Here is a 57671-nt window from a genome sequence, read left to right as displayed (position 1 = left end):
ACGGTCGGGCACCAGATCGCCGAAGCGGTTCAGATCCACACCAAGGCTTCCCGCCCGGCGGCCATGAAGAAAGCCGAAGAGATGCTACGTCTCGTCCGCATCGCGGACCCTGAGCGTCGCGTCAACAACTACCCCCATGAAATGTCGGGCGGCATGCGCCAGCGCGCCATGATCGCCATGGCTCTGGCCTGCTCGCCGGAACTGTTGATCGCCGATGAGCCGACGACGGCGCTCGACGTCACCATCCAGGCGCAGATCCTGCGGCTGATCGTCGATCTGAAGGAGCGCACGGGAACGGCCGTGATGTTCATCACACATGACCTCGGCGTCGTCGCCGAGACCTGCCAGCGCGTGATTGTGATGTATGCCGGTCGTATCGTGGAACAGGCCAACGTCATCGACCTGTTTGCGCGACCGGCGCATCCTTACACTCAAGGGCTTATGCGATCGGTGCCCGACCGGCGGCGCGGCCGCGAGCACCGCCTGCCGGAGATACCCGGCGTGGTGCCAAACCTGCGCGAGCCCATTGTCGGCTGCAGCTTTGCACCACGCTGCCCCTTCGCGATCGATATTTGCCGCGAGAAGACACCCATCCTGCGTGATGTCGGGTCGAGCCAGGCCGCAGCTTGTTGGCGCGCCGAAGAGGTAATGGGCGCATGAACGGTCCTCTGCTGAAAGTCGAGAATCTGACCAAGCATTATCCGCTTGGCTCGGGCCTATTCAAGAAAAGCATTCCGATGATCCGGGCGGTGGAGGATGTATCCTTCAGCGTCGAGGCGGGGGAGACGCTGTGCATCGTCGGCGAATCCGGCTGCGGCAAGTCCACAGTCGCGCGACTGCTGATGCGGCTCGTCGAGCCGACCGGCGGACGCGTGCTGATCGAGGGAACCGATATTGCTGGCCTCACAAAAGGCGCGCTGCGCGCCTGGCGCCGTCGCATGCAGATGGTCTTTCAGGATCCTTACTCGTCGCTGAACCCGCGCCTTACCGCCGGACAGATCATCACGGAACCCGTCGAGAATTTCGAGCGCCTCAGCCGAAGGCAGCGCAACGCACTCGCTGCGGATCTACTCCGAAAAGTCGGAATGTCGCGCGAGATGATGCACAGGCTTCCGTCCGAATTGTCGGGCGGTCAGCGTCAGCGGCTCGGCATTGCACGCGCCCTGTCGCTCAACCCCTCTCTCATCATCGCCGACGAAGCGGTGTCTGCCCTCGACGTCTCCGTGCAGGCACAGATCCTGAACCTGCTCCTGGATCTCCAGCAGCAGATGGGCATCGCCTTTGTCTTCATCTCACATGACCTTGGCGTCGTGGAGCATATCGGCCACAGCGTCGCGGTCATGTATCTCGGGCGGCTCGTGGAGCTTGCGCCGTGCGAGGCGCTCTTTGCCAAGCCGGTCCATCCCTACACCGAGGCTCTGATCGCGGCAGCACCGGTCCCGGATCCGACACGCGTTCGGCTGGAGGCGCCCGTCGAGGGTGAGGTGCCAAGTCCCATTCATCCGCCTAGCGGGTGCGCGTTTCATCCGCGCTGCCCGCTCGCGGTCGAACGTTGCCGTGTCGAAGTCCCGGCTTTGGTGCCTATGGGAGATGGGCGGGTCGTGGCTTGTCATGTGCGCGCTCCGCTGCAAGACATCCTCCATCTAATGCCTGTGCCGGGGGATCATTCGCTCGATCCGATGGTTATGTCAGAAACTTTCGCCGCTCGAACATCTCGAGAGCGCCGCTGACATGACCACCCAATCCAATGTAGCGAAAAGAAGAGAAGAAGGACTATGGAAGAAAATTCACACGTGAGCAGTTCTCATCTGGTCCAGCAGGACGGCAACTACGATACGGTTGGTTCAATTCAAACGAACGTTGAAGATGGCTTCACGATGGTAGCAGTCGGCGACCTAATCGTGTCTCGAGCGGTGACAAAATCTCAAGATCCCGGCTTCGGCGCTATCGTCAAAATCCTTCAGGATGCTGATGTCACTTTTGGCAATCTGGAAGTCAACATCTTTGACAGCAGATCTTTCAAGGGATATCCCCAGGCTGAATACGGCGGCGCGTATCACCTCAGCTTGCCGGAGGTCGGACCCGACTTGAAGGCGATGGGGTTCGACATCGTGGGCCGCGCGAACAACCATACTCTTGACTGGGGCATTGAAGGCATGCGCGAGACGAGCCGGGTGCTCGATGAGAGCGGTGTTGTCCATGCGGGGACGGGCGAGAACCTTGCACAAGCTGGTGCTGCGCGTTTCTTCGAAACGGCACGCGGTCGCGTGGGGTTGGTGTCGTTGGCCACAACATTTGCGCCAATGTTTCGTGCGTGCGATCCCGCTGGCGAGGCCCCTGGTAGACCCGGCCTCAACCCGCTTCGCTTGGCGCAAAACATCGTGGTCCCGTCGGATATGCTGAAAAATCTAAGGCAAGTGCGCGATGGATTGCCCGTTTATTACCAATCCGAATGTGAGCCAACATGCGTCGTGATCGCTGGAGTGACCTTCAAGGCGGGCGACAAGGCGGGATACAGCTATGAACCCGACTCGCGCGATGTCGCCGACATCCTGCGGAACGTTCGCCGCGGCAAGCAGTTCTCTGACTTCTGCATTGTCACCAACCACTGCCACGAGCCTGGTAATTTGAGCCAAGAACCGCCAGATTACGAGCAATCCTTTGCGCGCAAAATGATCGACGCCGGAGCGGACGCGTACGTTGGACACGGGCCCCATCTGCTGCGAGGCATCGAAATCTATCGGGGCCGGCCGATTTTCTATAGCCTGGGTAATTTCTTCGAGGACGACCTTGGGACCCCGACCGGCGCCGACATGTTTGACGAATATGCTAAGGACCCGCGCGTCCATACTGATGCGGAGGTGAAGGTCGCCGAGATGGCAAAAGGGTTCACAGACCCGATCTTCTATGAAAGCATTGTCACGGTAAGCCGTTTCGAGCGGAACCAACTTGCCGAATTGCGGCTATATCCCATCGAACTCGGCCACTCCAAACGGTTTGCCGACCGGGGAATCCCTCAGTTCGCCTCGGCACCTCAAGCCAAGGCCATCCTAGAGCGCCTACGGATTTTATCCGAGCCGTTCGGGACCGAGATCAACATCGAAAACGATGTTGGAGTGATCAGATTGACCCCGGCGCGCTGAGGGCTCGACCAAGTTGCCGCATCTGATTGGGCATTTACATCTGCTGAAATAGAGGACGTGGCAGGCTCGGTGGTGCTTTAGAATCTGCAGAAGCCCTACAAGAACCCGCCTCGTGGCCAGACACGATGGCAGTCCTTTGTAGGCACAGGTATCAACGGTTCACCGCTCCCGTTTTCTCTTTTTTGGACATCGACTAGCCGTGGTCCCAGCTAAGCGGCCTCCATCTAAAAGCGCGATGGCACCGTGCCGGACATTATATTGGCGAATTGACGATCGTGTGGCGCATACTTCGAGCGCGGGAAAATGCAAATGCATAACGGCAACCGAACCCGGCTGCCAGATCGCCTGAATACTCGCAATAGGTTGAACAATGAGCGAAGCACCACATCTTACGTTTGATCTCGAGACGCCCGGCGTGAGCAGGGGGCATCTTGTTGTCCCGGGAGGCGCCGACTCCGGAGAGCTTTCGCTTCCGATCTTCAGTCTCAATAAAGGTGAGGGACCGCGCCTCCTTGTCACCGGCGGAAACCATGGCAATGAACTGGAGGGGCCACTTGTCGCGCGACGGCTTATTGAGTGGCTGCCAGAAGCGCAAACCTGTGGAAGGGTTATCGTCCTACCGGTGCTCAATCCATTGGCCGTGCAGGCATGGAGCCGCAATACTCCGCTCGACGGGTTGAATCTCAATCGCGTGTTTCCGGGCCGCGGCGACGGGTCAGTGACCGAACGAATCGCTGATGCGGTGTCCCGCGTATTGTTGCCAATGGCCGACACGATATTTGATCTGCACAGCTTCGGACCAGCGTGGGATTTTCCACCGGCCGCCACGACGCATCCGATTGCCGATCGCGATCTCATGGCCAGGACGGTGAGAATGGCGGAAGCGTTCAAATTGCCCGTGACTTTGGTCTGGGAATATAACGACACGGTTGGAATGTTCGATATCCTGGCCCAAAACCAGGGCAAGGTATTTGTTTGCACTGAATTTGGTGGCGGCACGGTAGGTGCGGATAATCTCGCGATCTTCGAGGCTGGAGTGCGTAACGCGCTCATCGCGCTCGGGTTGGTCGAGGGCAAAGCCGAATATCCAACATTCCTTGAAAAGAAATCCGGTCAAATACTTGAAACTCGTCCGTCCGACGAGTTGAAATCGCCTGCAACCGGTATCTTCGAACCTCGCTGCTCGGTGTTGGACGAAGTGAAGCAGGGAGCTCTCATAGGAATCCTGCATCCGATGGATTCGCTGTCCGCTAAGCCCATTGGTATCCGCGCGCCTGGAACATCCATCGTCTTAGCCATCCGATCGGGCAGGCATGTGCACGTCAACGAAGAGGTAGCAATCGTCGCGCGACCGCAGAAGATCTAAGATCAAATGCCGACCGGCCAGCGCCCCGCCGGCCAGCAGCGTAACGAATTTTATCCCCTCAGAATGAATCGGGTGACTGAATTGCAGATCAAAGACGTGGTCCTTGCGCCTGGCAACGGTGCATTCTTCTATGATGATCAAGCTGCCATCAGGTCCGGCGCCGTCCAGGATGGTTTCATCTATGTCGGCGTACCGACAACGCCTGGGTTCAAGTCGATTCGCATTCCAGCATCATCGCTCAGCGTCGGGCTTGTCCTTGCCGACGACACCGTCGTTTGGGGCGACATGATGAACGTCCAGTACTCTGGTGCCGGCGGACGCGATCCGCTCTTCGATCCGAATCAAATCTCCGATTTGTCGTGGCGGGTCGTGGTCCCGCGGCTTCTCGATGTCGATGCATCTCTTTATCTGGATGCCTGTGCGAAGGTTTTCGAACCCTACGAACATAAGCCGTTGCCACTCGCGATTCAGTATGGCGTCAGCCAAGCTCTCCTTCGCGCGGCCGCCCATCTTCATCATACGACGATGGCGGAGATCATATGCAATGAATTTGATCTGCCTCTACCGACACGTAGGGTTCCGATTTACTGCCAGAGCGGAGATGCTCGCGAAATCAATGTTGACAAGATGATTTTGAAGGGCGTGGATGTTCTTCCGCACGGATTGATCAACTCGCGCCAGAAATTCGGCGTCGACGGTCAGACCTTCATGGAATTCGTCAAATGGGTTGCAACTCGGACAGGTGAAATCGGCCACGCAGGTTATCATCCGGTCTTGCATTTCGATGTGTATGGCTGGATCGGCCAGGAAATCGGCCTGGAGCCGCGACGCGTTGCCGACTTTATCTGCAAGGTTGCAGAAACCGTTCCGGATTTCACGCTCAATATCGAGTCGCCGGCGGATTATGGTTCCACGCAAGCTCAAATTGAGAAATATGCCCGGATCGTATCGATCCTGGATGACCGGGGATCGGGCGCCCGCGTTGTCGTCGATGAGAGATGCAATACGCTTGAGGATATTCTGCTCTTTGCTGAAGCGAAGGCCGCGCACCTTGTTCAGATAAAGACGCCCGATGTCGGCTCCATGGCCGACACGGCTCGGGCCGTTCTCCTTTGCAAGGAAAATGGGGTCGGAGCGTATGTCGGCGGGAGCTGTACCGAGACAGATCTCTCCGCCCAGGGTTCGGTCCACGTATCGGTGGCAACCCAGGCCGACATGATGCTTGCAAAGCCGGGAATGGGTGTCGACGAGGCATTCTCAATTGTCGGGAATGAACAGAACCGGTTGCTGGCGGTCCTGAGGCGTCGGAATCAAAACGAAAACGTTGGATGAAAAGCACGGTGTCGCATGCAGAACTCTCTTGAGGGGATCACCGTCGTAGCGGTCGAGCAGGCCGTGGCCGCACCCTACGCATCGTCACGCCTTGCAGACGCGGGCGCCCGGGTCATCAAGATCGAGAGGCCCGAAGGTGATTTTGCCCGAAACTACGACAAGTTGGTCCAGGGACAGAGTGCTTACTTCGTCTGGCTCAATCGGGGCAAGGAGTCGGTCTGTCTGGACCTGAAGTTGGAAGCGGACCGCGCAGTCCTGGACGCGCTTATTACCGGTTCGGACGTCTTTATTCAGAATCTGAAACCGGGCAGTACCGAAAAACTCGGTTTTGGATCTGCCGATCTCCGCCGACGTTTTCCGCGGCTGATCACCTGCGATATCTCTGGTTTCGGGGACACAGGGCCATATTCCCATTTGAAGGCATATGATCTCATCGTCCAGGCTGAAACAGGTCTATGCGCGATCACGGGCAACCAGCAAGGACCAGCGCGTGTAGGGGTCTCTGTTTGCGACATCTCGGCGGGCATGACCGCGCATAGCGCCATTCTTCAGGCGCTGTATCACCGTGAGGTCACTGGCGAAGGGACAAGCATTCAGGTGTCACTGTTCGATTCCGTCGCCGATTGGATGAACGTGCCGGTTCTGCAGAACGACTACAGCGGCTATCACACAGTACGCGCCGGCGTGAAACACCCGTCGCTGGCTCCGTATGGCGCCTATCGTTGTGCCGATGACAAGGAAGTCATTTTTTCGGTTCAGAACGACCGCGAGTGGGTGAATTTCTGCGAGAAATTCCTGAAGCAGCCGTCGCTTACACGCGCACCTACTTTTGCAGACAATATGGAGCGGCTCGGACACCGTGCCCAACTTGACGAGATTATTGAAAGGCGGTTTTCCGAATTGTCCTGCCACGAAGCGATGCAGGAGCTTGAAGCGGCCGGTTTGGCATATGGGCGACTGAATGAAGTCGCGGATATTTCAAAACATCCCCATGTTCGCAGGGTTGGAATTGGCACACCTGAAGGAACTGTGGAGACGATAGCGCCGGCCGCAATCTTCAACTCTGAGCACCCGTCGCTGCGTCCAGTTCCAGCTCTTGGCGCCCACACGGAGAGCGTCCGCAAGGAGGTTTCAGCGCGTTTGCACGAAAGAGCTGTGTCAGCATGACCGCGCCGCTTGTCGGGAGCGACGCACTCGGGAGTCCGTGCTTGCTCCGGGCAAAGCACCGGCAGCCGGCCGGCAACCTCACTGGCATCGCTCTCGCTAATATCCGCGAGGCGAGTCCATGATCAAGGACAACCGTCCAGCCGCCGAAAGCTCGCTTCCCGTACCGCGCTGGAGATCCCTACTCTTTGTTCCCGCTCACGTTGCGCGTTTTGTGGCAACGGCCCATCAGCGGGGTGCTGATGGCCTCATTCTCGATCTCGAGGATTCCGTTCCGCAGGAGCAAAAAGGCGAGGCACGGCGGCAGCTTCCTGAATCTGTGGCAAAGGTGGGCAGTAAGGGCGCATCGGTTTTGGTCCGCGTGAACCGAGGTTTGCGCGTCTTGGCGGCCGATCTCGATGCAGCTGTGGTGGCCGGTGTCGATGCATTGGTTCTCCCCAAGACGGATTCGGCAGAGTGGGTTTTAGAGATCGCCAATGCGGTTTCGGAACTTGAACGGGAAAGAAATCTTCCCGTGGGACGCATACGTTTCCTCGCCCAGATCGAGACGCCTGGCGCTTTGCGAAAGCTCGCGACCATTGCGTCGGCGCATCCAAGGATGGTCGCAATGGCGCTTGGTCCTGAAGACTTCAGTGCCGCTGTTGGCGGCGTCCCGGGATTTGATCTGCTCCTGGCCCCGAGCCTTGCCGTGCTGTTCGCTGCCCGTGCGGCCGGATTGCTCCCTTTGGGCTTTATTGGAAGCATGGGCGAGTTCTCGGACACCTATAAACTTCGTGAAGCCGCGGCGCATGCGCGGCGGCTTGGCTTTGCCGGAGCTTTGGCGATCCATCCGGCACAAGTGGCCATTTTCAATGAGGCCTTTTCGCCGAGCGCACAGGAGCTCGAGTGGGCCCGTCGTGTTCTCGCGGCGCAAAAAGATGCGGCAGGGCAGGGTCGAGGCGCTTTCGCCTTCGAGGGAAAGATGGTCGATCCGCCGGTGATTCGAAGGGCCCAAGAAATTGCCGCCGCGGGTCCGGACACCGACTTGGACGTTTGAGTCTTGTGCGGCTGATTTAGAGCCGACTGGGTGCGCCGTGGCACAATTATTGCTGTCGCGCCATCGCATTTCGAGATAGATTGCCGAAATTGGAGTTCGCCCTCGGAAGAGTACCCGTGGAAATCAGACAATTAAGATACTTCGTCGGCGTGGTCGAAGCAGGCAGTTTCACGAAAGCCGCGGGCTTCCTTAATGTCGCCCAAAGCGCGCTAAGCCTGCATGTGCGTCAACTGGAGGAAGGCTTCGGGACTCAGCTGCTGATACGTGACAGGACTGGCGTGAGCGTCACAGCGTCAGGAGCCAAATTGCTCGAGCGGGCACGGGCGATCCTCAAAGAAATTCGACTTACTGAGGTGGAATTGACCAACACAGCTTCTTCCCCTGCCGGGGAGGTAACTATGGGCATTCCATCTGGAGCGGCTCGCGTTCTGAGCGGGCCGCTGCTTGAGGCAGTGAGGAACGAATTGCCCAAGGTGTCCCTCAAAATGGTGGAGGGTATGACTGGACCGCTAGAGGAGTGGATGGCTGCTGGACGCTTCAATCTGGCGGTTCTCTACCGCACCGCGGACAGTGTAGGGCGGATGACGGTGCTAGCGCGCGAAAACCTTTGTCTGGTGGTTCCGTCCGGTGAGCCACCCTTCGAAGATGCTATATCTCTTGCTGACCTGCATGCATTCCCGCTCGCGGTCCCCATGCGCAGCAATAACGTCAGACGTTCAGTCGCTGACGTCGTCGCACAACACGGTTGCGCGCTGGACGTCAAGTTTGAAGTGGACTCGCTCTCAACGATCATCAACATGGTTATAGACGGAAAGGCTTATTCTATTCTCGCTCCGTCCGCGGTTCAGAAAGAAGCCTCTCAAGGGCTGGTCCGGACCGTCAAGATCGTTGATCCGGCGATTACCCGATCCGTCGTGCTTGCTGTGAATCCGAAAGATGAGCGTTCTGCATCCGTTTGCGCGGTACGTAAGCTCATCACCAATGTGGCCAGAGAACTGATTGAGAGCCGCGGCTGGGCTGCAGTGGCTGCTGAGCCGACCTGATAACCGTTCAACTACGAAGCTGGGACATGACCGCTTCCCGCCATCAACATCAGATCGATCTGGATTCCAGATGGATTTCGGCACTAATCGATATTTGACCCTCCGCGACCATCGCGATGAAACTGGCTCAAGCGAGTTCAGTGTTTTTGACATCGAACGGCGCTTGTATGGCATGAATATTTCACTAAGTGGAGCGCGCGATGTCCGACGCTAGGAGCCACCACCTCTTTATCAACGGCAAATGGCGAGCCGGCGGTAGCAGAGCCACATTGCCGGTGGTTAATCCGGCGACGGAGAAGGTATTTGCTTCGGTGGCCTCGGCGACCGTGTCGGATTTGGATGAGGCTCTCGCTTCGACAGAACGGAGCCGCAAGGCGTGGTCCTCGCGGCCAGCCAAACATCGTGGCGAGATCCTCGTAGCAGCCGCCAGGATTCTAGCAGAGAGGGCTGGAGCCGCGGCCAGGGACCTGTCGGCCGAACAGGGAAAGACGATTGCCGAAGCGACAGGTGAGTATGTGCGCGCTGTCGAAACGCTGGAATGGAACGGCAGACATGCCGAGGAGCTGTCGACCCCGATTCCGATGGGTCCGAACCGGATGGTCGTCCCGGAGCCCCTTGGCGTCGTTGCTGCCTTTACCCCTTGGAACTATCCGGCCGTTCTCATCGCCCGCAAGCTCGCCCCTGCGCTTGCGGCAGGCTGCCCGGTGATCCTCAAAGGGGCTGAAGAGACACCGAGCGTGGCAGTCCATATTGTTGAATCGTTGCGCCAAGCAGGCGTTCCGGACGGCGTGGTCAATCTGGTCTTCGGTGTGCCGGTGCATATATCGCGGCATTTGCTCAGTTCGCCAATCGTGAAGGTTTTAACTTTCACCGGTTCAACCGCTGTTGGAAAACAGCTGGCCATGCTCGCGGCGAATAATTTGCAGCGCTGCATCCTCGAACTCGGTGGGCACTCCCCGGTTATTGTGTGCGAGGATGCCGACCTGGCAAAGGCCGTACCGGCTATTTCGGAATACAAGTTCGAGTGCGCGGGCCAGAGCTGCAATGCGCCCAGCAGGATTCTTGTCGCGCGGTCCCTCTATGAGGAATTTCTGTCCCGGATGACGGAGGCGGTCCGCAAGATCAGGATCGGCCTACCAGACGACGCTGCAACGGACATGGGTCCGATGGCGAACGCCCGGCGAATAGAAGCAATGCAGCGCCTGACCAAGGATGCGGTCGAACGAGGCGCCCGCATCCAAACCGGTGGCGCCCGCCTTGACCGACCGGGCTTTTACTGGCCGCCAACCATCCTGACGGCCGTACCGAAGGAAGCGAGAGTGCTTCATGAAGAGCCGTTCGGACCGATCCTCACTGTGGCGCCGTTCGATGCGCTCGAGGAGGCGATTGAGGAGGCCAACGCCACCGATTATGGCTTGGCCGCTTATTTCTTCACGGACGCTGCCAATACGCAGCGAAAGCTGATTAATGGCCTTTCGGCAGGCGCTGTCAGTGTGAATTACCTGAAAGGGGTCTCGGCAGACGCGCCCTATGGGGGAGTCAAGCAGAGTGGCTACGGATATGAAGGCGGCGAACAGGGGGTGCGAAGCTTCCAAATCCTCAAAATGGTCAACGGTCTCAGCTCATTTGGATGAAATCGGTGGGAAGTAGAACACGGACCATCGCCGGCAAGGATATCACAAGGAGCGTTGCCGACGCCCTTCAGTACATCTCGTATTACCATCCTCCAGATTACATCCGGTCTCTTTCGCAGGCCTACGTGAGTGAACAGAGTCGAGCGGCGAAGAATGCCATCGGACAGATCCTGGCTAATTCCCGCATGGCGGCCTTCGGACGGCGGCCGATGTGCCAGGACACCGGTCTTGTGGTGTGCTTCGCCAAGGTCGGTATGGACGTCCGCATCAACTCAGCAGCCAGTTTCGCAGACCTCGTGAATGACGGTGTCCGTCAGGCATATCTCGACCCGGACAATCCGCTTCGGGCATCAATTGTTGCCGATCCGCTTGCCCGACGGATGAACACCCGTGACAACACGCCGGCAGTCGTCCACGTTGACCTTGTGCAAGGTAACAAGATTGAGATCACCATTGCGGCAAAAGGCGGCGGTTCGGAGAACAAGGCCCGTTTCACCACTCTGAACCCAAGCGCATCCGTTGCCGATTGGGTGGTCGACACGGTGGCGACCCTCGGCAGCGGATGGTGCCCCCCCGGCCTGATCTCTGTTGGCGTCGGTGGTAGCGCTGAAAAGGCGATGCTGCTGGCCAAAGAGGCCATGAACGAGCCCATCGATATGGTGGAACTGATTGCCAGGGGAGCGTCCAGCCCAGAGGAGGGGCTGCGGATTGAGCTTTATGAGCGGATCAACGCGCTTGGTATTGGGGCCCAAGGCCTTGGTGGTCTGACGACAGTCGTTGACGTCAAGGTTGCGACCTATCCTACTCATGCGGCGTCCAAGCCCGTTGCCCTCATCCCGCAATGTGCCGCCAACCGGCACCTGAAGTTTACTTTGGACGGCTATGGACCCATCCGACTCCAGCCGCCCGATCTGAGCGAATGGCCCGAAATTGGAACGGACGAATTGAGGCCAGCCGGCGTACGCAGGATCAATCTTGATACGCTGGCGAAGGAAGAGACAGCATCGTGGCGCTGCGGGGAAACCCTCCTTTTATCCGGAACGATGCTGACGGGCCGTGACGCAGCCCACAAGCGGATCGTCGAGTTGATCGACGCCGGCAAGCCGCTTCCGTTCGATCTGCAGGGACGCGTTATCTACTACGTTGGACCCGTCCGCGCGGTGGGAGATGAAGTCGTCGGACCGGCTGGGCCAACGACCTCCAGCCGAATGGACGATTTTACGGAAAAGGTACTAGCCGAAACCGGGCTTTTCGCGATGGTGGGCAAAGCGGAGAGAGGGCGGGCGGCAATACAGTCGATTGCAAGATACAAAACGCCGTATCTCATCGCGGTGGGAGGGGCTGCCTACCTGATCTCAAAATCAATTAAGTCAGCGCGGCTTGTGGCCTTCGAAGACCTTGGCATGGAAGCTGTCTATGAATTCGAGGTGAAGGACATGCCTGTCATCGCAGCTGTCGATGTCGAGGGAAACTCCATTCATGATTCCGGACCTCTTGAGTGGCGAAAGCGCATGGCTGCGGACAGCATCGCACGCAACATCGGCGTTTGAACCCTTCGTGACCAAGAGCCGGTCGTTCCAACCCAATTCCAGTGTCGGCAACGGCATAAGAGCTGAAGTCATGAAGGCAAAACCCAATCCTCTGCGCCTGGACGCCTGGGATATCCGCATTCTTTCAGCGATTCAGTCAGACGGTAGGATTTCAAAAAGCGAGCTTGCGAAGCGCGTCCATCTTTCGGCGTCGGCTTGCTCGGAACGTCTCCGTGCACTCGAGGCCGAAGGAATTATTGAGGGATTCTACGCACGGCTCAGTCCAGCCCTCATTGGCGGCATGGTCTTTGTAATGGTGGAGGTCGTGCTGGACCGTCATCGCCTTGAGGACCAAAGACACTTCGAGGTCGCGATCCAAGATTTTCCCGAAATCTTGGATTGCTGGGCAATTGGGGGAAGGATCGATTATCTGATGCGCGTCGCAACACTTTCCATGGCTACCTATCAAGATTTTATGGAGGGGCTGCTGCAGGCAGGGCTGGGGATTGATCAATATTACAGCCTTGTGGTGACCAAACCTGTGAAATCGAATGCACCGATCCCCTTGTCCTCACTAAGACAGCGGTAGACGCCCAGGCCTGATTCCGCGGGTTTGGACCTCCATTCCGCGAATTCCGTGGCGAAACACGCGCATTCCCGTGAAACCCGAAGGAGCGCTTCCCGTATAAGAGGCAACTGGTCGAGCCTGCCCGTAATCAACGGGAGAAGAGGGATGTGCGCGCCTGAGATATCTTGAAACCAAGCAACTGCGAGAGACGGATCCATGGCTGCCAAAGAGAAGTTCAAGTTCAAAATCGAAAACGAAAATTACGATTGGGACAACCGGTTCATAACCGGCGCCGAGGTGCGAGGCGTAGGCCCTGGCATACCGGATAGCATGGACCTTTATGTGAAAAGGCCAGGCCAGCCTGGCCAGTTAGTTGGGCACGAGGACCCGATCGACTTGCTGCCACCGGGGATCGAAAAGTTCTACGCGCAGGATGCAAGTTCCGAAGCCGGAATTGAATAATGCCCCTGTTGTTCGATTCTGATTACGAGACACTCCACAAAGCCGGCGTCAATTTTGAAGAAGAGGAGGGCGCCCGTTTCCTAATATTCAAAAGATTTCCGCTGCCGAAAGGGGTTTACCTGGCAGATGCAAAATCTGCAAACGCTGTCGATGTGTTGTATGAGATTCCGCAGAATTACAATAGCTCGGGTGGGGACATGTTCTGGGTTCACCCACGACTTCACCGGGCTGACGGCAAGCCAATACCAAATACTGGCGGACCTGGTTCCAATGAGGATTCGCGTACGCACAAGGCGACAGTGTTTTGCCGGTGGTCCAGACACTGGCATAAAAATGCCTGGAAGCCAAAGGTCGACGACGTCCAGACAATTATGGACCGGATCTCATGGGCGTTTAAGTACCCGGACGCGAGGCGTTCATGAACGGATATCGGATTTCGATTATCGGTTCCCTCGACGATAGGCTCAAGAGCTGGTTGACCGGGCACCCCGACCGTGACGAGCGGGGCGCGCTCGTCCTCTTCCGCAAAATTGAGAGAACCGTACTGGGTCTGCCGCCGTCAACGCGTTTTGTGGCCGTTGACGCGATTGAGATGGATGGCGACTGGGTGCTGGACAGCTCCCCGGTGCACTTGCGCATCAATCTCCGCAAGTTCCAAGATATCTACTTTCGCTGCGAGCAGGAGCGGCTTGAGCTGGGGTTTGTCCACAGTCACCCAAGGGGCGCTCTGGATTTCTCGACGAAGGATGATCAGAACGAACAAAGCATTCTGAGGGGATACGCTGGCTGCAATGGCCCTGAGGTATCACTTGTCGCGATGATTTTGGCCGACGGACATTGGCGTGCCAGAGTTCGGACGGGTGCGGCCCCTCACGGAGTGGCTGACGTCCGGCATGTGTGTGTGCTCGGGACGCAGCTGTCAGTTCACATCGGCAAGAAGGTCGATGCTGCACCATCGGAAGTGCTAAAGCGACAAGAAGCTGCATTTGGCGAACCATTCAACGAGAAGCTCAGATCGTTGCGCGTAGCAATCGTCGGAGGAGGGGGAACAGGGTCTTCAGTCGCCACACTTATCGCTCGCGCGGGTGTAGGCGAACTCATCATTGTAGACGGCGATTTGCTCGAAGCTAGCAATCTCAACCGCGTTCGCGGATATCGCCGCTGCGATGTAGGCGAGAGCAAAGCTGCTACGTTAGCCCGATATGTTCGGGATCTGGGCCTGAGAGTGACTGTCGTTGCCATTGAGGGGTATGTGAACGAGTCTCCAGAAGCGGTCGATGCCATTTCCAGCGCCGACTTGGTGTTCGGTTGTACTGATGATGTCGCTGGGAGAGAAATTCTCAATCAGGCGGTTTACTATTACTGCCAAGGACTCATCGACTGCGGGCTCACAGGCAATATTGGTCTTGACCAGGACCGTCAGCCGTACCTACGTGATCATAGAGGGCGGGTTAGCACAGTTCTTCCCGAATCTGGTGGGTGCTTAAGATGCCAAGGCGTCGTCACCGAGGAAAAGCTCGATTACGAGAGTGCACTGAAGGCGCGTCCGGAGCTGGCGGAGCTGGATCCAGAGACGCTCCGGGAAGAGTATTATCTGATCGGGGGCGGGGAGCGGGCGCCCGGAGTAGGTCCCTTCACCAGTGCGACCGCCGACATGGCCGTAGCGACCTTGTTTGATCTGGTGCGCCCCTATCGGCGGCTTGCGAGCGACATTCGCCGCGACAATATATGGTACGATTTCGTGCACATGGTAATTTACAGCAATATGCCAAAAGACAACGCTGGTTGTTTTTGCTGCGGTCCAGACGGTTTATTGCTCGCACGCGAGAATGGCTACCGGCTCGGTATGCCGTCACTCGGCAAGCTGTGTTGATTCGCATGTGGTCTTGGTTGTTAAGTTTCCTACGGTGGGCAGAGGAAATCATTCTCGGTCCACGTGGTCCAAAAACACCGGCGGACCGAGTTCCTTCTGAGGCATCGCTCGCGGACGTATCTTTCGCTCGCAATGATGTGGTTGAAAAAACGCCGCCGAATGACGCGGTTCGGCCGGGACAGTTCATAAGCGTCGTGCATAAAGGCCGACCATACTGGGCACTCTTTAGGTGTCCCTGTGGGTGTGGCGATGTGGTTTCATTGCCAACCCACGCGCCACATAACCCCAGGTGGCGCATTGAGGTGAGCGTGGAGGGCCGGCCAACGTTGCATCCCTCCGTTTGGAGAACCAAAGGATGCCTAAGCCATTTCTGGCTCAGCGACGGGAAAGTCTATTGGTGTGAAGACACCGGTGTCGAGCCTTGGCGAGCCCGACCAGACATATACGCAAGAAATCTCTAGAGTGGGTCCTGGAGCCGCGGACGCGTTTGCGGTAAGGCCCGCGCGGCTTCACCGGGCGACGCACCCTTGTCATGGAGATGGGCCGCGCCACCGCGGGTCTCGGCAACGGCCTTCATCGGGAACTGTCCCTCGGCTGCAACAAGCGCCGCAAGTCGGTTTATTTTGAGTCCGACCCGGCCAGCGCGTCCTTGAGGATCTCCACTTGCATGGTCTTGCGGCCGGGAAGCCGCTCGAGGTCGCGAACGTGCTCTTCAAGCCCCGCACTTCTGAACTCCAAAGATTCGTCAGATCCCACCGCAGCCGCTGCAATTCAATCCGTCGATATTCGTCAGCCGCCTGTGCTTGAGTATATCTAAGCCTCCCACATTAGCCGACTGTCCGGTCCAAACGGGCCCAGTCCAGGCAAAGGTACACCAGCTCAGTTGATTTCCACGGCATCTGATCCCGATTCCGCGAATTCGTCTGCAAAAAACATCCATTCCCGCGAAATTCCAGCGGTGTTTCCGGTATACTGCTTGCCAATGAGCTGGCCGGCCAAATGCCCCCGCCATTGTATCGCGAGGAGAGGGACATGCGCTTGAGCAATCTGGGAACCGAGCAACTCCGGGAGAAGGATAGAAGCTTCGTCTTTCATCCTTCTACGCATCTGGCCAAGCACAGCCGAGGCGAAACGCCAAATAGGATCATGGCCGGTGCGGAAGGCGTTTATATCTGGGACACCGAAGGCCGAAGGAGCCTCGACGGTTTCGGAGGCCTCTACTGCGTGAATATGGGTTATGGATGCACGGAGATCGCCGAGGCTATTGCCAGGCAAGCGCACGAATTGCCGTTCGCACACGTCTATGCCAGCCAAGGTACGGAGCCGGTCGCCCTTTTGGCAGAGGCCGTGGTCGAGTATTTCGGTCAGAACATGCGAAGGGTCTATTTTGGCCTCTCTGGTTCCGACGCTAACGAAACCAACATCAAGCTGGTCTGGTACTATAATAATATCCTCGCCCGGCCCGAAAAGAAAAAGATCATCTCGCGAAATCGCGGCTATCACGGATCTGGGCTGGTCACCGGTAGCCTGACCGGCCTTCCGTTTTTTCACAATTTCTTCGACCTGCCTCTGGATTTGGTGCGCCATACCACCACGCCACACTACTACCGCCAGGCGCGCATCGAGGAGAGCGAGGAAGCTTTCTCCCGGCGCTGTGCCGATGAGCTTGAAGCCTTGATCCTGGCTGAAGGACCAGAAACGGTTGCAGCCTTTATCGGAGAGCCGGTACTTGGGACAGGAGGTATTGTGCCGCCCCCCACAGGGTACTGGACGGCCATTCAAGCGGTGCTCGATAAGTACGATATCCTTCTGATCGCTGATGAAGTGGTCTGCGGCTTCGGGCGGACCGGCGAGAAGTTCGGTTCTCACCTGTATAACATGCGTCCGGATTTCGTGACCATCGCCAAGGGGCTGAGTTCCGCCTACCTCCCCATCTCCGGGTCGATCATTGGCGACCGAGTCTGGTCGGTTTTGGAACAAGGAACTGAGAAGCACGGCGCACTTGGCCATGGATGGACATATTCCGGTCACACGCTTTGTGCTGCGGCCGCGCTTGCCAATATTCGACTGCTAAAAGAAAGAAACATCCTGGAACATGTGAAGGATGTCGGACCGTACTGGCAGGCCCGCATGAAAGCCGAACTGGCGGGACATCCCATCGTCGGCGAAGTTCGCGGAGTGGGTATCCTATCCGCGGTAGAGATGATGCGGGACCCGAAACAAAGGATACCATTCGATCCTGACCTTCAGGTCGGGGTGCGCACTGCAGCTGCTCTGTTTGAAAATGGTGTGATCGGACGGGCCATGCCGCATGGCGACATCCTCGGCTATGCGCCACCTCTGATCATTACCCGAAAAGAGATCGACATCATCGTCGGTGCGACCGCGAAATCAGTCGATGCCACATATCGCGCGCTGAAGGCTGAGGGTGCCGTATGATCTTCCAAAGGCGACGGGATTGAGCACTGGCGTGACCATGTGCCAGAATGCTGTCATATCATCCCATGAAAACTCTGCACGGACCAGTCGTAAAGATCCGGCTGCGTCAGGGGCCGTCCTTGGGTGATGCTGGCTTGACTGCATTCTGTTGCGCCGAGCAAACCAAATAGTTGAATTCAAGACATCTGATCCTGAGCATGCTCCGGACCACTTTACTCGCAAGTTGTAACCGACCAGTTCTGCCGCCACTGTCCTGTCCCCCAACAACCAGGGCCTTTGTGCGGCGCGCCCTGCCGGTGTACCTCCCCGCCGGCAGGGCGCCCTTTTTGATTCACCCCATCACCATCATTAAGGGCGGCCGGAAATCAGGCGTTCAAAGATGATTTGCGTATTAGGATGCAGATCGAAACTTAGACGCGACTTTACACCATTGCAGCGCGCCATCCCCACCATTCAACGGAGCGGCCACGCCGAAGATATCGTCCTCAATCATCGATTGCAGCAGAACAATCGCGGCGGTGAATTCTCACACCTCAAACCCAGTGTGGCCATATCTGCTGATCAGCTCCGAGACGCCTGCGAAGTCAATGACAGTTGTCCGGCCATGCACGCGGCGGCCGGGAGGCGTGCAGAAAGAGGAAGAAGCGAGCGCGACTATGACGAGGGACATGCCACTTGTTTTCGAGACATTCCTTGAAAGACTGTCACAGAGTGTCGATGAAGCAGATTTCCGGGAAGCCTTGGCTGAGGCGGCGGCAAGATTTGACCTACTCTCTTTTGCGTACCTGTCTTTGCCATCACTGCCTTCCGGCAAGCCAAGGCTAATTTCGAATTACCCACCTCGCTGGGCCATGCAGTATCTGGAAAATCAGTATGAGAAGCTCGATCCTGTCATCTTGCGTGCTCGAAATGGCGGCCGCCCGTTTCAATGGGGATCGGATTTGTGGGGCGGTAAGATGTCGCCGGCTCAACAGCAGCTATTTGATGAGGCGGCCCGATTCAGCATCCGCTGCGGATTGACGATCCCAATCGTCGATCTACGAGGCCGCACTGCCGCGGTTACGTTCGCCGCCGATGAGCCTCGTCCAGTATTTCTTCGGGTCATCGAGCGGTACGAACAAGCTCTTCAGCTGATGGCCACCTGCTTTCATCGCTGCGTTCGCCGCAAACTGCCGGGCGATCGAACCGTGGATGGGATCTTGCTGACATCGCGCGAATATATGTGCCTGCGGTCGGCAGCGCGCGGCAATTCGGCCTGGGTAACCGGCCGCATCTTGGGCATTAAGCCGCGCACCATCGCATTCCATTTGGAGAATGCCAAGAAGAAGCTGGGCGTGCGCACGCAAAATCAAGCCATAGCCCTTTTGGGGTCCCAAGGGAGCTCGATCCTCTGAGTAGCTCTTTGGTCCGCTGTGCTCGGGTCATCGGTCGCAGCATTTTAACAGCGGCGAAGGGATGCTGAGTCCCTTTGCCGCCCGGCGCAGTCAGGCGCGATGCAGTCGTATATTCCCGTCACACTTTGCACTCAAAGGGCTCAGTCGGCGTCTCGTTCCGACGCTAGTCCGCGTTGCATGGCTATGAGAATAGCTCGCCCCATACTGCTGACGTCAAGCGTCAACCGTGGCGGGCGCCCGGTATTTGAACATCCAGCTTCGCCGAAAACCTACACAGTTGTTACTCGTGGGAGGAGCGGCACTCGATGACGTGCTGCTGTGGCTACTGCCCATCCAAACGGAACGCGATTCCTTTTGTCGCATCAGACCCCCAACCGGCCAAAACCGATGCCCATGAACCGAATTGAGGCTGCCGTTGGCCGTTCCTGGATGCCTCATCAGGCGCCGAGGAGGGGGCTGTAGCCGAAGCAGTGGCGGCCACTGGGCGAGCACTGCGCAATTTCTCAGCTGTCGAACAATTCCTTGTACCCGCTTGTCATCACCCAGTTTGCACGGTCGAGATGACTGCGAACAGCCTTCCTCGCACGCTCCGGTTCTCGTCTCGGATCAATGCCGAGGATCAGATGTGCCATTTCCTCTTCGCTAGCATCGTCGCCGGATGCATCGAGGAGCCTCATGTAGGTTGTAAAGTGCTCCTTGTCGTAGGCTGTGATGCCGTCTGACCAGGGCACTTCGTCGGTAATCGCCATGTCCGATTTAGGCTGTAACATTGCTGATCCTAGCTCCAGATGATCGCCTCGGCGACTTCTCTCCCGGCAAAATGTGAATTACATATTATAGTTGATAAACTCAAGTCGCCTGATCCGGTGGCTTGCGTGCATGGATATGCGCAAGTTGATCGGACGGAATGTGCAGCGGATCAGGCAAAGGAAGCGTCTGACCCAGGAGCAGCTTGCCGACATTTCCGGCTTCAGCCAGCAGTACATCAGCGGTTTGGAGAAGGGCCGAAGAAATCCGACGATCATCACGATCTATGAACTGGCGTTGGCGCTCGGCGTCAGCCACATGGATCTGGTACGGCCCGACAAACAGGCCTGAAGTGGCGGTTCATGTAATTACTAGGAGCCAGCGCCTGACGGCGCTCACTGGCTCTCACTGGAGGTCCGATCTCCCCCGGGGCGACCAGCTATCGCCGCCAGCCCTTTGCCGATGAGTGTTCGGCGGGGCTCGCGGGCAAGGTGACTGAGAGAACCAGCGCTACGACGTTACAGTCGAGGTTACGACGTTCTGATCAAAGGTGGGCGCGACGCATGCTGATCGCGTACCTCGACAGGCGTCCTTGTGCTGGGCGTTCTGCAGAAGTCGTCACGGGAAACTGAAACTAACCCGAGGAAGGGGGAACGCTAACGGGCGCCTGAGGGGGCCCGTTGGCTCAAAGCGCTCACGAGGCCGCGGTATCATCGGTACGTGACACCTGCGCCGATCAGCCAGGGATCGAGCTCCGCCTTGCCCGTCTGGCTGTTACCGGCCACGGTGACTTCGAAGTCCGGCTTCAGGAAAAGCTTCTTCACGTCGAAGTTGACGCCCCAGTGCTGGTCGAGCTTGTAGTCGAACCCGACCTGCAGCGCGGTGCCGAAGGTGTTCTTGACCTTGAGATCATCGGCGCTGCCGGCCTTGATAAAGGATCGTATAGTTCACGCCGGCGCCGACATAGGGCTTGAAGGCGCCGAAATCGGTAAAATGATACTGGAATGTGAGCGTGGGCGGCAGCAGCCAAACCTTACCAACCTTGCCTAGCCCCATCGAGCCTTGGCCATTGATGTTGGCAAAGGTGGCGCCGAGTATGGGTTCGGCGGCGACGTTGTCCGAGAATATCGAGTTCAGGCGTCACCGTGTTCGAATAGGAAAGACCGGAGCCAGACACCCCATTGACGTAGCCCGAATCCCCAGTGATGACCCCCAAAGCGCGCAGGCGGATCTGCCAGGGCTTGGCCATTCCGCGACCGAAGGACCCTCGTCGGGGCCGCACGGTTCTGGAAGGTCTGACGCGACCGCCTGCTGTCCGATCAGCATCAGGACGACAGCCGCTGTTGCTGCCCGCGCAGGTTCATTCGCTTTGTTGACTGATATCTCTTGCTCTTCAGAACTAACGAATTATCATGCAACTAGTCTATTTGATTAAGATAGATGGAGCTGTGCGCGCATTCTGACCAACTGTGATCGCGTTATTGCTTTTGTCGCAGTCCTCGACCTGTGCTCCTTCGTTCGTGCTTGCTTTCGTCGTGCTCCCGGTCGTCCATACACGTTACCGGCGTGCCAGCCGATCGCGCCGCCAAGCAAAATGTCGCCTAAGCCAATGAACGCGCCCGGGTCGGATTCCTGCCGTAGCTGTGCCCGCCCGGGCTGGTCCCGCAGAAGCAACCGGATAGGCACCGTATTAACCTAGCCGAATGTGGTCCCCCGAGGAGCGCAGGCGGATATGCCAAGAGCTTGACTCCTAGATTGGTGTCGTAGACGGGCACGGGTAAGCGCAACGGGACGGGGGAGGCGGGGAGGCGCAGGTACTTGTGGATGACTCGTCGCGACAACCTGCTGTGCCAGCAGCATCAGGACAACGGCCGTTACTACTCCCTGCGCCAGTTTCATTTATTTGATCCCATGATATTGCTCCTTGCTCTTCAGAAAATGGTAGACTGCGATAGTCCTGCAGTATTGATTGAGGTCGACAGCGTACGGGGGCGCATTTGCGCAAACCGTGCTCGCATTATTTTGCACCTTTGCCGCACCCCTCGACCTGTACTCAGTCATCCGAAGTTCGCTCTCCCCGAGCTCCCGATCCTTTGTGAAAGCTATCGGCGTGCCAGCCGATCGCGCTGCGAAGGAAATTGATGCCAAGACTAATGAATCCAGCGCGCTCCCGATTGTCTTTACCGTGCCCGTGCCCGCCTGCGACGGGCTCGTAGAAATAAGCCGGATAGCCGAGGGCCTGCAGCTTTGCGGCCATCTTGCGCGCGTGGCCCGGGTGAACGCGGTCGTCACGCTTCGTGGTGGCGAGCAGGATCGGCGGATAGGGCTGTCCCGGCGTGGCGGCGTGATAGGCGGAGATTTCCTTCAGGAAAGCCCAATCCTCAGCCTTGTCCGGATCGCCATATTCGTCGATCCAGCTCGCGCCGGCCAGGAGCTTGGTGTAGCGGCGCATGTCGATAAGCGGAACCGTGCAGAACAGCGCGCCGAAATGCTCGGGATAGCGAGTAAGCATGTTGGCGATCAGCAGGCCGCCATTCGAGCCGCCCTCAGCGGCAATCCGCCTCGGTAGTGTGATGCCCCTTCGTACGAGGTCGGCTGCTACGGCAGCGAAATCGTCATGGGCGAGACGCTTGCCCTCCCTCCGTCCGGCATCGTGCCAGCGGGTGCCGAACTCGCCGCCCCCGCGGATATTTGCCACCACACACGTGCCGCCGCGTTCGAGCCACAGCTTGCCGAGCGAGGAGTTGTAGTGGGGCAGGAGCGATATGCCGAACCCGCCATACGCGGAAAGGTGAACCGGGGCATCTCCGTTCCCGTTCGCCGGACCGACCTGCATATAGGGAATCAATTCATCATCGATCGAGACTGCCTCGTGGCGCGTGACCACCAGTCCGGATGCGTCGAAATTCTCCGGGCTGCGCTTCAGGACCACTGGAGCGCCAAGAGGCGGCGCATCATTGAGATCGAGTAGGAGCAGTTGCGACGGTGTGATCGGGTCCTGAGCCGAAACGAGGACCTCTCCATTGGTCTCGTGATCTGCCGCATCGAGGGACCAGAGGTGGACGGTCCCTTGCGCGGGCACCGTGTCCAGGGCTCGGCGCGTCCATTCCTGGCGACCCGGGGTGAACACCTCGAAACGCGGAGCGAGGTTCTCGAGGTAGGCGACAATGAGCTTCCCGTCATTCCAGAAGAATGACTGCAGACAGCGCCTCTCGCCCGGTTCAAACAGGGTGCTGAAACGGCGTTCGCCACCGATGAAAGAAGAAAGCGAGATGCCGATCAGCGCGTCCGCGGGATGGGTGGTCCCTCTCACTGTCCAGGGCTTGCGCGGCTTTACCGCCAGCCAATCACCGAAGCTGGCCCACCAGGCATCCCGAGGAAGGTTGATCTCAAGCTTCGGCCCGCTCCTGTCGCCGATTTGGACTATCTGCTTGAAGAAGCCAGTATTCTCGATGAACCAAAGGCGCTCGTTCTCGACCGTGCGGTCCAGATGACCAGACACGCTTAGGGATTCGGAACCCGTCTTGAAGATTACCGGCGCGGTGAGGGGATCGGCGCCACGCTTCCACAACCGCACGGCCCGCGCGAAGCCGGAACGGGTGGCCATGTCATGACCAAGCGCACTGAAAAGCAGAAGCGTGTCAGGGTCGAGCCAATTTATCCCGCCCTTGGCCTCTGGGAGATTGAACCCGTCGGCGACAATGCTCAAAGAGCTAAGGTCGAATTCGCGATGCACGACCGCGTCGCTGCCCCCGCGCGACAGGCGCAAGACGGCTCTTTCGCGCGTCTCAGGCTCGATCGACGCGCCGCCCCAGACCCAGTCTTCTCCGTCGCTAGCGGCCAGGGCGTCCAGATCGACCAGTAGCTCCCACTGGGGATCCGCATTCATGTAAGCGGCAAGGGTGGTCCGGCGCCACAACCCGCGCGGGTTTCCGGCATCTTGCCAGAAATTATAGAGGTACTGACCGCGGCGCGTGACGAGCGGAATCCTGTCGAAACGGTCGAACATCACTCTAAGCGCCGCCCGGTCGCGCTCGAACTGCGTTCCCGCGAAGTGCTTCAGGGTCTTTGCCGACTGGCTGGCGGTCCACGCAAGTGCCCGTTCGCCTTCTACATCTTCGAGCCAAAGATGGGGGTCATCGTCGGGCGCATTCAGCGTTGGGCGAAAATCGAATTCGCTCATGACCGAAAGACCTGAGAAATGAAAGCGGAAGGGCTCTCGTCCGCTCGAGACGGCCCAATGTTTGCGGCGGTGTCCGCATGTTCGAAAAGCGTGATCATGGATGAGTTCTTCCCAACCGGTGGCGTCGCAGTGCTCCTGCACATAGGACCGCAGCTCTCGTGCCAACTCGGAAGCCCTTACGGAACAATGCGATCGCTCTGACAGCGCCGTGTCAGATGTCAGACATCGTCGCGAATGCGACAACGAGTGCACCGCGTAATCACCGGATCAACTCAGGCCCGATAGCTGACACCGTGCAGCTCACAAGGAATTTGGTTGGCCGCCGACATCTTCGCTCCGGAAGGCTTCGCGTATGCGAGTCAATGGCGGCCACCATGATGCGATGGACGAGTGAGCGACGAAGACCGGCTGCCACCTGTGGGTTTAGACCCCGCCGGCGGCAAAAACCGGAGCCAGGCAAGGAATTGGACGCCGCTTGGGCGATCTGAGGGTTGCCCAAGCTCTACCGCAATCTCGGCCTGCACCGTCCCCTTGATTGGATTCTTGAAGTCTGTCGATCAAGCCAGCAAGCTGTTCGGGCGAATGCAGTGGACTGGTCGCCAAGGCAGGTTGGGGTGATGTCGGGCCGCCGTCCGATATGCGATACGCGGGTTCAGGAGGGGCGGTAGAGTCCATGAGAGAAAATTCCCCCAGGAGACCTCCCGATCACTGACCTTATAGCGCTAGCGCTATGACAACTTGCCCATAACCAGCGTGCAATCCACCGCGGCGCCCACTGCCCCTCAAGGAAAATCTGGCACGGGTCTCACGAGCCGATCACGGACTTGAAATCAATTGCGTTGGCCTGCACAGGCCGGGGTGGCTGCCGCTATGCGGATGCGACGGCCTGGATGCGTGGTGCGCGCGCCTTCTACTCTCGACAGTGCCGATGGCACACGGTTCGACGAAATGCCTCTATCGAGGTCTGGTGCGCTCAGCGCCGGCATTGGCTGAAAAGGTCCAGAGGCCGGCCCAGGCTGCACGGGAGCACTCAATCCCATTCAACCCGTTCTTCGCAACGGCTTGCCCGCGGACACGTCGGTATGAAGCACGTTCCCAAGTCCTTCGAGGTTAAGCGAACACCGAAATGCCGACTCGGTCGCAGCGCTACTGTTCGGCATAAAGTCTATTTTGCGTCATCGAAAAAAAGTAATTGATCAGCTTTTACGGCTGTTTCTGGGTAAACCTCTAAATATCTCATTGTATTGTTGTCATGTATACGGTCGCGAACATAGAAAAATCCTATCTTAATGTTCTTACGAAGCGAACGTATGTTCGTTGGTCGAACGAATGAAGTCACTTTCTCCAGTTTTAAATATTCAAAAGCAAATTGGACAACCGCCCTGCCGGCCTCGACTGCTATCCCCTTTCCCGAAGCCGCAAGGTTGAGACAAGTTACTATTTCAACATTATTCGGATCTTCTGGAAGGTACAGGCCGCTGCGAGCCAACCCACAGTAGCCAGCGAATTTGTTGCCTTGGTCTGGATCTTTGACGAACAGCATCCATAAGCCGAAACGATTGTTCTGCCAATGATTAATGAACTCAAATAGTGCAGCTTTCGACTGCTCAATCGTCGGAGCGAGTCCACCCCTGGCGTTAACCACGAACGGATCGCTACGAAGGCCATGCAAAAGAAGCTCGTCGCTATGCGACGGCGGCCTCAGGAATAGGTGTGGCGTTTCTAAGATGTGCATAAGCAGATGCCTTGTTTCTAAAAACTTAAAGTTAGGGGCACCTAAAGAAGGTGCAGTATGGTTCCTAGATGGAACGTGCAGCTTGATTCCAAGAATACTCATTACTTGGATAAAATTCTGGTAAATCTCTGCAAAAATATTGTTTCAGAAATGCAGAAGGCTGATAAAACCCGCCGAGAGGCGCATCCATTTTCACGAAGATTTATCTTAAGTCACACAATGAGGTTGCGTACTTGCGCAGAAATGGAGAACGACGCCCTTGGCATAGGCCCACCTCCGACCGCTCGGTGGGCGCGCAGCTGTGTTTCGCGATTGCGTGACAGCAAACGCCTTGCTCGCCCGCTTCGGTGATCACCATCCGCGGTCACAGCTCCCGACGTCGCGAAAAGCGTCACTCCGGCCTTGCGACGGCCTCGAGACCACGAAACCGCAAGCAGATGAGATCAGTCTTCGTTTCGCCCAAGGAGCCGAATCCTTACTTCGCTTGACAGTACACCCGGACCAAGGGCAGTGGGGACAAGTCTGCCTCGGAAATCAGCGGCATCCAGGGGCAAGCGAAGCTCAGCCGCTGCATTCCACAGCGCTCTGAAAACCCCGGCGTGAGCACCACCCAAGAAGCGATTGCGGGCCTCGCCGGTCTGTTTTTCGGTCCTCTGAGCAGTCGCCTTCACCTGTACAACTATACAGGATGCCCTAGCGTGAATCTTGGTCTCCAATGGCGGGGAACTTCCCCCAGGAGACCTCCATGGCCAAGCTTATATCGCTGGCGCTACGACGACCTGCGCACAATCAACTAGAAACCCACCGCTGCGGCACGCGGTCTTCAAGGAACGTCAGGAATGCGGCGCAGGAACCGGCCACTGGCGGCGAGCCAACTCACTTGGCCAGCTCGGGCCGTGCTGGCTGCGCTGGTTCGGTCATGTCGCCGCTATTTGCCGGCGTGTTCGGCCCTGAACGGTGCCGACCGCAACAGCTTCGACGAAACGCATTCGTCGAGGTCTGGTGGCCCCTGCGCCGGTGCTTTGCCAACCGGCATGATGTTTCGACCTGCCTGGGGGCTGGCAGGGGAGCAAAATGATGCCTGCAGTTCTCGTGAATGGCGCCGATGGGGCTGATTGGCGCGATGAAAGATCATACGATTACACCTCAGCTCTGACGCCGCGCGAATGGGCCTGGGAGTTCTTACGCCGGAATCCAGCATTCCAGCCTGATGTGACCACAGCAAGCCGGCAGGCCAATACTTTGTCGTACCGACCTTTTCTCAATGTGGTCACCGTGGCCTGCGAACTGTCACGCTGGGGTGTTCTGTTTCGCCGAGTCTCATGGGCGCAATTCGGTCGTATTCTGGTCTCCGCTATGGTGCGCTCATGTGCTGCCGGTCATTGCAGAACAGCTGTCCGCGTGGTCGGGCACAGCGCCGTTCGAGCTCTCGGCATTGCCGTGCCGTTCGACGGTTCTGCTAGCCCCCGACAAGGGCCAGCATGTTCTTCTTCGGGATACCAAGCACACGCTCCAACTCGCCGTCTCTGGCGCGGATATCTTGCACCCCGTTTGCCTCCGTACCGAGGCCATCTGGCCCGAGACCCTTTCGAAGCACCGTCTTAGGGCGATCGAGTCCCTCAATCGTCTAAATGTGGGTCAACAGCTTCCTGCCCGCTTATTCCCGCCAGAAAAGCGGGGTCCTCGTTTGACCTTCGTTCTTCGTGCGCTCGACGGCTCACTTGCTGGGGCGTCACATCGCGAGCTCGCCGAAGCGCTGATTGGTCAACAGCGCGTCCATGCCGACTGGAGGGATCCTCGCGATCATCTGCGCGACCGCATTCGCCGCGCTGTCTCTCGTGGCCGCGCCCTCATGCATGGAGGGTACAGGGATTTCCTTTTTTGAAAAGTGACGGTCCGCCCCGTACATCAGCCGGCGAACAGTTCGGATCCAGAACGTCAGTTCGCCCGGTCCCACTTGGCGGGGAAAGACCTTACAGGTGCGCTCTGGTTCAACCCGTCAGTCGATGCCGAGAGGCACGTTCGAATGTTCCACAGGTGACAATGTCGAGTACGCAACGGAGAAAAAAGCTGCCGCGTCGGGTATACGCTATACGCAGCGGCCGAGCCAGTTCTTCCCAGCAACGGCAGACCGCCGGCATGGCTACGTGGGTGTAGTTCGACTAACTTGTCATGCTTATCACTTCTTTTGCGGCCAGCTTTCCACCAGATTGCGCTGGGTTGACGGCCCGGAACGTAGAGGGAGCACGTTCAGGCTTGGTGTCGGGGTGCCTTCGGCTTGTTGGTTCAGATGATCTGGCCCAGATCCGCAAGGCAATCGACCACGTAATCCGGTCTGAATGGAAACCGCTCTATGTCAGCCAGTTTGGTCACTCCAGTAAGCACAAGGGCTGTTTTCAGGCCCGATTCCAGCCCTGCGAGCACGTCGGTATCCATGCGGTCCCCGACCATGATGGTATCGACAGCTCGCACTCCCAGCCGGTCGAGCGCATTGCGCATCATGAACGGGTTCGGCTTCCCGACGAAATAGGGCTGACGGCCGGTGGCCTTCTCTATTAGTGCTGCGACTGCCCCGCACGCCGGATGGGAGCCTCGTTCGGTCGGGCCAGTCGCATCTGGATTGGTGGCGAGAAAACGCGCTCCCTTCGCCACAAGCTCGGCGCCAGTTGCGATCTGCTCATAGTGGTACGAAATTGTATCCCCGAGGACCACGAACTCGGGCGAAAACTCCGTTATCCGGCAGCCTGCCTGCCGCAGAGCCTCAACCAGACCGTGGTCGCCGATGACATAGGCAGATGATCCGGGCTTTTGCAGTTCCATGAACCGCGCAGTGGCGAGCGCCGATGTGTAGATGTGCTCTGGCTGCACGGCGAAGCCAACCGCTCTTAGACGCTCGGCATGATCTTCGGGTGTGAAGCGCGAGTTGTTGGTGAAGATCTGAAACGGCTCACCCGTGGCGATTAGCCCGGCCACATAGCCGACCGAGCCAGCAATCGGTTGGCCGCCGCGGACCAGGACTCCGTCCATGTCGAGCAGATGCGCTGTGATCATTGGATATCAACCCTCGATGTCTTTCGTGCATGCACGGCCTGAGCACGGCTTGTGTCACTGATCTTCTCCAGGCGAGAATGCCGGCGACTGTACCGATTGAGAGCGATGCGCGAAGGGCGCCCAGTTGGCCGTGCGGCAATAAGGAGGTTGCGGCGTAAACGTGTCGGGCGCACCGCTCGCCGTGCCGACGCCCTGCGCCGTCGGCTGCCGACTTCGCTGCGTCAACGCAGCTGATGGACAATGCGTCTCTAGTTCCCAGCGAACCACAAGCCTGGCGAGACGTGCCGCGCTTGGATCAGGATGCGCAACCTGCCGTCCGCTTGTGGCACCTTGCCTCGTCGCTGTAGAGGCGGTTCACGTAGCACGGCGTCTAGATCTCACTTAAGGCGCGCAGGCCAGGGGCGCGGTGAACGACCCGAAACCAGCCGGAAGAAGGTTCGCCAAAGCGTTCGATCATCCCTTTGGTTCATTCTGCGCCTGAGGCGGCCCATCCCATAGAGATCAGATGCCGCCCATGCAGAGGTATTTCATTTCGAGGTAGTCTTCGAGCCCGTGGCGGGAACCCTCTCGCCCAATGCCGGACTGCTTGATGCCACCAAAGGGCGCCGCTTCCGAAGACATACGCCCCGTGTTGATGCCAACCATGCCGTATTCCAACGCCTCGGCAACGCGCCAGACACGCTTCAGATTGGAGGCATAGAAATAGGCGGCGAGGCCGTAGATCGTGTCGTTGGCCTCACGCACTACCTGATCCGCATCGGTGAATTGAATGATCGGAGCCAGTGGCCCGAAAGTCTCCTCTTGCGCAACCGCCATGCTGCTGGAAATTTCAGTGAGGACTGTCGGTTTGAAGAAGGTCCCATCCTTGCCAATACGTTCGCCCCCGCATCGAATTGTCCCACCCTTGGCAACGGCATCTGCGATGTGGGACTCGATCTTGGCCAAAGCATGCAAGTCGATGAGCGGTCCGACGTCCACTGCCGGAGCGAAGCCGTCGCCGACCGACAAGGACCGGGCTTTCTCCACGAACTTTTCGACGAATTCATCGTGAACGCTCGATTGGACGTAAAGCCGGTTCGCTGAAACGCAAGTCTGGCCGGCGTTGCGGAACTTCGCCTGGATCGCGCCGTCAACCGCAGCGTCGATGTCGGCGTCGTCGAAGACGATGAAAGGGGCATTGCCGCCGAGCTCGAGACTGACCTTCTTGATCTGGTCCGAGCACTGGCGCATGAGCAGCCGGCCAACCTCGGTCGAGCCTGTGAAGCTGATCTTTCGAACCTTGGGATTAGAGCAAAGTTCGCGTCCGACGTCATCACCTTCAGATGCATAAACTAGGTTGACGACGCCTTCGGGAAAGCCGGCCTGGTGCGCGAGGGCGAACATTGCACCTGCCACAAGCGGCGTCTGTTCAGCAGGCTTAAGCACGATCGCGCAGCCCGCCGCCAGGGCTGGCGAGATCTTGCGCGCCACCATCGACGCCGGGAAATTCCAAGGCGTAATCGTGCCGACCACACCGATCGGCTGCTTGATCACCAGCATGCGACGGTCTGTCGACGGCGCGGGGATCGTCTCGCCATAGATGCGATTGGCCTCTTCGGCGTACCATTGCAGATACGCGGCCGCGTGCGAAACCTCCGACTTGGCTTCGGCAACGGGCTTGCCCATCTCTGCAGTGAGTATCGCGGCAAGATCGTCGGTGTGGTCAATGATCAGCTGATGCCAACGCCACAAAGCGTCACTGCGTTCTCGGGCGGCCAGCCCCGCCCATCCTGGCTGCGCCAGGTAAGCCTTCTCGATCGCAGCGCGCGTTTCTTCCACACCCATGTCGGGAAGCACCGCCAGCACTTCGCCGCTCGATGGATTGATGACTTCGAATGTGCGCTCGCTAGCCGGCGCGCCAAGCGCCGGCAAGCGATCGATGGCGCCAAACAGGTCCGGGGATTTCAGGTGGCGGATCATCGGTAGGCATAGGGGCATACCGGGTTCCTCTTAAACGCGGCGGATGAGTTGTCGGGCGGGTGTCGGTCTATTCCGCACCTGCGGGTTCCTTATAGGGCCTCCGCCAGACAGCTAGTAGACCATCCCCGAATTTGAAAGGTCGAATTGCTCAAGGCTTTAGTCTGGTTGGTGGTCTCATTAGGAGACAAACCGAACAGTGGATATGGGCTTGCCCAAGCGCAGGTATTACGTGGCGCTCTTCCGCTCTGCGTCTACGCCGCAGGGGCCCACAGTGAAGGTCACATCTTGGATGCCGAAGCCATCAGCAGTCTCGGCATCCCTCAGTGGCCTGACGGATAACCTGCGCTACTTGGCGCAACCGGCTCCCTCGGCGGTCTGGCAGAGGTTCGGACGGAGGCGGAGTCCATCACATGCAACTCGCTTATATTGGCGTTGGCGAGCTCACCTTGTCACCTTTCGACGTGCGAGACGGCAAGCGGGCGCCGGACATATCCGATGTCGTGCCGTCCATCCGCCGGCGCAGCATCCTCCAGTCGCTGTTGGTCCCAAAAACGGCAGTCCAGACACTTTCGACATCGTCGCCGGACGGCGGCGTCACCACGCCGCAAAGACAAATCGCCGATGAGCGCAAGCCGGGAAGACCTGCGCGCCATCATGAACCGGCGACGATGTGGCCGCTCTCTCACCCTCGCTAATCGAGAACATCGGGTGAAGTCGCGCAACGGGTTCGCCCAGTTGCCCAAGGCAGGCGGCGCCGTGGCGCAATCGGCAATACCTGCCGCCGCGAGCTCGAGGCCGAGAGAGCGCATAGTTGACGCTAGCGACCAAGGAACGGGTAGAAGGAATGGCTGTCGCTGTTCAACAACCTACGCGCCGCGCCGCGGGCCGAATGGAGGCATGGCTGCACGGGACAGTTGATGCCACCGAAGTTCGCGCTGTTTGCGATCTATCCCCGCCAGATCCTCCTCGATCTCTTTGGCGAGGAGAGCTATTTCACCGCCGACGTCGATACGGCGATTGCGAGGCGCCAGGCAGGCTATCTCGACGCCGGACGGTCCGATGTTGTTGTTATGGAAGCCAATCACTGTTCCATTTCTGGGAGTACAAGACGGACGATGCCAAAGACGAAGGGCGGCACAGCCCGCCTACAATTGGGTTCATACCATCTGCCAAGTCATTTGCGGTTTCTCGGCTTCTTTCAGTGGAAAGGCGCACCAAGAGCGGGGCATACCTCAATACAAGCGTCCGCAGCCTTCAACATACGTTCACTTGGGTTAAATCCTGGCAGCATTTGCCCCAGGATCATAGCGTTGAGGAACAGCGAACCGCCCAGACGCGGATGAGTCGTGTGCCCTATCGCCAAACTGTAGTTTGAAGGCCTACCACCATAGCGGAATGCAATATTCCGCGCATTTGAGAGGCCAGATACACCGCGTCTCTTTTTACCTTCAGCACTCATTGTTTTCTCTTCTGTTTATGCTCTCATCGAGAGATGGGTAACCAAAAGACAAGAAAAATTGTGCAGTAAATTACGCCAACGTAATCAACCGCGTATGCTACCGTGCTCGTTCTCTTCATCCTTGCCGGCAGAGAGAACGCAATTATCCTTTGAGTTCCTTCCCGCTGAAACCTTCCGAAGCTTTGACTTCGCTGTCCGGCAACAAGGCGAAACACCTCGCTCGATGTTGCCACCTCCAATTTGCAAAGGCCGTGCCAACACCTCAGCGCCCAATAAGCGCCGTTTGCTTTGAAAACCTCGACGGTGCTCAGATATAGGTTGTAGTGAACCTGACATTTTGCCTGCCGCAGAGTCGCGCTCGTTGACGCTCATTCCGGAGAGAAGCTGGCCCGGGCTGCGATCGACCGGCTCTGTCATTGGTGACCGCCAGAACCGAAGCGGTGGTCGCGAAGGTCAGCGCCGTCGCAAAATGTGGCCTTGTGCACCCAGCCAGACCGAAGTTCCACGTTACCGGCGATGGGCAAAGTTCGAGGCGAAGTGTGAGTTGCCCCTCATTTCGCCGATGCTGCGTCCTCGACGCACTTGCGGGACAAAATGGATGCGTGGGCAGCGCAGGGCCAGCTGAGCCATCAGTATTTTGCGAGACCTGACGCGAGCGTCATCTTGAGTGAATCAATGTGAGCGCATTCTTTGGTGGGTGATCATCGGATGACTTCTCTTTAGTCTGTGAGGCGTTTGCGGGATCGCACATGCCGTGCCAAACAGGAAACTCGTCTCGGCAACGTGAGTAATCGGACTCTGCTATGTTGCCGATCCAACATTGTCCGACATCGAACGCCAGTTTAAGGGAAGCGCTTGCCGCTTAAGGTGATATCGTCGTACCGGGGCATAGCGGCGCTCGCCGGCAGCATGAGTAAAATTCACGACAGAAGGATCGCCGACCGCGTGGCTAGCGCTGGGCCCGCAACACCGCGCTTCGGACAGGACCTTGGCCAATCGACCGCGTCGCCACCATCGTAAGTTCGCGTACAGCCGCGAGGTTTTTGGCCTCGGTCGGATAATATCGCCGACAGGGTCAAGACCCAGAAGAGTTGCCGCACGCCGTCGCGATGGGAGCAGCCTACATGCCGGCATAGACTAGAGGTGCCGCTGAGCGGTTTGAGGGAGTGGCATACCTTGCGCGTCTGGTGCAGAAATTGCTTGCGTCACGCCGAAGTAAGGTCGGCCACGCTAATCCGCCGGCATGGCAAAGGCGCGCTAATCGGCACGGTCGAGGGCAGTTGACTGCCCGGGAATTGGGCCGGCTCCTCGCCAGCGACAATGCCAGCGAGTTCATCTCGAATGCCATCCTTTCCCGAGCGGGTCAGAACCGGTCGAATGTCATTACATTGCGCACGGCCCGTCGCCATCGCCATGTGGCGCGCCGAGCTGCAACACCGCGCGGCGGTACAGGCGTGAGAGCTGGAAGCATGCAGCGATCCGCCGATATCGACCGCCGGGCGGTCCAACTCGCCGGCGGCATGATTGATCGCCGCCGCCAATCAGATGCTCGAGGAAATGCCCGTTCGCCGAATTTCCCGGGCGGGCTCGTCGGCGCTGCCGATCTTGTACCGCACCATATGGGTGATAGTTGGCGCGCGGTGATCGGGGACTAGGACCACTTCCATGCCTTTGTCGAGCAGAAAATTCGTCGCCTTGATGTCATCGCTGGCCGCCATAACCGAAGCGCCAGACCGAAGGTTCATCGACCGCCTAGCTTGTAGTTGCCGGGCGATGCGCAAAGTTCGAGGCAAAGGAGTTGCCCCTCATTTTGCCGATGCTGCGTCCTCGACGCCCTTGCGGGACAAACTGGATCGGTGGGCAGCGCAGGGCCAACTGAGCCATCAGTATTTTGCGAGGCCAGACGCGAGCGTCATCTTGAGTGAATCAATGTGAGGGCATTCTTTGGTGGGTGATCATCGGATGACTTCTCTTTAGTCTGTGAGGCGTTTGCGGGATCGCGCACATGCCGTGCCAAACAAGAAACTCGTCTCGGCAACGTGAGTAATCGGATTCTGCTATGTTGCCGATCCGACATTGTCCGACATCGAACGCCAGTTTACGGGAAGCGCTTGCCGCTTAAGGTGATATCGTCGGCGTCACCGGGGCATGGCGGCGCTCGCCGGCAGCATGAGTAAAATTCACGACAGAAGGATCGCCGACCGCGTGGCTAGCGCTGGGCCCGCGAAACCGCGCTTTGGACAGGACCTTGGCCCAATCGACCGCGTGGCCACCATCGTAAGTTCGCGTACAGCCGCGGCCAAGATCCTTGCCGTCTTCGACGAGCGTAGTGGCATCAGGGGGGCCGGGCGACAGTTCGAGGGCGGAGTCTTTCTGAACGTGACTCTACGCTCAACGCCGCGTGACGCAAATGTCCTGAGGTTGTCAGGCTGCTGTCAGGTCCGGGTGTCACAAGCCGGCTGTTACTGCCCTGCCATTCACCGTTAATTGGAACTCCCCATGATTAATCTAAAAGCCGGCCGGATCGCCCTTTCAGCCCTACTGCTGCTGGTTTCCCTGCTGGCGAAATATGGTCCAACTGTCACACACTTAGTGCTCCAGCACGAATACAATAGCCAGCTCCGCAAGGATAGGGAGAAGGTCATTTCAGACCGGCACGACGCACTCTTCAACGACCCAGCTGCGCCAACTGCTGGCAACCCAAATGGCGACCACCATATCGCCGTATTTTTGGACTCCAACGACCCGCAGCGCCGCGCGGTAGACCGTACGATCCAGCAAGCCCTCAAGCATGATCCCGAGCTGAAGGTTTACTACATACCTTATTCGAGCACGAGACCGGGTTCCAAATTTGCTGCACGGGCGGTGCTCGCCGCCAGCAAACAGGGAAAATTTGAGGCGTTCCATCACCGCCTAATGGCTACTAGCCTCCGGCTCAGCGGATCCGACATTTTGGATATCGCACGAGACGAGGGCCTCGACGTTGAGCGACTCAAGCGGGACATCAAGGACCCCGGAATCGTAAACACCGTCAAGCACAATTCCGCGCTCGCCAAGAAGCTGTCCATCCACGGCGGGCCGGCGGTCGTTGTCGGCAAACGAGTGGTTTCAGGTGCGGCTAACATGCACTATTTGGACCGCTACCTCGCCAACGAGCGGGAAAAGCATAGGCGTCCTGCCGGATCACCAACTTCGGCATTTTGACAGGGCTGGCCGCCGGTGCAACCTCTCTGGCCACGAGTGCCGCCTCTCGTGCCGGGCCAAATCTCAATATGGCCCGGCAACGCGGTAGTGGGCGGCCCGCGCGGTGCTATGCAACGCACCGGGCAAAGGGCAATGACTAAGCCGTCCTGAACATCGCATCGGAGTTCAACGTCTTTGCACCAATGCCCAGGAATGGTCGCCGCGACAAACAACGTCTGCGAACGGTCGCTGAGAGCCGCCGTCGTTCAACGAGAGATCACCAACGGCTATCCTGAGGAGGCGGCCCCATGAATCGCTGCACATCATCATTTGCTATTCTTGCTTTCGGCACGTTCTGCACAAATGGCGGCGCATTCGACCATCTATTCAGTGCCCGACAGGAGCGTCGTGTTTCTTGGTGGCGTTGGCTACACCTGGCCGAAGGGCAACGAGTTTGTCTATGACGAAGGGGGCAATCGTGTCAGCAAATTGATCTGGGAAACCGGCGCGCCGGTGCTGACTAGGGCTAAAGGCCGAGGTCTGGAACAACTGGATCATTTCAGCAAGCCGTCTTCGGTTCTCCGGCAACAGCCATATGGAAGACTATGATTAGCTCAAGGAAGCGCCGAGCTCTGCCGAACGGGTTGGCTTGGGGCGGGGCCGTGGCATGCTTGTCTCACGCCAGTGGATTGGGATGTGGTGTGCCCCGCCAAAGCTGCCTTCCTCTGGCGAGCCGGCCCACCGCGGGTTTGGTTACCGCCCCTGTTTGACATTCCCGTTGCCCAGCAGCGTACAATGCTTCCTACGCCCAACCTGGTCGCTGCAGCAAACCAGGGTCATCGAGGGATTCGAATAATCGCCTCAAAACCATCCCCGCGACCCGTGGCAGGCGAGGCAAGTTCAAGGCTGCCACCGACCTTCTTGATAACATAATTAGCGACGGGTAGACCCTGGCCTGGGACAGTTGCCCGAGTCGCCAGACGCACAAAACGCTCTGTTATCTCGTCAAGGTCTGGGAGGGGCACCACCGGTCCTGCGTTTACAATGGCGATGGTTCCATCAGCTCTGACGGAAACTGTCGTCGGGATATCGGGCAGTCCATGTGTGAGTGCGTTGTCGATGAGGCATCGAAGCACGACGGGAATTCTAACGGCGTGGTCTGCTTTGCACTCCCAGGCGGGGCAGCCGTCGACGTCAAGGATTAGCCGTCCGGCAAACCACGGCTTTTTCAAGAAGTCATCAACGACTGACCGAACCTTTTGGACAAGATCGACAGGGTCTCCGAGGCCGTTCCGTGATTCTTCCACGAAACTGTACCCCAAGCCACGCAGTGTCGCTATTCGGTCCCTGCCGATCTTCTTGCGGAGCCGGCTAACATAAACCTCCACGGTATTGCTCTCACTTTCCGAACCTAAGGAAAGGAGTTCTTCCTCGATCTTCCTCTTCAAAACTACCGCTCCGGGTCGGGATAGAACGCAGTCGAGAATCGCCCATTCGCGTGCAGTCAGGTTGACCGGCTGCCCGTCGAGGGCGACGCGCCGCTCAGCCGCGTTTATGGACAGCGCCCCGACAGAATATGGCTTCGGGAAGTTCCCGTGACTACGCGCCACGGCATGAATGCGCGCGGAAAGTTCGCGGGGATCGAACGGCTTGACCAAGTAGTCGGCGGCACCAGCATTGAGCCCCTCGATGCGGTCCTCGACCGTATGGCGAGCTGTCACGATGATGACGGGTGTCGAATCACGCCCCTTCCTCATCTCCCGCAAGTAGTCCAGGCCGTTACCGTCTGGCAGGTTAATATCGAGCAGAACAAGCCCGTAGGGAATCCCACTTGCGTGATACCGCGCTTCGGACAGGTCCTTGGCCCATTCAACCGCGTGGCCATCAGCTATCATATGTTCTCGTACAGCGCTGCCAAAGTCCTCGCTGTCTTCAATGAGCAAAATTCGCATGCCGAGCTCCAATAATTGGGCAGGGTTCGTGCCCTATTGACGGAACCTGACAATAGGCTGAACGCCGTAGCGCAAATGTTCCGGCGGCTTTCAGGCTGCCGTCAGGTGCGCGTGCCAGAAGGGCGGTGATTATAACAACCGATTAGAGGCAAGTTATGAACGTCATCTTGATCACGGCACTTTCTCTTTATGCGACCATCGTCGGTGCTGCACCGGCCGCCGGGAACTTAGAGGTTGGGATCGCCGAATGGCAACCGCGCCAAGCCGTACTGACCAAGCCTGAAGCGGAGCAAAGGCACCTCCGTTTGATTAGAGGGAAGACGGCGGGTCAGATGGCGTCGAGTCGATGGGCAACCGTCGAAACGCACTTCGACCGCGTAGCTTCGCGCGTGTGGGTGGTGCCGGCGCAGGGGGCTAAGGATAAAGCGATGCGTCACCTACAATGTCTGGAAGCCCTGTCTTAGGATTGTTCCACTGTAGCCTCGAGATTGGCCTAGTGGTGTTATTCTTCGTGGATGAAATATGATCAGCACGAGCGAACTGCCAATGCCCGCTGCGGCCCTCATCATCGAAATCCCGCCTTATTCATGCGCCCGCGATGCCAAGGATGCACTGTCATATCCTGAGTGCAGGATCTTCAAGTCCTGAGTGCATGACCAAGCGTAAATCGCGCTACCTGGCCACAATCCGTCGGGAGCATGGAAGAGGATCTTGCTAACCTAGACAGCACTCGTGGCCATCACCGGCTGGCAGCATCCGAAGGGGGCGAGGGGGCCCGTGTCTGCTTGCAAATCCGTCGGCTCAGATCGCGCTTTTTTATCGGCGGCGGGCTCGGAAGGGTCAGTACAACGAGAACTTCGTTCGAGCCATCACCATTCAATGTCTGAATGCGCCGCCCACGCGTGCGTCGCTTGACAGGAAACCGTCGTCAGAATGCGGCCAAAGCAAACGTCCAAAATTCGCAATTGCATTGGAAGGAGCGTTGTTCCGGCCTGCCTTCTCTTGGGTCCCATCGCGTTGGCCCTAGGACTGCTGCTGCTGCTAACTGCCTAGGAAAGGGACAATGAATGCTCGCCCGCTGCTTCAGGATTTTCGTCGCCGAGTGTTCGCGTTCCCAATCATGCTTCCGCGTCGCTCGCCACTTCGCAGCGGAAAAAGCTCTTGCCGGAGCCAATCTCCGTTCGGGCAGGTGGCAGTGTGCGCCGCCACCGCTGAATGAACCGACAGGGCAGGGCGGCGAAGATTACCCGGCTCCTTCCTGCGACGCGGCGGCTTCCTGCCGTCTCTTAAGTTGGATGTGCACGTATTCGCGCTTCATTGACCATAAGCCGGATCGGGCTGGCGTAGGTATTTCAGCGGCCTTCTAGGTGCCCCGCCGCCACGTGCGGACGACGCCCGCATCAACCGGCGGGCAGATGCGCCGAGGGCAACAAGCGCGCCTGACGTAATGCCGCCAGATCGGCCGAGCCGGTGCAGAAACAGGCGACGGCCAACTGGCGGATGACGATCTCGAAATGCGCGACAACCGCCTCGGTGGACACCGTCGCCGCGCGCAGCACGCCGGCCGCCTGCCCAGCGATGTCCGCGCCCAGGCGAATGGCCTTGGCCACGTCGACGCCGTCGCGGATTCCGCCCGACGCGATCAGCTTCACCGCCGGCAGCGCCCGACGTACCGCCTGCACGCTGGCCGGGGTCGGAATCCCCCAATCGGCGAAGGCCAGCGCCACTGCACGGTCGGCGGCATCGCGGGCGCGCTCGCCCTCCACCGCGGCCCAACAGGTGCCGCCGGCGCCGGCGACATCGATCACCGCCACGCCCGCCTCGACGAGCACACAGGCCACCGAGGCGGACAGGCCCGACCCCACTTCCTTGGCCACGATCGGCACGCCCACGCAACGCGCGGCGCGAGCGATCTGCGCCAGGACGCCGCGCCAGTCGCTGTCGCCCTCCGGCTGTACCGCTTCCTGCAGCGGATTGAGATGGACGATGAGTCCATCGGCCTCCAGCGCAGCGCCAGTTCGCGATAGAACGTCACGATCAGCATTTCGTCCTGCGGATCGCGGCCGGTGCGGGCGCTGGTCTCACGCAGGCTCGGGTGGATGCGCTGCAGGATGTACTGGCCGCCCCTGACCGCTTCCATCGCATGCTCGTCGGCGAACCCGGTCAGGGAACGCCCCCACTCCAGCACCTGCTGCAACGCCCGTTCGGTCTGGATCATGGCGACGCTCCTGCTCCCCCGGCCAGGACGCGCCGCCCCCAATGAAGCGCCAGCCACAACCCGGCGAGTTCGGCCACGCGCACGACCCGGATGGGGCAATACAGTTCCTTGCCGATCCACAGCGGCGTCTGCGGTAAGGCATGCGCCGCATGGCGGGCGAGCATCCACTCCAGCGCACGCCCCACCGCCTGCGCGATGCGCCGGCGCTCTGTCGGCTCTTCGCTCCCGTCCATCACGTGCAACGCGAACAGCGCATAGGCGGTTTCCTCGAATGTGGACGCGCGACCGGCGCCCCAGCCGCCGTCGTCACGCTGCGCCTGCAGCAGCGCCGCTAGCGCGCGCTCGTCGCGCCACTGGGGCTTGCCTTGCGCCAGCGCAGCGACCGCATGCGCGGTGGGATACAGCCACGAAACGTGCCATTTTTCGTTGTCCCATAGACCGTGTGGGTTGCGATTGGCCTCGACGTAGGCGCCGGTGCCGGCGTCGGGCTTTCCCAATAGTCGCAATGCATGCAGGGCATGTATGTTGGTCGACACTGAGGCATTGCGCTCGCCGGGAAAGGTGACGAACAGCTCGCCGATTTCGAAATGGCGCAACGCATCGACCGCCGGGTCGCGGCCTGCAAGGCGCAGGACGCACAACGCAACGGCGGTGTCGTCCGCATCGGCCGCGAAGTGCAAGGCCGGGCCCAGACCGCGCACGCCCAGGCGGGCGTCGAGCTGCGCGACGATCACGCGCATCGCCTCGGCGAGCGCGGGATGCGCGAACAGCCCGGCCAGATGCAGGGTGTACAGCGACCAGCATGGCTCAAACACATTGATCGGCCAGACGCTGGGAACGACACCTTCGATGCAGCTGCGCGTCGCCCGCGATGCCGCCTGCAGATACGCGTCGGCGCACCCGACCTGCGGCCTGCTCCCTTGTGTCACGGCGTGCGCACGCCACGCGGCGGTGGCCGCCGGACTGATGCCGATGCTGCCGTCTTCATCCGGGCATGCGGTGGTCGGCGACGTCCCCCAGGCTTCCCAGGAGTGCAGCAATGGATGGCCGCTCGGCAACGTCGCCACCGCCCCCAGCTTGACCAGGCAGGCTTGCCGCAACGGCAACAGCGCCGGGTGGCGCGGAAACGCCATGCTGCCCAGCAAGGATGCGGCCTCGCCGCACAACTGCGGCAGGATCAGCTCCGCGCCGATCGGCGCGTCTTCCGGCACCGCATGCGCGTAGGGATCGGGTTGGCGTTCGAGGAACCGGGTTGCAGCCTGGACTGCGTCGGCAGCGCCGGGAAGAGGGTCAGCGCGCTGCAATGCCAGCAACGCCGCCCACGTGGGCGCATGGCGAAACAGCGGGAAGTCCGCGCTTCCCCATCCGCCATCGGCCTGTTGCTGCGCGATCAGCCAGGCGTATGCGTCCTGCCGACCGGTGACGTTGCCGTGGAACTGCAGCGCTCGCGCCGTGTCGTAGACGGACGGACCGACGCTGCCGCCGTCGCTCATCTCGCTCAGCAAGTGGCGCAATTCGGAAAGGATCTGTTCGGACAGCGCGTTCACGCGGGATGTTCCTTCTGCAGAAGGTTGACGAGAACCAAGATCGGGCAGACGCCGCGCACGTCGCCGCAGGCCCGTCGCGGCCAGGCGCGTGGGCAGCGCCGGACGGCCGCCCTGCTCCGGCGCGGCGACGCGCGGCTGGCGTCGGTTCGCCCAATAGGCTAGCGCCGCGCGCCGCGTGACACGGCCGTGCTGGGCAACCGCTGCGATCGGCGCCGCGGACTCGGACAGAGTGCAGCATCCACCGCTGTCGCCGGCCGATCGCGCGGCACAGGGGCGACTCCATGCGGACGGGGCGCCTCATGCGCATGGCGCGTGCTTTAACAGATACGCGGTGGCCCGCTGCAGCATCTGCGCCAACGGTTCCGCACGCGGCCCCAGCGGGGCGATGGCCTCCCCGGCGTCGCGCAACAGATCCAGCGCAAACTGGCGCGCTGCTTGCAGCCCCATGATCGACGCGCAGGTCGGCTTCTGCGCCGCAGCGTCCTTGCCGGGTGTCTTGCCCAGCGTCGCGGCATCCGCTGTCGCGTCGAGAATGTCGTCAACCACCTGCAGCGCCAGGCCGAAACAGGCGCTGTAGCGATCGAGCGCACTGTACAGCGCGGCGTGCGCGGCATCCTCCGTGATGGCGCATAGCGCGCCCATGCGAACGGACGCGCGCACCAGCGCTCCGCTCTTCATCCGGTGCATCGCCACGATCCTGTCCAGCTCGACATGCTTTCCGACCAGCGACAGATCCTTGGCCTGCCCGCCTGCGGCACCCTCGGCGGACACCGCCTGTGCCAGTTCGTGCACGAGCGCGATACGGTTGTCGCCCGGCGCATCCAGGCTCGCCAGGGTGAGGAAGGCGTGCGCCTGCAGCGCATCGCCGACCAGGATCGCAGTGGCTTCGCCGAACTTGACGTGCACAGTCGGAAGGCCGCGGCGAAGCACGTCGTTGTCCATCGCGGGCAGGTCGTCGTGGACCAGGGTACAGGCGTGGATCATCTCGATGGCGGCGCCGACGTCCTCGAGCACGTGCGCCGGCGTATCGGCCAGTGCGCCGGCAGCCAGACAGAGCAAGGCGCGCGTGCGCTTCCCGCCATGCAAGGTGGCGTAGCGCATCGCCGCCATCAGCTCGGTCTCGCCATCGTCTTCGGCGCACAGAAGACGCGCCAGCGCCTGTTCGACCCCCTTTGCGCCGTCCTGCATCCAGATCTCCGGCAGCAGCCTGCCGGATGCGCCGCGCGCCTGCGCGCCCAATCCCCCGATCGCGGAAACGCCAGTTCGGTCGTCATGTGGCTTGGAACCGGCTTGCATGTTGTTCATGTCCTTGTGCCTGACAGGAGACGGCCTCGGAGAGCGGCGACCGCCGCGCTGTTGCCGGCGTCGCACCGAGCGCGCGCGCCGAGTGCAGCAATGCTGCGCGTCGCTCGCCGCTGCCTCGCCACACGGGGCATGCGATGCCAGCTCATGAGAATCCGATGCGGATTTTCATGGACGGATTTGCGGTCGGGTAATAGCGCCGGCCTTTTTCGACGTCGCTCAGCAACCGCGGCCGCACCCCGGCCTTGTGCATGGTCAGGGCCAAGGCGATGCAGAACTGCACTAGTTCCAGCCATACCAGGTGGTAGCCGATGCAGACGTGTGGGCCGGTACCGAACTGCAGCATGTCCACCGGCCGGATCGGGTCCGTGCGTTGCAGCCATCGCGCCAGGCGGAACTGATCAGGCGCCTCGTGCAGCAGCGCCGAGGTCGAGAAATGCAGCAGCGGGATGCACAGATGGGTACCCGCGGGAATGCGCCATTGGCCGAGTTGCAATTCCTGCAGCGCTTGACGCGGCAGGAGCGTGACCGCCGGATGCAGGCGCAGCGTCTCGCGGAACAGCGCCTCGGCGACCGGACACTGCGCTAGGTCCGCGTGCCGGGTCGGCACCGCGCCCACGCGTTGCGCCTCTTCGACCAGGGCGTCCCACAGCACAGGCTGCCGCGCCAGCTCGATCACCATCCAGGCCATCGTCGAGGCGGTGGTCTCGTGACCGCCAAGCAGCAGCAAGCGGATATTGGCGACCAGGACGTCATCGGAGAGCGCATCGTCGCTGCGATCGAAGGCGCTCACCATGTCCTTGATCAACCCGGTGCGCGCGGCATGCGCGCGCGCGTCGCGGATGAACTGGCGCAACTGCGCGTCGATCCAGTCGCGGGCGGCGCGGCCGCGCCGCAAGGGCAGTCCGGGCAGGTCGATCGGGGGCGCGACGATCAACTGCACCAGGTGCCGGTACTTGCGATGCCATCCCGGCAGGTCCTGCGCGGGGACTCCCATGAGGCGGAAGATGAGCTTTAGCATCAGGTCGCCGGTTTCACGCAGGATGGCTACGTCGCCGCGGTCGCGCCACGCCTGCACACGCGCCCGGATGACGGGCTCGAACAGGTCGCCGATGCCGGCCTGGGTCAGCCCCTTGGGCAGGAACGCCGGCTTGATCGCATCGCGCGCCTGCCGGTGCGCGCCGCCGTCCTGGGCGACCATCGTTCCACCAAGCAATTCGGGCGCGATCCCTTCGATCAGCGCCGAGGACACGTCCTTGTGCCGAAGCAGTGCGAACGCGTCCGGATCCATGCAGGTCATCAGGTGTCCGGCAGGGCCGAAATCCAGCCAGAAGTAGCTGCCCAGCGTCCGTTCCGCGCGCCGCAGCAGGCGCGGCAGGTCGCAGATGATGGCGGGAAGATGCCCGACCAGGGGGAAAGCGCCGGGCACGACCGGGATGTCGTGCCGCAGCCGGTGGCGACGGTTCAGCGGGTTGAGCAGCATGTTCATCAGCTCCATCAGCAGCGCGGCGCCGCGGCCGCTTCGACGGTGTCGCCGGCAGGCCGCGCGGCGCGGCTGTTGCCACCGTCGGCGTACGTCCGCACATGCGCCAGCATGGCGTGCGAGGCCGACAGCATGTTCATCGCCGCCTTCGACGCGGGGTAGGACGTCTGGGCGGTGTCACCGCTGAGCCCTGGCACGACGACATGTTGACGATCGCGCCACCGCCGCGGGCGATCAGCCGTCGGATGGCCTGCCGGCAGCAGAGCAGCGTGCCGCGCAGATTGGTCGCCATGGTCTGATCCAGACCGCCAGATCCAGGTCGAGCATCGCGCGCTCGCGCGGGGTCAGATGCATAGCTCGCGTTGTTCACGCAGCCGACCTCACCGAAATGCCGCTCCGCCGTCTGGAACAGCGCTGCCACCGCCTGCGCATCGGCGATGTCCATGGCCAGGGCCAGCGCGTGGCCCGCTTCGGCCGTGATCTGCGCGGTGCAGGCGATGGTCGCCGAGCCATCAATGTCGGCCACCACCACTCTGCCGCCCTCGGCGCGATGGCGAGGGCGCATGCCTTGCCGATGCCGGCGCTGGCGCCGGTCACCACGGCCACCTTGCCTTCAAACCGTCCCATCGTGTCCTTCTGGATTGTTGGTCTTTCGCGGCATGCCGCTCGGGTTCCGCCGAGAAGGCGCAGCGTCGGCGCTGGCGCGCTCGTCATCGCCAGCGTCGCTTTCGATGACCCGAATGGCGGCGACCGGGCACTGGCTGGCCGCGAGCCGCACGGCGACGTGCAACGCCTGCGGGACCGTCGCCACGCACACTTCAGCCACGCCGTCCGGTTCGCGCTGGCGAAAGGTGCCCGGCAGCGTAAGCACGCACTGCCCGGTGGTTCCGCACAGATCCTGGTCGACCACGACGCGCATCTCAGCCCCCTGCCTGCGCATTCAGCCGCACCGGCAGCGCGAGGAACGTCCTAAGGAACGCGGAGGGCTCCCGGGTCGGCTGCTCGGCCAATGCCAGCGTGGGGAAGCGCGCCTGGATCCGCGGCAGGCTCTCGGCCAACTGCATCCGGGCCAGTTGCGCACCGGGGCAGAAGTGGATGCCGTGGCCGAAGCTGAGCATGATCTTCCCGTCGGTCGACATGCCCGGATTGGTGCCGTAGAACCGCACGGCATCGAAGCGGTCGGGATCGGCGAAGGCGTCCGGGTCGCGATTGCCGGCCGCGATCAGCACGCGAACGTCCGCGTTCTTCGGGATCACCACGCCGCCCAGTTCGATGTCGCGCTGGGCGATACGCGGAGTGGCGCTGAACAGGACGGGCGCGTCGCGGCGCAGGACTTCTTCGACGAATGCCTTCACCTCCACGGCGTCTCCCTGCAGCCAATGCCGCTGTTCGGGATAAGCCAGCATCGCCAGGACCGCGTGGTCGATGGCCGCAGCAGTGGTGGTGAAGCCGCCCAGCAGCATGCCCCACAGCATGCTGATCAACTCTGCATCCGATAGCGTGTCGGCATCGTCGTCGTGTGCGCCGACCAGCATCGACACGATGTCATGGCGGGGATCGGTGCGCTTGCGCTGTATGAGGTCGCCGAAGTAGGCCTGCACCCTGGCGCTGCCTGCGTCCGCCGCGGCGAGCTGGGGATCGCTGGCGTGCGGGCTCAGGCCTTCCACAATGGCGCCGATGCCGGCGGCGAGCCCGAACATGTCGTCCTGGGGCAGGCCGAACAGTTCGGCGAAGACCAGCATGGGCAAGGCCAGCGCGAATTCCCGATGCAGATCCACCGCCTCCCCGCGCTCCAGCGCGGGCGCCATGCCGTCCAGGCGCGCTGCGACGATGCGCGCGATGCTCGGCCGCAGGTTGTCGATCTGGCGCATGGTGAAATCGCGAGAGATCAGCCGGCGCAGACGCGTATGCGTCGGTGGGTCCTTCATCGCTATCGTGGACGCCATTAGATTGAGGGACAGGCTGGTCGCCGCACGCGGGAAATAGCGCGCCAGTTCGCCAGGCGCCGGTCCCCGAAATGCATCGCCCGTGGCCGTGAGCGCCCAGTAAATGTCGGCGTGGCGGCTCAACAGAAAGAGGCCCGAGGCCGCGCGATGCACCGGATCGTGCTCGCGCTACCACCGCATAAACGGATACGGGTCGTGGATGCACGCTGGCGACGCCAGTTCGGCGAAGGCGTCCCGGCATGCTGTCTTGGTTTCTTGCACGTCCATCTTAGTTACCTCTTGGCTGGCTGATCTGACCGGCGCGCGCCAGGGTGGTAGGCAGTATAGTCATAGGAGGTGAAGGCGTCGTGCGAGCCACCGATCTCGGCCACCGCGCGGTCAAACTCGCCGGCGACGTGATTGGCCGTCGCCTTGATGTCATCGGTAGCCGCCAGAACCGGAGCGGTGCTCACGAAGGCCAGCGCGGTCGCAAAAAGAGCCAGACTGAAGGTTTGCTGACGGCGTCTCTTGGTGACCGGCCGATGGGCAAGTTTTGAGGCAAAGTGAGTTGTCCCTTATGTTGAGGGTGCTGCGTGCTCGTCCCTTTAGTGGGAGATAGTGGAGCGGTGGGTAGCCCCGAGCCAGATGAGGCATCAACATGTTTCGAGGCCTGACACGAGCGTCATCTTTGAGCTAATCTGGGAAACGTGAGACGGTATTTTTTTGGGGATCATTGGATGACTCTCCTCGGCTCGTGACGTGTTTGCGATGACTGCGCACGAACCGTGCCAAATGAGAAAACCCCGTTTCGGCGATGTGATTGTCGGACTCAGCTATGTGACGTATCCGACATTGTCGGACATCTTACACCGCCCGAAATGGGAAGCCCTCGCCGCTTAAAAAGGTGGCTAGGTGAGCTACCCTTCGGAGATGTCCAATATCGTGGCGTTAGCGCGCGCCTGTAGTTGCTGGTCGTCCGCGTACTCCTGCCCACATCGGCCGATCGCTGGTCCCCTAACACGACTCCAAACAGCGATAGACGCGGTCTGGAATTTACCGGAGCGTTGCAGGACTTGTTTTGCCATTCGGAACGCCAGCGCGGGGAGACGCTTCCGCGAGAGGCGGTCATGATGGAGCTTGCGAGCCGATTTGCGATTTGACCGGGGCTTTTGCTATTTTCGCTTTTGCTGCCCCTAAAATCTCAGATATGAAGCGGACCTGGCCTATGGCCTGCCTACATTGAATGGTTACAAAGGAATACGACTATGGCGACTGGAACGGTGAAGTGGTTCAACAGCACCAAGGGATTCGGTTTTATCCAGCCTGACAACGGAGGTCAGGACGTTTTCGTTCACATTTCCGCTGTCGAACGAGCGGGCCTTTCGACCCTTAATGAGGGCCAGAAGATCAACTACGAGGTCGAACAGGACCGCCGTACCGGCAAGTCCTCCGCAGGCAGTCTCAGCAAAGCTGGCTGATCTTTTTCTGCCTCTGCCCGGCAAGAGCCGGGCAGAAGTGCCACTGACCGCGCCATAGGAGCGGGCAAGAAACGGATCTCCCGCTGACCGGGCGGCGGTTTGCGGGAAGCTGCCAAGTTCTACTGAAATAAGATGTTTGCAAGTGAGGAGGGGCGGGTCCCAGCCCTCTTATTTTTTCTGCTGTAGATTCTCACGTAGCAGATGCCGACGGCGACCGCGCGCATCAGAACGAATCTGGACAACGAGACCAAGCTGCGAGCTTCTTGTGGGTCCGCTCGCTTCCACCGATCAATGCTATATTTTCGGTCATGAACCCGTGCGTGTGATTTTCATGAATGAGGGCTCTGACGCATTATCGATCGAGCGTGCCGAGGAAATGAACCAGCAATTCAGCCAGCCTCCAGCGGTCGACACCTCCGCGATCAAGCGGGTAGGGTACATTGGCCCTGAGGGGACCTGGACACATCAAGCCTCGCTAGACCTCTTTGGCGACCAAGTTGAACTCGTTCCGTTCAACGACGGATTGTTCGAAGCATATGAGAATGGCTGCGTCGACGTTGCATGCGTTCCAGCTACGACCTCTCTGGTCGGAACCACTCTCTACCTCGACCAAGTCCTGCGCTTGAGGTCTCCCAGGGTCATCGCCGAGTACCCGAAGGTCTTGAGCTATAGCCTGATGGCCAGCAAGGATGCGAGTTTCTCGATGAGTCACTAAGGTGCTTGGCCACGCCGTAGCCTTGCAGGAGGTGGCCGGGTCGCTCGACGAGAACATGCCCAATGTCGAGCGAGAGAGCCGTAAGGGAGCGACATCTTTAGTCGCTAAGCCTCGCCCTCGACAGCGGCATTTGGTCCTGCGCTTGGTGCCAAGCTGTACAATCTGCAGATATTGCGAACAGGAATTGAAGAAGGGCTGCATAACGTTAAGCGGTGGTGGGTGCTCGGGGGCAGGACCCCTGCGCCGACAGGATTTGACCGGACGACACTTCACCTCCGCGTTTCAGAGCAATCTCAGTTGTGTCCTGAACATGTTCTCGAAGGATAATTTAGCCGTTCTCAATGTCTATGAGCGTCCGACATGCGAGCGGCTGGACACCCATAAATATGTCATCGATGTCGCTGGCCATGTTTTGACGCACCCGGCGCTGGCTGCGTTGGCGGATATTGATGGCTTTAGAATTCTCGGGTCCTCCCACGTTGCTATTAGCTAAGGCTAGGGTAGTTTCTGCCCATAACTCCAAAACTGTTGATCCTCATCACTGATGAGAAGACACGACCGTGCCGCGCGTCCACGAGATCATCGCGCCGACGATCTTGTCGTTTTCGCTCAGTTTTCTTGCCTGCGAAAGTAGTATTCATAAGCACAAGACGTCGACCGGCCGGGCATCTCGCAAAACAAGTCACCATCGATGACTGTGTCGCGTTATCGGCGACACGCTCGTCCATTCGGGACCGTCAAACACTTCAATCCGCGCAGGGGGCGCCGTGACCGGGGCCTGCGGCGGTTTTAGGAGCTTGCCGTTCGGCACGAGCTTATCGCTTTGGCACCTCACGCTGATTGGCTGTGCTGTGGAACAACCCGGTCGAGAAAAGCATCGAATGCGGCAGCAACAGCGCGAACTACGAAACGATGCTCCTGCCGCACCCGGATGAAACCGTTTTCAATGTCCACTATCCCATCCTCAGCCAGCTTCGCCAAGCGTTCAGCAGCCGAATCGAGAAGGCGAGTTGGATCGAATCCAAAGGCCGCACAAATTGCCGGCACATCGGCCCGCAAATCGCACATCAGCCGCTCTATGATCACGGCTCGCACGCGGTCGTCGTCTGTGAGCCGGTAGCCTTTTGACGTCGCCAAACGGCCAGCTGCTATGTGCCGGCTGTAGGACTCACGTGTTACCTCGTTCTGGACGTAACCCTCGCCGACCCGCCCGATAGCCGACGCGCCGAAACCGATCAGGGTTTTGCAGGTGTCGGCCGAGTAACCCAGCGAGTTACGCCGTAGCCGACCACTGGTCTGCGCCAGCGTAAGTTCGTCGTCCGGCAAGGCGAAATGGTCGAGGCCGATCTCTTGGTAGCCGGCGGCGACCAGCGTCTCGGCCACGGCCGCAGCCTGTTCGGCGCGGGCGACGCTGTCCGGCAGCGCAGTCGTCTCGATCAGGCGCTGATTCTTTATCACCGATGGAATGTGCGCGTAGCCGAACACCGCAAGCCGGTTGGGGCGCATGGCGACAGTTGCCGCCGCAGTCTGGACGCAGGACTCTACTGTCTGATTCGGAAGACCGAAAATGAGATCGACGTTGATGCCGCTTACCCCATGCCGGCGCAGCTCTTCGACGGCAGCGGCCGTCTGCGCCTCGCTCTGGACGCGGTTTATCGCTTTTTGAACAATCGGATCAAAGCTCTGCACTCCGAGACTCGCGCGGCTCACATTGGCTGCTCCCATTGCTTCGGCAATCTCGGCCGTGAAGGTGCGCGGGTCAATTTCGACGGCGATTGTCGCGGACTCCCTGAACGCGAAGCGGCGGCGCAGGAGTTGGATCATGGCCAAGAACTCCGCTGCTCCGATCAGGGTCGGGGTTCCACCGCCGAAATGCACGTCGTTCACGACGAGCCCCTGCTGCACTTGCTGCCAGACCAAACGGATCTCGTCACGCAGAACGGCCAGATAATCGAGGATCGGACCCTGATTGCGGGCAATCGTGGTTGGGAAGCCGCAATACCAGCAAATCGATCGGCAGAACGGAATGTGGAGATAGAGAGACACCGGATCGTCAGCCGGCAGACCTCTTAGCCATTCCTGATAGCTTTCGGGCCTGACGGTGGCGGTGAACTCCGGCACAGTCGGATAGATGGTGTACCAAGGCAGGAGAGCCTCGCGATATTCTTTCAGGATAGAGGTCTGCAACAGTTTCCGTCCCAAGCTGAAAAGTTGGTCCTTTTACCGCCGCGGTCTCCTGTGTCCCTGCGCTATGTCAATTCCATTCCGCTTCGCGCGTGTAATCACGCCCTGCAAGGAAAAGGCGGGATTTGATCCCGCCTTTCTATGTTTCGCTCGCATCATGCCGATCGAGCTGCCAGCCCCTCAACGGGTCTGGATTGAGGAAGTCACGCTGGTACCTTCTTTCTAGACCGCTTCTCGGGCGCCGAGACTTCAGGCTCTTTCGGTTTGCGCCCAAGTCCCATTGTCTTGGCCAGGGCAGAGCGCGCAGCCGCATAGTTCGGCGCGACCATGGGATAGTCCGCCGGCAGACCCCATTTGGCGCGATATTCATCGGGTGTCAGCCCGTAATGGGTCGACAGATGGCGCTTTAGCGATTTGAATTTCTTGCCGTCCTCAAGGGAAATAATGTAGTCCGGCGTCACCGATTTTCTGATCGGGACGGCCGGCGTCAACGCCGTCGGCTCTTGTGCGGAGACGCGACCGGCCGCCGTGCGTTTCAAAGCTTCGTGCACTTGGCCGATCAGGGCAGGCAACTCCCCCACCGGGACGGGATTGTTGGAAACATAGGCTGAGACAACATCCGCGGTAAGGTCGATGAGGTTGTTGGCGTTTTCGAAGTCTTCTTCTGGCATGAAACTCTCCAGTGGATTGGTCTGCGGAGCGTGGCCTTCTAGTGATGATTTCCGACGAACGCAACAAATCTCGCGACAGGATTGTTCGGTGCTCGTCCAACATCGAGGTCTATAGCGCCAGTTACAAGCTGTCGCGACGCTGATCTCCTCGGAAATCGCCGTCCATAAGCGCCCGGTATCCGCCGTTCAGTCGCGATCTTGTCGGTTGAGTTGCGAGAGGACGACGCAGAAAAATTGTAAGCACCAAGAGCCGTGCACCTGGAAGACCTTGCGCGTACGAAACAGGTCGGCGTTGCGCCAGCGTGGGGCGACAGGCAACAGAACCGACCAAGCCCTCAGCGAACAAATAGCGATTGCGCGCCCGCCACTGTTGGTATCGGGGGCCGTCGGGGATAAATCGCAGTCACTATTTTCGCCGCTCGATCATCTTGGTCGACAGGCACCATTCCCTTGATCCACGGATCTAGCGCAGGGCGTTCGCAGGCCGCATGTGGAGAATGGTTTCCGTGCACATAGTCGGACTCTATCTATGAAAATTCTATTGCCTGGCGGTGGCTGTTGCGCTTGTGGCGGCCACAGCTTTGCTGAGCAGTCCCTTCCGCCAGACCTCAGGGAAACGGCACTGGCCATCTTCAAGCCCTTGCCATCCATACTGGCAGTCACCAACAACCCAAGCACACCGGAGAAGGTTGCCCTCGGCAAGGCGCTGTACTTCGATCCACGCCTCTCGTCCCCAGGCGTTTTCTCCTGCACTTCGTGCCACAACCTGGCCACCGGGGCGACGACAATCGTGAAACTTCGATTGGCCATGGTTGGCAGAAGGGGCAGCGCGACGCGCCGACGGTGTTTAACTCTGTCTTCAACAAATCACATTTTTGGGACGGTCGCGCCGAAGACCTGAAAGCTCAGGCCAAAGGGCCGATACAGGCCGGTGTCGAAATGGCCAACACACCGCATCGAGTGGTCGAGACGTTCAAATCGATGCCGCAATATGTGGAGTTGTTCCAATCTGCTTTCCCGGAGCAAGCCGATCCCATCACCCTCGAAAACGTGGCCATTGCACTCGCAGCCTACGAGGCGACACTGGTCGCGCCGGCCCCCTTCGACGCCTACCTCAATGGCGATGACACCCCCATTGATCCCGAAGCGAAACAGGGCTTGGCCCTTTTTATGGAAAAGGACTGCTCCTCCTGCCATTCCGGTGGGGAAGGCTATTATCCATTCGGCCTCGTAGAGTAGCCTGGCGCCGACATCCTGCCGGAGAACGACAAGGGACGATTTGCCGTCACCAATGTACCAGATGATCCTATGTTTTCCGCGTGCCATCGCTGCGCAACGTAGCAATCACCGCGGTATACTTTCATTCGGACAAGGTCTGGGACCTGAGCGAGGCGGTCGCCATCATGGGCACCACCCAGCTTGGCCAAGAGCTAGCGCAAATCGAAATCGATCGGATCGGTGCCTACCTTCATTCGGTGACCGGAAAGCGACCGGAGATCACAAATCCCGTCTTGCCAACTGAAACGCCCACAACACCTCGACCTCGATCCTAGGCATTGCGAAACAGGTGATCGCGTCGGAGCCAGTGAGCGTTCCTTGACCCATCTGGCGAATTGCCACAGGCGCTGCCGTCCGATTGGGCCGTGATAGGTCGCGGCGCGATTGAGCGTCGCACGTTGATGGCAGGAGCCATGGTTTTGCACCAGCCATGCTCCCGCTCTTGGAGATCTTCGGCAGGCCAGGGCGCTGTCCGTCAGCATTAGGCCGGCCAATCGCCTCACCAGTCCATCACCACCTTGCCCGAACTACCGCTGCGCATCGCATCGAAGCCGGCCTGAAAATCGTCGATTCCGATGCGGTGGGTGATCAGGCCGGAAACATCCAGCGGGCCCTGCACAAGCGCGATCATCTTGTACCAGGTCTCGAACATCTCGCGGCCGTAGATGCCCTTGAGATGCAGCATCTTGAAGATGACCTTGTTCCAGTCGATCTCGAAGCCGGTCGGCGCGATGCCCAGAATGGCGATCTTGCCACCATTGTTCATGGTGTCGATCATGTCGCGGAAGGCGGGGGCTGCGCCCGACATTTCGAGGCCGACATCAAAACCCTCGGTCATGCCGAGTGCCGGCATGACATCGCGCAGCTTTTCCTTCGAAGCATCCACGACATGCTGGACGCCGAGTTTTTTGGCAAGCGCCAGCCGCACCGGATTGATGTCGGTGATGACCACTTTTCGCGCGCCGACGCATTGGGCGACGAGCGCGCCCATGATGCCGATCGGCCCGGCGCCGGTGACCAGCACGTCCTCGCCGACCAGATCGAATGACAAAGCGGTGTGAACGGCATTGCCCAGCGGATCGAAGATCGCGGCGATCTCGTAGGGCACATCATCGGGGATCGGCACGACATTGTGCTGCGGGATCGCCAGATACTCGCCGAAGGCACCCGGCCGGTTGACGCCGACGCCGAGCGTATTGCGGCAGAGATGCCCTCGCCCGGCACGGCAGTTGCGACAATGACCGCAGACGGTGTGGCCTTCGCCCGACACGCGCTGGCCGAGCTTGTATTCGGTGACCGCCGCGCCGAAATCGGCGACGGTGCCGACGAATTCATGGCCGGTAACCATCGGCACCGGCACCGTCTTTTGCGCCCACTGGTCCCAATTGTAGATATGCACGTCTGTGCCGCAGATCGCCGTCTTTTTGATCTTGATCAGCACGTCGTTGGGGCCGATCTCCGGCACCGGCACCTCTTCCATCCAGATGCCCGGTTCGGCCTTGGCTTTCACCAGCGCCTTCATCATGTTCGACATCAGATGCTCCTTACACCTTGGTTTGATTCCACTCTCGCCTCTCCTCTGGTAGCCGCACAACGGAAAGGTGGGGTTCGGAGAGCACAGCTGAGATTTCTGGACCGATGGGTATGTCGAGGCTGCCATGGTGTCGAAGCAACACTCCACCGCGAGCGGCGCGTGAAGATCCAGTTCCAGCGAACCTCAGCGGAAACCGAGCAAGCGCCGCGCCAGATGCAGCGAAGTTTCAATTCAAACGATGAGGAATGAGAGTAGCTTGCGGCTCGGGCTATGTTGTCGATGTCCGCCACATGCGGCGCAATCACTCTACACGATGCTCTCGATGGTCGATCTCACCGCGATATCTCAATAGTGCGGACGCACAGGCGGCATCCGCAAACGTGCCCCTCGGTGAAGTGTCTGCTGACCGCTGGCTGTGTCAGAGCCAGAAGCTCATGGACGAAGCCGCCTTCTCCCACCTCGTGCTCTAGATCATCCGTCCTCTGACCAGAAGCGGCTTCCCAGATAGCCCCGCCGCTCAGTCGTCCAGCGGGCCTTCGGCTGGACGACAATGCCGAGCCCCCCTCGTGTCTACCGACCTGCGCGCGGCTTCTCGATGGCGTCCTTTCTGCCTCAAATTATCCGCGAAGCCCGCTGGTCACATATTTGCCGTCACAGGGACCCAGCGGCCTGCGCCTGGGCCTTCTCCCGCAGCGCCCCTGCTGCAGCGACCATGTTGATGAGGGCAGGGCGGATCTCCTCCCATTTCCTTGTTTTGAGACCACAGTCCGGATTGACCCACAGTTGGCTATCCGACAGTCGCTCGCGGGCAAGTTGGGCGAGATGCAAAATCTCGCCGACTTCTGGGACACGTGGTGAGTGAATGTCGTAGACGCCAGGACCGATTTCGTTCGGATATTAGGACTTCGTGAAGGCGTCTAGCAGTTCCATTTTGGAGCGCGACGTCTCGATCGAGATGACGTCCGCGTCCAGTTCAGCGATAGAATCGATGATCATTGAACTCCGAGTAGCACATATGCTGTGAATTTGGGTCGCGTCCTCCACGCCGGTAGAAGCGAGGCCGAAGCATTCGACAGCCCAGCCGAGATAATGTTTCCATAGGTACAGCCGATCTCCCCCCTTGAGGGTCCCTTGAGGGGGAGATGCCCGGCAGCACCTTGCCGATATGCCCCCTACAACAACCCCGCCTGCTCAGCCTCGCGGCACAGATTCTGCCGAGGCCTGGGGCCGATCTGCTGGATCACCAAGCCGGCCGCCAGTGAGCCAAGGTCGCCGCAGGTCTGCAGGTCGCGGCCTTGCGTGTAGCCATGCAGGAAGCCGGCGGCATAGAGATCGCCGGCGCCCGTCGTGTCGACCAGTTCCTTGATGGCGGTCGCCTTGATCACCACCGTCTCGTCGCCGCGCACGATCACGGAGCCTTTTTCCGAGCGGGTCACGGCGGCGATCTGGCAATCCTTGCGGATCTGCGCCAGCGCCTCGTCGAACGAGGATGTCTGGTAGAGCGATTTGATCTCGTGGCTGTTGGCAAAGACGATGTCGACCGTGCCCGAACGCATCAGCTCGAGGAATTCGTCGCGGTAGCGGTCGACGCAGAACGAATCCGACAGCGTCATCGACACTTCGCGGCCTGCCGCGTGCGCCAGCTTCGCCGTCTGGCGGATCGCTTCCTTGGCGCGCGGCGGGTCCCACAGATAGCCTTCGAAATAGGTGACCTTGGCGCCAGAAGCCTTATCGGCCTCGACATCCTCCGGCCCAAGCTCGACGCAGGCGCCGAGATAGGTGTTCATCGAACGCTCGCCGTCAGGGGTGACGAAGATCATCGACCGCGCCGTCGGCGGCTCGCCCTTGAGCGGCGTGGTGTCGAAGGCGACGCCCTGTGCATGGATGTCGTGCGCGTAGATTTCGCCCAGCGCATCGTTGGAGACCTTGCCGAAGAAGGCGGCGCGGCCGCCAAAGCTGGCGACGCCGGCCGCCGTGTTGCCGGCGCTGCCGCCGGAGGCTTCGATCGCCGGGCCCATGCGGCTGTAGAGCAGTTCGGCGCGGTGGGTGTCGATGAGGTTCATCGCGCCCTTGATGATGCCGTTGGTCTCCAGGAATTCCTCGTCGCACTGGGCAATGATGTCGACAATGGCATTGCCGATGCAAAGCACGTCATAATCCGGCATCAAAATCTCCGCCAAAAACCCGAGCCGGCTTCTTGCCACGCCGGCCCGGGGTGTTTCTTTCGAGTGTGGAATGGGTCGTCCTTTGCCGAAAGGATCCAATACCGACGCATCAAGCAGCTGCGGGTCCTGCCTCACGCGACAGGTCGTCAGCTCTGTCCGTCTTTTCCCAGGTGAACTCCGGCTCTTCGCGGCCGAAGTGTCCGTATGTCGCGGTCTTGCGGTAAATCGGCCGTAAGAGATCCAGCGCCTTGATGATGCCTTTCGGCCGGAGATCGAAAAGCTCAAGGACGGCGCGTTCGATCCGTTTTTCATCAATCTTTGCGATTCCGAATGTATTGATGAGGACTGAGACCGGTGCGGCCACACCGATCGCGTAAGCAAGCTGAACCTCGCACACCTCCGCAAGTCCGCTGGCAACGACGTTTTTTGCGACGTACCGCGCGGCATAGGCGGCCGACCGATCAACCTTGGACGGGTCCTTGCCCGAAAAGGCACCGCCGCCGTGACGCCCCATGCCGCCGTAGGAATCGACGATGATCTTGCGGCCGGTAAGCCCGCAATCGCCTCGCGGCCCGCCGACCACGAACCGGCCGGTTGGATTGACCAGGAACCTTATTCCCGTCGTATCCAGGTCATGGGGCAAGACCGGCCTTATGATCTCCTCAATGACGCCTTCGCGGACGGTGGCCTGTGAGACCTCATCATCATGCTGCGTCGACAGGACTATGGTATCGAGCGCTACCGGTCGCAAACCTTCATAGCGGACGGACACCTGAGATTTAACGTCCGGGCGGAGCCAGCCAAGGCGTCCAGTTTGGCGCACCTCTGCCTGTTTTTTCGTCAAATCGTGAGCAAGTTGGATTGGCAAAGGCATTAATGTTTCGGTCTCGTTGCATGCGTACCCGAACATGAGGCCCTGATCTCCCGCTCCCTGCTCGAGATCCTGCCCTCGTCCCTCGTCGACCCCCTGGCTGATGTCAGGCGACTGCTCGGTCAGGGCCAAGATCACCGCGCAACGACGGCCCGTCAAAGCCGATCGCATCGTCGTCATATCCAATGTCCAAAATGATATCGCGGGCAACTTGGCTGTAGTCGATCTGCGCGTGGCTGGTGATCTCGCCAGCCAGAACGACCATCCCTGACTTCACCAACGCTTCACAAGCAACGCGAGCCTGAGGATCCTTGCGAAGAATCGCATCGAGGACGCCATCTGAGATATTGTCGGCCATCTTGTCGGGATGTCCCGCGCCGACGGATTCGGAGGAGAACACGAATTGTCTGGTCATGGAATATCCTCGCTTCAAACGTTGGAATTAAATGTGACAGCTGATCCGGCCATCTTATCTGTCGGAGATGCCAGGTACGTCGAACGCAGCGCAGAAGTCGGCCGTCACTGCTGGCGTGCCTAACCGAATGCCGCTGGTGAGCGCGGGATGCCGCCGGTCGCCCGGCACCATGTTGAAATTCGTGATGATACCTGCTTGCGACAAGCGCTCGGCATAGGCTTTCCCGGACAGCGGCCGGTCCCGTAGATCAAGGATCAGCATGTGATTGTCAGTGCCCCCCGTGACGAGTTCATAACCTCGCTCCAGAAGCGCCTGGGCCAGAGCCTTGGCGTTGTTGACGATCTGCTGACCGTACACTCGGAACGACGGATTCCCTGCTTCGTGCAGAGCGACAGCTAGCGCTGCAATCGTATTCATGTGCGGTCCGCCCTGCAGGAGAGGGAACACGGCACGGTCTATGCGTTTGGCCAGATTGTGTTTGCTCTTGGAATGATAGAGTGCCTGATAGCGGTCTTCATTCCTTGACAGTATGAAGCCACCGCGGGGACCGCGTATCGATTTGTGAGAGGTGCTGGTGACCACATCGCAATGGCCTACAGGATTGGGGTGCACTCCTGCGACAACGAGGCCGCT

41 protein-coding genes and 10 pseudogenes (2 of these 51 cut by a window edge) are annotated in these 57671 nt (G+C 59.7%); 25 read left to right on the top strand and 26 right to left on the bottom strand.

The genetic code is table 11. The annotated features are described in order from the left end of the window. The 14 genes from FJ425_RS18165 to FJ425_RS18100 all read left to right on the top strand — a co-directional run. Nucleotides 1-660, top strand: partial view of an ABC transporter ATP-binding protein gene (locus FJ425_RS18165; RefSeq protein WP_064994215.1) — the 3' portion only. It extends 342 nt beyond the left edge of the window; the window shows 660 of its 1002 coding nt (coding positions 343-1002); its start codon lies off the left edge, out of view; it ends in the stop codon at nt 658-660. Next, nucleotides 657-1730 carry an oligopeptide/dipeptide ABC transporter ATP-binding protein gene (locus FJ425_RS18160; RefSeq protein WP_064994214.1) on the top strand — a complete coding sequence of 358 codons (1074 nt, stop codon included), beginning with the start codon at nt 657-659 and terminating at the stop codon, nt 1728-1730. Before FJ425_RS18165 ends, FJ425_RS18160 begins: the two co-directional genes overlap by 4 nt. Nucleotides 1731-1775: 45 nt before the next feature. Further along, nucleotides 1776-3143 (top strand): CapA family protein, encoded by a 1368-nt coding sequence (locus tag FJ425_RS18155; RefSeq protein ID WP_064994213.1) that lies wholly within the window; start codon nt 1776-1778, stop codon nt 3141-3143. Nucleotides 3144-3513: 370 nt separating this feature from the next. Then, a complete protein-coding gene (locus FJ425_RS18150) occupies nt 3514-4509 on the top strand; it encodes a succinylglutamate desuccinylase/aspartoacylase family protein (protein ID WP_064994212.1) in 996 nt (331 codons plus the stop codon). An 81-nt stretch (nt 4510-4590) separates the two neighbouring features. Further along, entirely contained in the window at nt 4591-5841 is a 1251-nt protein-coding gene (locus FJ425_RS18145; RefSeq protein ID WP_064994231.1) for a methylaspartate ammonia-lyase, read from the top strand. Nucleotides 5842-5856: 15 nt separating this feature from the next. Then, nucleotides 5857-7008, top strand: a complete 1152-nt coding sequence (locus FJ425_RS18140) for a CaiB/BaiF CoA-transferase family protein (protein ID WP_064994211.1) — start codon at nt 5857-5859, stop codon at nt 7006-7008. A gap of 118 nt (nt 7009-7126) precedes the next feature. Further along, nucleotides 7127-8041 carry a CoA ester lyase gene (locus tag FJ425_RS18135; protein ID WP_086081362.1) on the top strand — a complete coding sequence of 305 codons (915 nt, stop codon included), beginning with the start codon at nt 7127-7129 and terminating at the stop codon, nt 8039-8041. A gap of 116 nt (nt 8042-8157) precedes the next feature. Beyond that, nucleotides 8158-9084, top strand: coding sequence for a LysR family transcriptional regulator (locus FJ425_RS18130; protein WP_064994229.1), 927 nt, complete (start codon nt 8158-8160; stop codon nt 9082-9084). Nucleotides 9085-9284: 200 nt separating this feature from the next. After that, the gene (locus FJ425_RS18125) at nt 9285-10718 is read left to right on the top strand and encodes an NAD-dependent succinate-semialdehyde dehydrogenase (protein ID WP_064994228.1); all 1434 of its coding nucleotides are present in this window, start codon (nt 9285-9287) and stop codon (nt 10716-10718) included. Beyond that, on the top strand, nt 10715-12268 hold the full coding sequence (locus FJ425_RS18120; RefSeq protein WP_064994210.1) for a fumarate hydratase: 1554 nt from the start codon (nt 10715-10717) through the stop codon (nt 12266-12268). Before FJ425_RS18125 ends, FJ425_RS18120 begins: the two co-directional genes overlap by 4 nt. After that, complete coding sequence (locus FJ425_RS18115; protein WP_224655964.1) at nt 12198-12836, top strand: Lrp/AsnC family transcriptional regulator; 639 nt, start codon at nt 12198-12200, stop codon at nt 12834-12836. The genes FJ425_RS18120 and FJ425_RS18115 overlap by 71 nt, the downstream gene beginning before the upstream one ends. Before the next feature lie 195 nt (nt 12837-13031). Beyond that, the gene (locus FJ425_RS18110; protein ID WP_064994208.1) at nt 13032-13277 is read left to right on the top strand and encodes a multiubiquitin domain-containing protein; all 246 of its coding nucleotides are present in this window, start codon (nt 13032-13034) and stop codon (nt 13275-13277) included. Continuing rightward, nucleotides 13277-13699 carry an E2/UBC family protein gene (locus tag FJ425_RS18105; protein WP_064994207.1) on the top strand — a complete coding sequence of 141 codons (423 nt, stop codon included), beginning with the start codon at nt 13277-13279 and terminating at the stop codon, nt 13697-13699. The genes FJ425_RS18110 and FJ425_RS18105 overlap by 1 nt, the downstream gene beginning before the upstream one ends. Continuing rightward, the gene (locus FJ425_RS18100) at nt 13696-15150 is read left to right on the top strand and encodes a ThiF family adenylyltransferase (RefSeq protein ID WP_064994206.1); all 1455 of its coding nucleotides are present in this window, start codon (nt 13696-13698) and stop codon (nt 15148-15150) included. Before FJ425_RS18105 ends, FJ425_RS18100 begins: the two co-directional genes overlap by 4 nt. Nucleotides 15151-15636: 486 nt before the next feature. Here FJ425_RS18100 and FJ425_RS32075 read toward each other — a convergent pair. After that, nucleotides 15637-15867, bottom strand: a pseudogene (locus FJ425_RS32075) (IS3 family transposase); the annotation flags it as partial. A gap of 315 nt (nt 15868-16182) precedes the next feature. Between FJ425_RS32075 and FJ425_RS18095 the strand changes: the two are divergent. Beyond that, nucleotides 16183-17589, top strand: a complete 1407-nt coding sequence (locus FJ425_RS18095) for an aminotransferase (protein WP_064994227.1) — start codon at nt 16183-16185, stop codon at nt 17587-17589. A gap of 656 nt (nt 17590-18245) precedes the next feature. Beyond that, a complete protein-coding gene (locus FJ425_RS18090) occupies nt 18246-18983 on the top strand; it encodes a LuxR family transcriptional regulator (RefSeq protein WP_064994226.1) in 738 nt (245 codons plus the stop codon). Nucleotides 18984-19486: 503 nt separating this feature from the next. Here the strand turns inward: FJ425_RS18090 and FJ425_RS18085 are convergent. After that, a complete protein-coding gene (locus FJ425_RS18085; RefSeq protein WP_064994205.1) occupies nt 19487-19753 on the bottom strand; it encodes a DUF2285 domain-containing protein in 267 nt (88 codons plus the stop codon). A gap of 109 nt (nt 19754-19862) precedes the next feature. Here FJ425_RS18085 and FJ425_RS18080 point away from each other — a divergent pair, with 109 nt between their 5' ends. Next, complete coding sequence (locus FJ425_RS18080; protein WP_013533400.1) at nt 19863-20081, top strand: helix-turn-helix transcriptional regulator; 219 nt, start codon at nt 19863-19865, stop codon at nt 20079-20081. Nucleotides 20082-20440: 359 nt separating this feature from the next. On the opposite strand, the pseudogene FJ425_RS18075 reads toward FJ425_RS18080, so the two are convergent. The 3 genes and pseudogenes from FJ425_RS18075 to FJ425_RS18065 form a co-directional block, all read right to left on the bottom strand. After that, nucleotides 20441-21056, bottom strand: a pseudogene (locus FJ425_RS18075) (OmpW family protein). A 727-nt stretch (nt 21057-21783) separates the two neighbouring features. Next, nucleotides 21784-23913 carry a prolyl oligopeptidase family serine peptidase gene (locus tag FJ425_RS18070; RefSeq protein WP_064994204.1) on the bottom strand — a complete coding sequence of 710 codons (2130 nt, stop codon included), beginning with the start codon at nt 23911-23913 and terminating at the stop codon, nt 21784-21786. A gap of 1165 nt (nt 23914-25078) precedes the next feature. Next, nucleotides 25079-25750 (bottom strand): GNAT family N-acetyltransferase, encoded by a 672-nt coding sequence (locus FJ425_RS18065; RefSeq protein ID WP_084015908.1) that lies wholly within the window; start codon nt 25748-25750, stop codon nt 25079-25081. Between the two features lie 1162 nt (nt 25751-26912). Here FJ425_RS18065 and FJ425_RS18060 point away from each other — a divergent pair. Continuing rightward, nucleotides 26913-27533, top strand: a complete 621-nt coding sequence (locus FJ425_RS18060) for a DUF2285 domain-containing protein (RefSeq protein WP_084015906.1) — start codon at nt 26913-26915, stop codon at nt 27531-27533. 401 nt (nt 27534-27934) lie between these two features. Here FJ425_RS18060 and FJ425_RS18055 read toward each other — a convergent pair whose 3' ends face one another. After that, nucleotides 27935-28699 (bottom strand): HAD-IIA family hydrolase, encoded by a 765-nt coding sequence (locus tag FJ425_RS18055; RefSeq protein WP_064994202.1) that lies wholly within the window; start codon nt 28697-28699, stop codon nt 27935-27937. A 501-nt stretch (nt 28700-29200) separates the two neighbouring features. Continuing rightward, nucleotides 29201-30676, bottom strand: coding sequence for an NAD-dependent succinate-semialdehyde dehydrogenase (locus FJ425_RS18050; protein WP_064994201.1), 1476 nt, complete (start codon nt 30674-30676; stop codon nt 29201-29203). Nucleotides 30677-31068: 392 nt separating this feature from the next. Here FJ425_RS18050 and FJ425_RS18045 point away from each other — a divergent pair, with 392 nt between their 5' ends. Next, a complete protein-coding gene (locus FJ425_RS18045; protein WP_064994200.1) occupies nt 31069-31353 on the top strand; it encodes a hypothetical protein in 285 nt (94 codons plus the stop codon). Between the two features lie 2305 nt (nt 31354-33658). On the opposite strand, the gene FJ425_RS18040 is transcribed toward FJ425_RS18045, so the two are convergent. Then, on the bottom strand, nt 33659-33835 hold the full coding sequence (locus FJ425_RS18040; RefSeq protein ID WP_224655962.1) for a hypothetical protein: 177 nt from the start codon (nt 33833-33835) through the stop codon (nt 33659-33661). Nucleotides 33836-34616: 781 nt separating this feature from the next. On the opposite strand from FJ425_RS18040, the gene FJ425_RS18035 reads away from it, so the two are divergent. Beyond that, nucleotides 34617-35321 carry a DsbA family protein gene (locus tag FJ425_RS18035; RefSeq protein WP_064994196.1) on the top strand — a complete coding sequence of 235 codons (705 nt, stop codon included), beginning with the start codon at nt 34617-34619 and terminating at the stop codon, nt 35319-35321. Nucleotides 35322-35663: 342 nt separating this feature from the next. Beyond that, the gene (locus tag FJ425_RS18030) at nt 35664-35909 is read left to right on the top strand and encodes a hypothetical protein (protein ID WP_064994195.1); all 246 of its coding nucleotides are present in this window, start codon (nt 35664-35666) and stop codon (nt 35907-35909) included. Nucleotides 35910-36136: 227 nt separating this feature from the next. On the opposite strand, the gene FJ425_RS32475 is transcribed toward FJ425_RS18030, so the two are convergent. Continuing rightward, on the bottom strand, nt 36137-37252 hold the full coding sequence (locus FJ425_RS32475) for a response regulator (RefSeq protein WP_064994194.1): 1116 nt from the start codon (nt 37250-37252) through the stop codon (nt 36137-36139). Nucleotides 37253-37407: 155 nt separating this feature from the next. On the opposite strand from FJ425_RS32475, the gene FJ425_RS18020 reads away from it, so the two are divergent. Next, complete coding sequence (locus FJ425_RS18020) at nt 37408-37716, top strand: hypothetical protein (RefSeq protein ID WP_064994193.1); 309 nt, start codon at nt 37408-37410, stop codon at nt 37714-37716. Between the two features lie 936 nt (nt 37717-38652). Here the strand turns inward: FJ425_RS18020 and FJ425_RS18015 are convergent. The 10 genes and pseudogenes from FJ425_RS18015 to FJ425_RS32065 all read right to left on the bottom strand — a co-directional run. Next, a pseudogene (locus FJ425_RS18015) lies at nt 38653-39261 on the bottom strand (alpha-hydroxy-acid oxidizing protein); the annotation flags it as partial. Beyond that, nucleotides 39261-39470: pseudogene (locus FJ425_RS18010) on the bottom strand (hypothetical protein); the annotation flags it as partial. The pseudogenes FJ425_RS18015 and FJ425_RS18010, both read right to left, overlap by 1 nt. Then, nucleotides 39467-41017, bottom strand: coding sequence for a hypothetical protein (locus FJ425_RS18005; protein ID WP_064994192.1), 1551 nt, complete (start codon nt 41015-41017; stop codon nt 39467-39469). The gene FJ425_RS18005 and the pseudogene FJ425_RS18010, both read right to left, overlap by 4 nt. Nucleotides 41018-41314: 297 nt before the next feature. After that, nucleotides 41315-42313, bottom strand: coding sequence for a polyprenyl synthetase family protein (locus FJ425_RS18000; RefSeq protein WP_064994191.1), 999 nt, complete (start codon nt 42311-42313; stop codon nt 41315-41317). 151 nt (nt 42314-42464) lie between these two features. After that, nucleotides 42465-43808, bottom strand: coding sequence for a cytochrome P450 (locus tag FJ425_RS17995; RefSeq protein WP_064994225.1), 1344 nt, complete (start codon nt 43806-43808; stop codon nt 42465-42467). Between the two features lie 8 nt (nt 43809-43816). After that, nucleotides 43817-43942, bottom strand: coding sequence for a hypothetical protein (locus tag FJ425_RS32345; protein WP_263483495.1), 126 nt, complete (start codon nt 43940-43942; stop codon nt 43817-43819). Next, a complete protein-coding gene (locus FJ425_RS31575) occupies nt 43939-44328 on the bottom strand; it encodes an SDR family NAD(P)-dependent oxidoreductase (protein ID WP_176479560.1) in 390 nt (129 codons plus the stop codon). Before FJ425_RS31575 ends, FJ425_RS32345 begins: the two co-directional genes overlap by 4 nt. Before the next feature lie 87 nt (nt 44329-44415). Then, nucleotides 44416-44721, bottom strand: a pseudogene (locus FJ425_RS31570) (ferredoxin). Between the two features lies 1 nt (nt 44722). Beyond that, nucleotides 44723-46015, bottom strand: a pseudogene (locus FJ425_RS17985) (cytochrome P450). Nucleotides 46016-46020: 5 nt separating this feature from the next. Next, nucleotides 46021-46200 (bottom strand): hypothetical protein, encoded by a 180-nt coding sequence (locus tag FJ425_RS32065; RefSeq protein WP_224684594.1) that lies wholly within the window; start codon nt 46198-46200, stop codon nt 46021-46023. A 792-nt stretch (nt 46201-46992) separates the two neighbouring features. Here FJ425_RS32065 and FJ425_RS17975 point away from each other — a divergent pair. After that, nucleotides 46993-47205, top strand: a complete 213-nt coding sequence (locus FJ425_RS17975) for a cold-shock protein (protein WP_008874821.1) — start codon at nt 46993-46995, stop codon at nt 47203-47205. A gap of 265 nt (nt 47206-47470) precedes the next feature. Next, the gene (locus FJ425_RS17970; protein WP_140698304.1) at nt 47471-47920 is read left to right on the top strand and encodes a prephenate dehydratase domain-containing protein; all 450 of its coding nucleotides are present in this window, start codon (nt 47471-47473) and stop codon (nt 47918-47920) included. Nucleotides 47921-48751: 831 nt separating this feature from the next. Here the strand turns inward: FJ425_RS17970 and hemN are convergent. Next, nucleotides 48752-50107, bottom strand: a complete 1356-nt coding sequence (hemN, locus tag FJ425_RS17965) for an oxygen-independent coproporphyrinogen III oxidase (RefSeq protein WP_064994188.1) — start codon at nt 50105-50107, stop codon at nt 48752-48754. A 200-nt stretch (nt 50108-50307) separates the two neighbouring features. Then, nucleotides 50308-50775, bottom strand: a complete 468-nt coding sequence (locus FJ425_RS17960) for a MucR family transcriptional regulator (protein ID WP_064994187.1) — start codon at nt 50773-50775, stop codon at nt 50308-50310. A 551-nt stretch (nt 50776-51326) separates the two neighbouring features. Here FJ425_RS17960 and FJ425_RS17955 point away from each other — a divergent pair. After that, nucleotides 51327-52328: pseudogene (locus FJ425_RS17955) on the top strand (cytochrome-c peroxidase). A gap of 224 nt (nt 52329-52552) precedes the next feature. On the opposite strand, the gene tdh reads toward FJ425_RS17955, so the two are convergent. From tdh to glyA, 5 genes and pseudogenes are all read right to left on the bottom strand, one after another. Beyond that, the gene (tdh, locus tag FJ425_RS17950) at nt 52553-53587 is read right to left on the bottom strand and encodes an L-threonine 3-dehydrogenase (protein ID WP_086081359.1); all 1035 of its coding nucleotides are present in this window, start codon (nt 53585-53587) and stop codon (nt 52553-52555) included. A gap of 651 nt (nt 53588-54238) precedes the next feature. After that, nucleotides 54239-54685 (bottom strand): annotated as a pseudogene (locus FJ425_RS17945) (5-methyltetrahydropteroyltriglutamate--homocysteine S-methyltransferase); the annotation flags it as partial. 74 nt (nt 54686-54759) lie between these two features. Beyond that, the gene (locus FJ425_RS17940) at nt 54760-55752 is read right to left on the bottom strand and encodes an adenosine kinase (protein ID WP_086081358.1); all 993 of its coding nucleotides are present in this window, start codon (nt 55750-55752) and stop codon (nt 54760-54762) included. A 109-nt stretch (nt 55753-55861) separates the two neighbouring features. Continuing rightward, a pseudogene (gene metK, locus FJ425_RS17935) lies at nt 55862-57038 on the bottom strand (methionine adenosyltransferase). A 54-nt stretch (nt 57039-57092) separates the two neighbouring features. Beyond that, a pseudogene (gene glyA / locus FJ425_RS17930) lies at nt 57093-57671 on the bottom strand (serine hydroxymethyltransferase) (its annotated part continues 84 nt past the right edge of the window); the annotation flags it as partial.

Origin of the sequence: Mesorhizobium sp. B2-7-2 (assembly GCF_006440775.1) — a bacterium.
GTDB lineage: Bacteria > Pseudomonadota > Alphaproteobacteria > Rhizobiales > Rhizobiaceae > Mesorhizobium.
Note: the sequence above shows the minus strand (reverse complement) of the source record. Positions and strands in the feature narration are given on the sequence as shown.

What these genes read in the sequence shown, in the direction of transcription:
- FJ425_RS17960 (WP_064994187.1), bottom strand. Translation starts at nt 50,775, where the DNA reads ATGCCAGAAGAAGACTTCGAAAACGCCAACAACCTCATCGACCTTACC.
- FJ425_RS18085 (WP_064994205.1), bottom strand. Translation starts at nt 19,753, where the DNA reads ATGTTACAGCCTAAATCGGACATGGCGATTACCGACGAAGTGCCCTGG.
- FJ425_RS32475 (WP_064994194.1), bottom strand. Translation starts at nt 37,252, where the DNA reads ATGCGAATTTTGCTCATTGAAGACAGCGAGGACTTTGGCAGCGCTGTA.
- FJ425_RS18125 (WP_064994228.1), top strand. Translation starts at nt 9,285, where the DNA reads ATGTCCGACGCTAGGAGCCACCACCTCTTTATCAACGGCAAATGGCGA.
- FJ425_RS18105 (WP_064994207.1), top strand. Translation starts at nt 13,277, where the DNA reads ATGCCCCTGTTGTTCGATTCTGATTACGAGACACTCCACAAAGCCGGC.
- FJ425_RS18160 (WP_064994214.1), top strand. Translation starts at nt 657, where the DNA reads ATGAACGGTCCTCTGCTGAAAGTCGAGAATCTGACCAAGCATTATCCG.
- FJ425_RS18140 (WP_064994211.1), top strand. Translation starts at nt 5,857, where the DNA reads ATGCAGAACTCTCTTGAGGGGATCACCGTCGTAGCGGTCGAGCAGGCC.
- FJ425_RS18090 (WP_064994226.1), top strand. Translation starts at nt 18,246, where the DNA reads ATGACGAGGGACATGCCACTTGTTTTCGAGACATTCCTTGAAAGACTG.
- FJ425_RS17995 (WP_064994225.1), bottom strand. Translation starts at nt 43,808, where the DNA reads ATGAACATGCTGCTCAACCCGCTGAACCGTCGCCACCGGCTGCGGCAC.
- FJ425_RS18045 (WP_064994200.1), top strand. Translation starts at nt 31,069, where the DNA reads ATGCAACTCGCTTATATTGGCGTTGGCGAGCTCACCTTGTCACCTTTC.
- FJ425_RS18095 (WP_064994227.1), top strand. Translation starts at nt 16,183, where the DNA reads ATGCGCTTGAGCAATCTGGGAACCGAGCAACTCCGGGAGAAGGATAGA.
- FJ425_RS18110 (WP_064994208.1), top strand. Translation starts at nt 13,032, where the DNA reads ATGGCTGCCAAAGAGAAGTTCAAGTTCAAAATCGAAAACGAAAATTAC.
- FJ425_RS17975 (WP_008874821.1), top strand. Translation starts at nt 46,993, where the DNA reads ATGGCGACTGGAACGGTGAAGTGGTTCAACAGCACCAAGGGATTCGGT.
- FJ425_RS18115 (WP_224655964.1), top strand. Translation starts at nt 12,198, where the DNA reads ATGATTCCGGACCTCTTGAGTGGCGAAAGCGCATGGCTGCGGACAGCA.
- FJ425_RS18000 (WP_064994191.1), bottom strand. Translation starts at nt 42,313, where the DNA reads ATGCAAGCCGGTTCCAAGCCACATGACGACCGAACTGGCGTTTCCGCG.
- FJ425_RS18060 (WP_084015906.1), top strand. Translation starts at nt 26,913, where the DNA reads ATGTGGTCACCGTGGCCTGCGAACTGTCACGCTGGGGTGTTCTGTTTC.
- FJ425_RS18050 (WP_064994201.1), bottom strand. Translation starts at nt 30,676, where the DNA reads ATGCCCCTATGCCTACCGATGATCCGCCACCTGAAATCCCCGGACCTG.
- FJ425_RS18150 (WP_064994212.1), top strand. Translation starts at nt 3,514, where the DNA reads ATGAGCGAAGCACCACATCTTACGTTTGATCTCGAGACGCCCGGCGTG.
- FJ425_RS18035 (WP_064994196.1), top strand. Translation starts at nt 34,617, where the DNA reads ATGATTAATCTAAAAGCCGGCCGGATCGCCCTTTCAGCCCTACTGCTG.
- FJ425_RS17940 (WP_086081358.1), bottom strand. Translation starts at nt 55,752, where the DNA reads ATGCCGGATTATGACGTGCTTTGCATCGGCAATGCCATTGTCGACATC.
- tdh (WP_086081359.1), bottom strand. Translation starts at nt 53,587, where the DNA reads ATGTCGAACATGATGAAGGCGCTGGTGAAAGCCAAGGCCGAACCGGGC.
- FJ425_RS18055 (WP_064994202.1), bottom strand. Translation starts at nt 28,699, where the DNA reads ATGATCACAGCGCATCTGCTCGACATGGACGGAGTCCTGGTCCGCGGC.
- FJ425_RS18065 (WP_084015908.1), bottom strand. Translation starts at nt 25,750, where the DNA reads ATGAGTATTCTTGGAATCAAGCTGCACGTTCCATCTAGGAACCATACT.
- FJ425_RS18040 (WP_224655962.1), bottom strand. Translation starts at nt 33,835, where the DNA reads ATGGCGGCCAGCGATGACATCAAGGCGACGAATTTTCTGCTCGACAAA.
- FJ425_RS18120 (WP_064994210.1), top strand. Translation starts at nt 10,715, where the DNA reads ATGAAATCGGTGGGAAGTAGAACACGGACCATCGCCGGCAAGGATATC.
- FJ425_RS18070 (WP_064994204.1), bottom strand. Translation starts at nt 23,913, where the DNA reads ATGAGCGAATTCGATTTTCGCCCAACGCTGAATGCGCCCGACGATGAC.
- FJ425_RS18080 (WP_013533400.1), top strand. Translation starts at nt 19,863, where the DNA reads ATGGATATGCGCAAGTTGATCGGACGGAATGTGCAGCGGATCAGGCAA.
- FJ425_RS18030 (WP_064994195.1), top strand. Translation starts at nt 35,664, where the DNA reads ATGGCGGCGCATTCGACCATCTATTCAGTGCCCGACAGGAGCGTCGTG.
- FJ425_RS18135 (WP_086081362.1), top strand. Translation starts at nt 7,127, where the DNA reads ATGATCAAGGACAACCGTCCAGCCGCCGAAAGCTCGCTTCCCGTACCG.
- FJ425_RS18155 (WP_064994213.1), top strand. Translation starts at nt 1,776, where the DNA reads ATGGAAGAAAATTCACACGTGAGCAGTTCTCATCTGGTCCAGCAGGAC.
- FJ425_RS18020 (WP_064994193.1), top strand. Translation starts at nt 37,408, where the DNA reads ATGAACGTCATCTTGATCACGGCACTTTCTCTTTATGCGACCATCGTC.
- FJ425_RS18100 (WP_064994206.1), top strand. Translation starts at nt 13,696, where the DNA reads ATGAACGGATATCGGATTTCGATTATCGGTTCCCTCGACGATAGGCTC.
- FJ425_RS32345 (WP_263483495.1), bottom strand. Translation starts at nt 43,942, where the DNA reads ATGAACATGCTGTCGGCCTCGCACGCCATGCTGGCGCATGTGCGGACG.